The organism is Janthinobacterium sp. BJB301 (genome assembly GCF_002735685.1).
In the GTDB taxonomy this organism is placed as follows: domain Bacteria; phylum Pseudomonadota; class Gammaproteobacteria; order Burkholderiales; family Burkholderiaceae_D; genus Janthinobacterium; species Janthinobacterium lividum.
Map to the genome: position 1 here is coordinate 1 of NZ_PDZJ01000009.1, position 41,339 is coordinate 41,339.

Consider the following 41,339-nt stretch of genomic DNA (forward strand, 5'->3'; position numbering starts at 1 on the left):
CCTCCCGCCCGCCCGCCATCGATGTATTTTCAACAAGAAAATATTGGCGCGCATCACGCATTCCCGCTTTCTTATACACTTGTGACAAGTCCTGGCTAAACAGTTTACAAATGTAGTCAATGTGCAAGATTCTTGCGCAATCGCATGGCATTTCGCCAGCCTATCGTTAGCGTGTATTCACCCATCAATGGAAACGTCATGCGCATGCCATTCACCGTCCTGGCGCTGCTGGCCGCCTCGCTCCCCCTGTCCATCCACGCACAGGACTTGGCCGGCATGGCCGGTTCCCTGAAAGTCAACTCGACCAACGAGCGCACCTTTGTCGGCGCCATCAGCTACACGCAGCCGGTGGGCAATTACAACGCGGTGAGCCTGTCGTATATCAACGAGGGGCATCCTGAAGACCATCACCGCGACGGCATGGCGGGCCAGGTGTGGCTGCGCACGAAAAATGTGGAACAGGGCCTGATGCTGGGCGCCGGCATCGGCCGCTACTTCTTCTTCGACACGGCCAAGACGGACGATGCACCGCACAATTTCGACAATGACCATGGCTGGGGCTCCATCGCCAGCCTGCAGGCGCGCTGGCAATTCGACAACCGCTGGTATGCCTTGGCCCAGGTCAACCGCATCCGCCCCAGCGGCAAGGACACTACCACGCACCTGCTGATCGGCGCCGGCTACCGCTATGACGGCGTGCCGGGCGCCAAGCTGCACTTGCAGAACTGGGCGCACGACGACACCTTGACCTTATCGACAGGCCACACCATCGTCAACAGCTTCCGCTCCGAGTCCTCGCGCCCGTTCACCGTGGAATACCGGCGCGCGGCGGGAAAATACGTGGACTGGAGCGCCACGCTCATCGACGAAGGCAGCACGGCGCTGGCGCACCGGCGCGGCGCGGCCGCCCAGTTGTGGCTGATCCGCTCGCTCAACGAAAAAGTGGAATTCGGCATGGGCGCCGGCCCGTACGTGGCGTGGGACGGCCGCGACACGCAAGGCCACAGCACGCGCCTGACGGGCTTGCTGTCAGCCGTAGGCCGCTACCACGTCAACCGCCGCTGGGTGGCGCAAGCGGCGTGGAACCGGGTGGTGACGGATTACCACCGCGATGCGGATGTGTTGCTGGTGGGGGTGGGGAGAAAATTCTGATGGAAAAACGTAAAAAATCTTCTCTTCCACTAAAGTAACGATATCGAACAAAACCGTAGCGAGCGGCAGTGATTTGTGGCTGAGAAGCGCAACCGTACTTCCAGTACGGTGAGCATCGCCAGCCGCAAAGCGCGCCGCGCAGTAGGTTTGGTTCGGTATCCTGCCTAGCGTGAGCGCCAGACAGCGCCTGCGGATTCATTCGGCTGCGTCAAGCGCTCGATCACTTCGCGCGTCAAACTGGCCGAGCTGACCTGTTCTGCTTTCGCGCGGGCGGCGCTCAAGGAGCTGGAAAACGCGCTTTGCGGCTGCTCCAGGCTGGCGCGCAAGGCGGCCAGTTCGCGCTCTTGCTGCTGCGCGCGCGCCGTTTCCAGGTCCAGCAATTGTTGCTTGGCGATGGCCATCGCGCGTGTCGTCTCGGCCGCCTTGCGCTGCAGGGCGGCATGAGCCTGGGCACTGGCCAGCAAGGCTTGCTGCGCGGCGAGCTTCTCGCTGGCCGCCTGCTGCGCGGCCAGTTCCAGCTGCTCGCGCTGGCGCATGGCTTCCAGCGCCTGCTGCTCCATGGCGGCGCGCGCTTCGGCAGCCGCCGTCGCCTGCTTTTCCGCTTCCAGGCGGCCGGCAATGGCTTGCGAGGCGCGCTCTTCGGCACTGCTGGTCTGGCGCTGCTGCACCAGCTTCTGCGCGATCAGGGCCAGCGACTCGCGCTCGGACGCGACGAAATCGCGCTCGGACGCCAGCAGCGCATCGGCAGCTTGCGCCTTGTCTTCTTCCACGCGGGCGCGCTCGGCATGCACTTGTCCCAGTTCCACGGCCAGGCGCGCCTGCGCCTGCACGGCTTGCGCGGCGGCGGCTTTCTGCTCGCCTTCGACCAGCGCCTGATCCATCAAAATACGGATGGCGTCCGCTTCTTTTTGCGCCGCTTCCGTCAAGGCCTGTTCGGCCGCATGCTGGCCGCGCAGCAGTTCCGCTTGCGCGCCTTCGGCGGCGATGCGTTCCTGCGCCGCGTTGAACGCCAGCGCTTCCGCTTCCAGTTTCTCTTTCAAGGCGGCGATGGCGGCTTGTTCGGCGGCCAGGCGCTCCTGCTCCGCCTGCAGCAGCTGCTCTGCCTGCTGCGCTTTTTCCTGTGCCAGTTGCGACGCCTGTTCCTGCGCGGCCAATGTCGCCCGGCCGGCATCGACCTCGGCCTGCTCGGCTTCGTTCTGGCTGGCGGCCAGTTCCGCGGCCTGGCGCGCCAGTTCGGCCCGTTCGTGCGCCAGGCTGGCGGCGCGCTGCTGCTCTTCCAGTTCGCGGGCTGCCGCCACGGCGGCGGCCTGCTCGGCCGCTTCGCGTGCCTTGGTTTCTTCGAGGGCCGCCGTTTCCGCTTCCAGCTTGGCGTGGCCGGCGATTTCCGCATCCTGTTCGGCGGCGACGCGGGCCAGCGCCACGGCGCGCAGCTGGCGGTCTACCTCGATGCGTGCTTCGGTGGCGGCCAGGATACGCACGTCCGCATCGCGGCGCGCCTGCGCGCTGGCCACGGCGACCATTTCCAGGCGCTCGCGGTGGATGGCCGCGTCGCGCAGTTCCTTTTCCGTCTGCAGGCGCAAACGCAGCGATTGCGCCGCATGGCGTTCCGATTCCGCCTGCGCCAGGGCGATGGCTTCGCGTTCCTGTTCCAGGTGCGCCAGCGCGCGCGCTTCTTCCAGGGCGCGCACTTCGGCGGCGGCGCGGTTGAAGGCCGATTCCAGCGCGATCTGGTCGGCGCGCTCGCGCTGCACCGTCAAGTCCAGCGCTTCGCTTTCCGCTTCGGCCAGCATCTGCGCCGTCTGGCGCGCACCATGCGCATGGCGCTCGCGTTCACGCGCCAGCACGGCGACTCTTGCATCGGCCGAGGCGATGCCCACCATTTCTTCCTTGGCTGCCTGCACGGCGGCGACGCGCTCGACGGCCTGCAGGCGCGCCTGCTCCGTCTGCACCTGCAATTCTTCGGCGGCGCGGGCGGCCTGTTCGGCCAGTTCCGACTGCACGGCCACCTGCTCGCTGGCGCGCAAGCGGCTTTCCTGTTCCGCGCGCGAACGCTGTTCGGCGGCCAGGCGGATTTCATTGTCCGACTCCACGCGGGCGCGCAGTTCCGCCGTCTCCTGCTTGACGGCTTCCAGGCGGGCCACGCTGGCTTGCGCGGCAGCGCGCATGGTGTCGAGACGTTCGCGGTTGGCGGCAATCGCTTCTTCGGCTGCCTGTGCATTTTGCTGTGCGGCGGCGGCGGCGGCGGCGTCGATGGCGGCGCGGTCCTCGGCCAGCGAGCGCACGCGCGCCTCGGCCAGCGCGCGGCTTTCGGCGGCGCAGGTGGCCTTCGCTTCCGCTTCCACGCGGGCAATCGCCTCGTGGATGGCTTTCAATTCCATTTTCTGGCGTTCGGCGGCCGGTGCCTTGCCATCAACGTCGGCTGCCGGCTCGGCTTGCGGCTCGGGCATCGCGGCGACGGGAGCGGCAAGAGCGGCAGGAAGCGGCGCTGGCGCATCGGCCTTGCGCTCCAGGTCCTTGAAATCATGCAGCGAGACCATGCTGTCCTGGTCGAACTCGTCGTCGGCGGAATACGCGACGGTGAGGGAGGCGGCCTGGCGCTGATTTTGCTGTGCTTGCATGATTTCTCGCTTATTCGGGTGAATTCCGTTGCTTATGGGAATTTATTAGCACCATTATCGAGTAAGCACATGCAAATCAGCACTGCAAGAAGAGCGACTTTTACCACGCTTTTCGGGCGTTTAGGTCAAATGGGCCAGAGCGGCGCCTCATCCATCAGGGCAACCTGCTCCCTGAGTTCCAGGATGCGGTCCTGCCAGTAGCGCTGCGTGTTAAACCACGGGAAGGCGACGGGGAAGGCGGGATCGTCCCAGCGGCGCGCCAGCCAGGCCGAATAATGGATCAGGCGCAGGGTGCGCAGCGCTTCGACCAGATACAGCTGGCGCGGGTCGAAATCGCAAAAGTCTTCATAGCCGGCCAGGATGTCGCTCATCTGGCGCACCATGTCGCCCCGCTCGCCCGACAGCATCATCCACAGGTCCTGGATGGCCGGACCCATGCGGCTATCGTCGAAATCGACGAAATGGGGGCCGGCATCCGTCCACAGCACGTTGCCGCCATGGCAATCGCCATGCGTGCGCAGCAGGGCCACGTCGCCCGCGCGGTCATAGCAGCGCTTGACGCCATCGAGCGCCTGCTGCGCCACGCTGGAATACGCGGCCAGCAGCTCGGGCGGCAGGAAATTGCCCTCCAGCAGGAACTCGCGCGGCTCGACGCCGAACGTCTGGTGGTCGAGCGCAGGCCGTTCCTTGTACGTGGACAGCGCACCGACGGCGTGGATGCGGCCGATGAAGCGCCCTATCCACTCCAGCGTCGCCGGGTCGTCCAGCTCGGGCGCGCGGCCGCCGTGGCGGGGAAAGACGGCAAAGCGGAAGCCCTGGTACTGGTGCAGGGTGCTGCCATGGATTTCCAGCGCCGGCACCACCTGGATTTCGCGCTCGACCAGCTCGGACACGAACGCGTGCTCTTCCAGGATGGCCGTATCGCTCCAGCGCGCGGGACGGTAGAACTTGGCCACCAGGGGCGCGCTGTCTTCGATGCCCACCTGGTAGACGCGGTTTTCATAGCTGTTCAGGGCCAGCAGACGGCCATCGCCGCGCAGCCCCACGCTGTCGAGGGCGTCGAGCACGCAATCGGGGCTCAGGGCGGAAAAGGGATGGACGGGCCGGTCGTCCTCGTGCGGCTGGTTTTCATTGTGCATAAGCGACATTGTAAGGCGCGCGCGGGCCGCCGGTGCAAACACTTAGGTGAGGAAGCGCCGCTAGGCGTATACTGTCTGCTTACATTCAATAAAGAGCAAGCCATGCAACTCGAACAGCCATTATCAGAAAAAGAATTCGACGAATTAGACCAATTCCTGTTGTCGGAGCGCTGCTCCGAAGACGCGATGACCATGGATATGCTGCACGGCTATCTGACGGCCGTCGCCATCGGCCCGGAACCGATCATGCCGGCCGAATGGTTGCCGCGCGTGTGGGGCGAAGATGCCGAAGATGCGCCGAAATTCAAGAACAGCAAGGAAGAAGAGCGCATCGTCAACCTGATCATGCGCTTCATGAACGAAGTGCTGGTGACGTTTGAAGTGGCGCCGAAGGAATTCGAAGCCCTGTTCGTCGAACACGACTACGAAGGCCAGACCCTGATCGACGCCGAAGCCTGGTGCTGGGGCTTCTGGGACGGCATGGAGCTGCGTCCTGGCTCGTGGAACGAAATCTGGGATTCCGAAGTGGCCGAGCTGATGCAGCCGATCTACCTGCTGGGCGCCGACGAAATCAAGGAAGAAGAGCTGAAACTGGTGGAAGACCCGGTCAAGGCGCACAAGCTGGCGCAGGAACTGGAAGCGAACCTGCCGGCCATCCACCGTTTCTGGGTCCCGCGCCGCAAGGCTCCCGTGCAGACCATGAAGCGCGAAGAGCCGAAAGTGGGCCGCAACGACGACTGCCCTTGCGGCAGCGGCAAGAAGTTCAAGAAATGCTGCGGCGCCGAGCCGGCAGCCGAGTAATCCCGCAGTAGCATCACTGTCTGCGCCGGCGTCCTGCCGGCGCAGCGCTGGCGCTGGCCCCCGGGCTATAATCGCCGCATGAAACTCCCTGACCTGAACCTGCTCATCGCCCTCGACATCCTGCTCGAGGAAGGCAGCGCCGTTGCCGCCGCGCGGCGCATGAATTTGAGCGCGCCGGCCATGAGCCGCACCCTGGCGCGCATCCGCGACGCCATCGGCGACCCCGTCTTCGTGCGCTCCGGGCGCGGTCTGGCGCCCACCCCGCGCGCGCTGGAATTGCGCGAGCAGGTGCGTGGCGTGGTGGAACAGGCGCATGCCATCTTCACGTCGGGCCGCGAAGTGGACTTGCGCACGCTGGAACGCACGTTCAGCCTGTGCGCCAACGACGTGTTTGTCGGTTCCTACGGCGGCAAGCTGCGCGACCTGCTGGCCCGCCATGCGCCGCACACGGTGCTGCGCTTCGTGCCAGAGGGCGATGGCGCCACGGAAAACGACGCCCTGCACGCTGGCCGCATCGACCTGTACATCAGCGCGCGGCGCGCCTTCGCGCCCGACATCAAGCTGCAGCAGCTGTTTACCACCGGCTTTGTCGGCATCGCCCGCAGCGACCACCCGATCTTCGACGGCCCCATCAACCTCGACAGCTTTACCGAATACGAACATATCAGCGTCTCCCGGCGCGGCCTGGCGCGCGGTCCCTTCGACACCATCCTGGCCGAGCGGGGCTACACGCGCCGGGTCTCGCTGATCAGCCCCAACTTCCAGTCCGCCATCTTCGCCGTGGCCGATTCGCGCCTGCTGCTGCCGCTGATGCCCACGCCCCTGCTGGCCATCGTCGAGCGCCTGGGCTTGAAGCTGCGCACCTTCCAGCTGCCCATCCCCGTCGACAGCGTGGAAGTCTTCCAGGCCTGGCACCCGCGCCTCGACCACGACCATGCGCACCGCTGGCTGCGCCGCATGATCAAGGAGCTGTGCGACGGCACGCCACCCGACGCTTAGGGTCTGAGCCCGCAATCATTGCGCCAGACGCAATTCAGAATTCATTAATTATCAATTTTCACAAGATTGACGGCTACCTATACTGCGTGGACTGATCCTCATCCACGGAGTTCCCTGTGTCTGCTGTCCCCCTTCCTGGCGCCGCCCCCGCGGCCGCGCCGCCCGCGCCTCCCATCTTCGGACTGCGCCTGGCCACGGGCCTGGCTGGCGTGCTGCTGGCCGTGCTGGTATCGGGCCTGAATGAAAACATCACCAAGGTCGCGCTGGCCGACATCCGCGGCGCCATGGGCATCGCGCGCGACGACGCCAGCTGGCTCGTCGCCCTGTATGCGGCCGCCTCGGTCTCGGCCATGGCATTCGCGCCGTGGTGCTCCGTCACCTTTTCGCTGCGCCGGCTGACGGCCACCGCCATCATCGTCTGCATGGCCGCCGGCGTGCTGTGCCCGTTCGCGCCGAACCTGTCCGTGCTGATGGTCCTGCGCGTGGTGCAGGGCGCGGCCGGCGGCGCCCTGCCGCCCATGCTGATGACGGTGGCGCTGCGCTTCCTGCCGCCGAACATCAAGCTGTATGGCCTGGGCGGCTATGCGCTGAGCGCTACCTTCGGTCCCAGCCTGGGCACGCCGCTGGCCGCCTTCTGGACCGAGTACCTGGGCTGGCAATGGGCCTTCTGGCAAGTCGTCCCGGGCAGCATCGTCGCCCTGCTGATGGTGTCCTGGGGCTTGCCGCAAGACCCGCTGCGCCTTGAGCGCTTGCGCCAGTTCGACTGGCGCGGCCTGCTGCTTGGCCTGCCCGCCATCAGCATGCTGGTGGTGGGATTGCTGCAGGGCGAACGCCTGGCGTGGTTCGCCTCGCCGCTGATCTGCGTGCTGCTGGGCGGCGGTCTGTTGCTGCTGGTGCTGTTCTTCATCAACGAGTGGTCGCACCCGCTGCCGTTCTTCAAGCTGCAGCTGCTGTCGCGGCGCAATCTCAGCCATGCCCTGCTGACCCTGGGCGGCGTGCTGTTCGTGCTGCTGGCCGTGATCCTGATTCCCTCGTCCTACCTGGCGCAGGTGCACGCTTACCGCCCGCTGCAAACGGCGCCCGTGATGCTGATGGTGGCGCTGCCGCAGTTGATCGCCCTTCCGCTGGTGGCCGCCCTGTGCAACATCCGCGCCATCGACTGCCGCTGGGTGCTGGCCATCGGCCTGGCCCTGCTGGCCCTGTCCTGCGTGCTGGGCGCGCGCATGTCGCCGGACTGGATACGCACGCATTTCTACCTGCTGCAAGCGGTGCAGATCTTCGCGCAACCGATGGCCGTGATTCCCTTGCTGCTGCTGGCCACCACGGGCCTGGCGCCGCAGGATGGCCCGTTCGCCTCGGCCTGGTTCAACACCATCAAGGGAATGTCGGCCGTCGTCGCCACCGGCGTGCTCGATGCGCTGATCACGCGCCGCAACCATTTTCATTCGACGGTGCTCAGCGAACGCCTGGGCAACCTGCCGGCCGGCGTGGACATGGCGGGAATTGCGCAGCGCATGCATGCGCAAGTCGTCACCCTGACCTCGTCCGACCTGTACCTCACCGTGGCCGCCATCGCGCTGGCCATGATTGTGATCATTCCCATCCTGCCGACGCGCGTATTCCCTCCGCGCGCCGCCTGATTTCTATTGTTACGAAAGAGCTTTACCATGCAAACACCCATACTGCGCTCGCGCGCATTTCTTCTCGGCCTGGCACTGCTGGCCTGCGCCCTCGCCTTTTGCGCCTGGCAACTGCTGTTCGCCCGTGGCGACGAACAAGCCACCGACGACGCCTTTGTCAGCGCCGACTACACCGTGCTTTCCCCCAAGGTGGGCGGCATCGTGCGGGAAGTGCTGGTGGAAGACAACCAGACTGTCAAGGCGGGTCAGCTGCTGGCCCGCATCGACGACCGCGACTACCAGGCCGCCGCCGCCTCGGCCCGTGCCGAGGTAGCCGGCGCCGAAGCGCAACTGGCGAATGCCCGCGCCACCTTGCAGCGCCAGCAATCGGTGATCGAACAAGCCAGCACCCTGGTCGACGCCAACCAGGCGGAAGACAAACTGGCGCAGCAGGAACTGGCCCGCTCGCAGCACCTGGCTGGCCAGGGCGCGGGCAGCGTGCAGAACGCGCAGCAGGCGCAATCGCGCTTCGACGTGAGCCGCGCGCGCCTGGCGCAAAACCGCGCCGCTCTCGTCGCCACCCGCAAGCAGACGGAAATTTTGCAAGCGCAGCAAGGCGCGGCCGAAGCGGCCTTGCTGCGCGCCAGCGCCAGCCTGCAACGGGCCGAACTGGATCTGTCGCATACGCAGCTGCGCGCTCCCATCGACGGCATCGTCGGACGCCGCATCGTGCGCGTCGGCGCCCTGGTGGCTCCCGGCGCCAGCCTGATGGCCGTGGTGCCCCTGAACCGCAGCTTTGTCGTCGCCAACCTGCAGGAAACCCAGCTGACCCACGTGCGCCAGGGCCAGCGCGCCAGCATCGCCGTCGACGCCTATCCGGGCGTGCTTCTGCACGGCACGGTACACAGTATCGCGCCCGCCACGGGCGTGACGTTTGCCGCCATCGCGCCGGAAAACGCCACCGGCAACTTCACCAAGGTGGTGCAGCGCATCCCCGTCAGGATCGCGCTCGATCCGGGCCAGGATGGCGACGCCCGCCTGCGCGTGGGCATGTCGGCCGAAGTGCGCATCGATACGGCCATGCGCCGTCAACATCTGCAACAGGTGAGCGCGCGATGAAAGCATGGATACTCTTCACGGCCCTGGGCCTGGCCGGCTGCGGCAGCGTCGGCACCGATTTCCAGCGCCCGCACCATGATCTGGGACAGCAATGGCGTCAGGCGCAGGATGCCCGCTTCGCCGCACAGCAGGATGGCGCCATCGAGCAGCGCTGGTGGGACAGCTTTGGCGATACCACCCTGTCGTCACTGCTGCAGCGTGCCGCCGGCGCCAACCTCGACGTGCTGGCGGCCGCCAGCCGGCTGGAGCAAAGCCGCGCCGCGCGCGGAGTCATCGGCGCCGCGCAAGGCACGTCGCTGGGTGCGAATGGCGGCTACAGCCGCGCGCGCAACAGCGAACAGGGCTTGAGCGACCCGTCGCGCAACAATGGCCAGTCCGCCTACAACCTGTGGCAAAGCAACCTTGACGCAGCCTGGGAACTGGACCTGTGGGGCCGCGTGCGGCGCGAAGTGGAAGCGGCCGATGCACGCGTCGACGTGGCAGTGGAAACGCAGCGCGGCGTGCTGCTGGCCGTGCTGGCCGAAACGGCGCGCGACTACATCGAGCTGCGCGGCGCGCAGCAGACGCTGGCCATCACGCAGCAGCTGCTCGATATCGCCCGCCATACCTTGAACCTGACCCGCATCCGCCTGCGCGAAGGCGCGGCGACGCAGCTCGACGAGGCCGAGGCGGCGGCCCATGTCGCCACCATCGAAGCGCGCCTGCCGCCGCTGCAGCAGCGCGAAGCGCGCCTGGGCAATGCCCTCGCCCTCCTGCTGGCGCTGCCGCCGCAAGGCTTGCGGGCGGAACTGGCGGCGGGCAAGGACATTCCCGCCATGACCATGCAGGTGCAGCTGGGCGTGCCGAGCAGCCTGGCCGAACGGCGGCCCGACATCCGCCGCGCGGAAGCGCAGCTGCACGCGGCCACGGCCGCCATCGGCGTGGCGCAGGGAGATTTTTATCCACGCATTACGCTCTCGGGCAGCATCGGCCTGCAAGCGATGCAGCTATCCGACATCGGCTGGGACGCCAGGCGCTTCGCCTTCGGCCCCGGCTTCAGCCTGCCCCTGTTCGATGGCGGCCGCCTGCGCGGCAACCTGCAACTGCGCGAGGCGCAGCAGCAGGAAGCGGCCATCGCCTATCGCCAGACGGTGCTGGCCGCCTGGCACGAGGTGGAGGATGCGCTATCTGGCTACCAGGCCAACGCCCGCCGCCAGGCCAGCCTCGATGAAGCCGTCAAGCAGGGACGGCGGGCGCTGGGCAGCGCGGAACTGCAGTACCGCCAGGGCGGCACGGACCTGATCAACGTGCTGCATGTGCAAAACACCTTATTGAACAACGAAGCGGCGCTGGTCGACAGCCGTGCCACCGCGTCGCTGTCGCTGGTCCAGGTCTACAAGGCGCTGGGCGGCGGCTGGCAAGCATTTTCAACCACCTCGCAAGGAAGCACGCCATGAAACCGAATCCCGCACATTTCTCCATCCACGACGTCAGCGACTTTCCCGTCGTGCGCTTTCGCCCTGAAACGGCCGTTACCGGCTATGCCCCGCTTTGGGAAAACGACATGGACGCCCTGCTGCGCCATGGCGAACCGTTCGTCATGCTGTTCGAAGAGGAACGCAGCGATGAAGCGCACATCGACCGCAAGCGGCGCGGCCTTTGGCTCAAGCACAACAAGGCAGCGCTGGCCGCCATTTGCCGGGGCCTGGTATCGGTCGAGGCGGACGCGGAACAGCGCGCACGCCTGCAGGCGATGGCGGCCGGCGCCATGAAAGCCTTCGGTATCCTGCAGGAGGTGGCGGCCACGCGCGAACAGGCCGAGGCCCTGATGGTATGGCTGCTGGGCAGCGGCCAGATGGCGCGGCCGCGCACGGCGGACGTGTGGTGAGTGAATGGGTCAGGCGACCCTGCGGACGGCGCGTCTGGCAGGGATGACGCACACGTCGCCATCGCTGCTGGTCGCCGTCGTCAGGGCGATGCCGTACAGCGCGGCCAGGGCCGGCACGGCGCCGGCATCGCTGGCGATATCGGCCACCAGCTGGCCCGAACGCACCAGCAGCAGCCGCTCGAAGCCCAGCAAGGCGTGATTGATGTCGTGCAGGATGGCGATGACGGCGTGGCCGCGCGCGGCGCAAAACTGCTGCAGGCTATCGAGCAAATCGAACTGCAGGCCGGGATCGAGCGCCGCCAGCGGTTCGTCGACGAGTATCAAGCCATCCTGTACGTCCCACATCTGCGCGAAGATGCGCGCCAGCTGCACCCTGGCCTGCTCGCCGCCGGACAGGGTATCCAGGCGGCGGCCCAGCAAATGCCCGGCGTGCGCCAGGGTAGCCGCGTCCTGCACGATCCGCCCCAGCTGCGGGTCGACCAGGCGCGCCACCCGTCCCAGGCCGATCACCAGCTCGCACTGCAGTCCGAAGGCCACGTTCGAGCCCTGCGGCAGGACGGCGCGGCGCCGCGCCAGGTCGGCCAGCGGCCACTGCGCCAGCGGCCTGCCCGCGAACGCCACCTGGCCCGCCTGCGGGTGCAGTTCACGCGCCATCAATTTGAGCAGGGTCGACTTGCCCGCGCCGCTGGGGCCCAGGATGGCGACGCGCTCGCCGGCCGCGATCCGCAGATTGAACGGGCCGAAATACTGCTGGCCCAGTTGTGTGGTGGCGAAGGAGAGTTCCAGCAGGGGCGTCATGTTCACCTCTAGGCTGTGCCGTGGCGGAAGCGCCGCAACAGCATCAGGAAAAATGGCCCGCCCAGCAAGGCCGTGAAAATGCCGACGGGGACTTCCGCGGGAATGGCCACCGTGCGCGCCAGCGTGTCGGCCAACAGCAGCAGCAAGCCGCCGGCCAGCATCGCCAGGGGCAGGACGCGGCGCTGGTCGGCGCCCAGCCAGGTGCGCACCAGGTGCGGCGCGATCAGGCCGATGAAGCCGATGCCGCCGCACCAGGCGACGGCAAAGCCCGTCAGCACGGCCACCAGCACGATGACCTGCGTGCGCAGCCGGCCCACATCGATACCCACGTGCAGCGCCTGCGCCTCGCCCAGCGCCAGCGCATTCAATGAGCGCATCAGGAAGCGCGTGGCCCACAGCGCGCCGGCCAGCACAATCAGCAAAGCCGCCACCTGGCGCCAGCTGCCGGCCGACAGCGAACCGAGGGTCCAGAAAGTCAGGGTGCGCAACTGGTCGTCGCTGGCCAGGTAGATGCACAAGCCCATGACGGCCACCGTGATGGCGTTCAGCGCCACGCCCGTCAACAGCAAGCCGACGATGGAGCCGGGAGTGGCCCAGCGGGCGACCCTGTCAAGCAGCACGCAGATCAGCATGGCGCCGGCAAACGCGGCGGCCGGCAGCAGCCACACGCGCAGCTCGGGCGCCACGTGCAGGCTGGCCGCGAAGACGATGGTGGCCGCGCCTGCGCAGGCGGCGCCGCTGCTCACGCCCAGCAGCCCCGGATCGGCCAGCGGATTGCGGAACAGCCCTTGCGTCAGGCCGCCGGCCAGCGCCAGCGCGGCGCCGATCAGGATGGCAAACAGGGCGCGCGGCAAACGGATATGCCATAGCACATACGCGCCGCCGGACAGCGCCTCGTCGCCAGATTGAAACGGTGCCAGCCAGTCGGCCAGGGTCACCGGCACGGCGCCCGCCTGCACGGCGATAACCATGCCGACAAACAGCGCCACGGCCAGCAGCCCGCCAGCGCCCCAGCGTGGCCAGCGCCACGGGGCGACAGACGCCAGGGAGGCCACGTTCATGCCGTCATGGCTTTGGCGAAGGCGGCGTCGAGTTCGGCCAGCGCCTGCGGCATGCGCGGGCCAAAGCCCAGCAGCAGCATGGCTTCCAGCGACACGATGCGGTGCTTGCGCCCGGCCGGCGTCTGCGCCAGGCCTGGCAGTTTCAAGATGCCGTCCACGCCGCCCGATGCCTTCAGCCCCTGGTCCGTGACGAGCACGATGTCGGGCCGCGCGGCGATCACGGCTTCCGGCGTGAGCGGCTTGTAGCCGGCAAAACCGGCCGGTCCCCCCATCACGTTGACGGCGCCCGCATACGCGAGCATGGCGTCGGCGCCCGTCTCGCGCCCGCCCACCATCACCTGGTTGGGCGCATGGGCGAGGATGAACAGCACGCGCACAGGCGCGTGGCTGCGCTGGCGCACTTTGCCCAGGGCGCCGTCCCACTGCTGCTGCAAGGCTTGCGCCAGGCGCGCGGCGGGGTCGGCACGTCCCGTGATCTGGCCCACCTGTTTCACCCGTTCGAGCAAGCCTTCGAATTTGTTATTCGCGTTCAGCACCGCCACCGGCACGCCCGCGTCGCGCACCTGGCGCAGCACCGTTTGCGGTCCCGCTTCCTCGGTGGCGATCAGCTGCGTGGGCGCCAGCGACAGCACGCCCTCGGCCGACAAGGTGCGCGCATAGCCCACCTGCGGCAGCTGTTGCGCCACGGCCGGATACAGCGAGGTGGTATCGACGCCCACCAGTTCTCCCTGCGCCTCGAGCGCATAGACGATTTCCGTCAACGCGCCGCCCACGCTGACGATGCGCCGCGCCTTGACCATCGGCTTGGCCGCGTCGCTGACGGCGGCCAGCACCTGCATCGGCGCAGCCAGCGCCAGCGCTCCCGCCCCCATTTTTTTCAGCGCGATGCGGCGCGCCACGCTGGCGGCGATCATGCGGCGCATAGTTCACCCTCCTGCAGCACCCGCTCGACGACGTTGCGCCATTCGCACAATTCGTGCACGCCCGGCTTGCGTTCGCCAAAGAACATGACGATGGTGTCGCCCTTGGCATCGAACAGCTCCACCGATGTCACCAGGCCATCGACGGTCGGCTTTTTCACCACCCAGGCGCTGGCGATATGGTCTTCGCGCAAATGCAGGTTGAAGCGCTGGTCCAGGACATTGATCCACGGCCCCATCACGGCGATCTTGTGCACGGGCCCCGAATGGATCTGGATCATGCCGGCATTGCCGACGAAGGCCATGATGGCCACCTTTTCGAGGGCGGCATTATTGAGCAGGTCGAGCACGCAGGATTTGTCGAGCTGCTGCACGAAACGCGCCTCGGCCAGGCGCAGGCCTTGCAGGCGCGAGACCGAATATTTTTTCAGCACGGTGAAAAATTCATGCGTGTCGCGCAAGTCGGCCCAGGCGGCGCGAAAGCCGGCCACATCGATCTGCGCGTCGGGCAGTTCCGCCGGCGCCGGCGCCGGCGCCGTCACGGCAATGCCGGCCGCCTGATCCGCATCGGCGAAGCGCGCCACCAGCGCGTCGTAGGCGGCCAGGTCGCTTTGCGGCTTGAGGAAAATCTTGTGCACGGCATGGCCGGCCGCATCGAAAAACTGCAGGCTGCGCTGCACTTCCTTCTCGCCCATCTCGCGAACGGCAAAGCCATGCGCCCACTGGCGGTAAAACACGCGCAGGTCGATATCGCCACCGAGCACCAGGCCCACGTGGTTGTTGTGGCTGGCTTTTCGATACACGCCCGTCTTTTCATGCACGCACGAGGCGTTGCGCGTCAGCGCCATGACTTCACCCAGTGGTTCCAGGGCGGCGATGATGGCGGGCCAGTCGGCCTGCAGGCGCTCGGCGCCCAGCAAGGCGCCATCGGCCAGCGACAGGCCGGCGTGTGCGGCGATCAGCTCGCCTTCGGAAATGGCCAGTTCCTCGGCGATATCGCGGTGGCGGGCTTTCTTTTCGCGACGCAGGCGGGCAAATTCGCCGGCGACCAGCTCGGTATTGCAAATAAGGGGCATGCTCGTCACGGTGTCTCCTTTCAAGGCGAACACTGGCTGGCATGGGCTGGCTGGTGGTGGGGGAATCTTGAAATCAATTATAAATGAGAATCATTCGCAATCAAGTGTTATTTGTGCGCGGCCAAAAAAAAGCGCCGCGGCAGGAAACCCGTCGCGGCGCAAAGGAGACCGATCGGTATTGCCGATCAGTTCAGGAAAAAAGTTCAGGCGCTGGCTTGCACGCCAGGCATGGAAACCGGCTTGGCACTGGGCCGCTGTGCCAGCAAGACCACGGCGGCCAGCACCATGGCACCGCCCAGCAATTGCGTGCCGCTGACGGATTCCTTCAGCAAGGTCACGCCGAACGCCATCGTGATGACGGGCTCAAACGTGGAAATGATGGATGCCTTGGCCGCGCCGATCTGCGCCACGCCGGCAAAGAAGGCGGCAATCGCGATGGCCGTCGAGAACAGGGCGATGGCACTGACAGCCAGCCAACCCGTCGCCGTGCCCGGCAAGGACACGCCTTGCCACAAAGCAATCGCGCTGTTCGACAGGCCGGCCGTGCCCAGGATCACCACACAGGCGGCCAATGGGTGAATATTCTCGCGGCTTTTCGACAGGCTGTTGCCAAACAGGATGTACACGGCGTACACGCCGGCGGCCATCAATGCCAGCGCGATGCCGATGGGCTGGCCCTGCAGCTTGCCGCCCAGGGTGATGGCCATGCCGGCAATGGCCAGCGCCATCAGCACCAGCATGCGCCGGTCCAGCTTTTCCCAGCCCAGCGCCAGCGCGAGGATAGTCACCAGCACGGGATACACGTACAGCAGCATGCCGCACAGGCCGCTGCTGGCATACATGAGGGCATTGAAATAGCCTTGCGACTGGGCCGTGTACATCAGGCCCATCAGCATGTAGCCGGCCAGCAGGCGGCCGCGCGGCAAGCGCCAGCCGCCAAGCCACACGAGCGGCAGCAACAGCATGGCGGCGATGACGAAACGCAAGGCCAGCATGGTCGACGGGTTGACCCCGGACGCATATGCCGCCTTGGCAAACACTGCGGAACTGCCGAATCCGGCGGCCGACAGCAACACCAGCGCAACAGCGCGGCGATCAGACATGACTAACCTCTTTGAGTACACCCGGGCAAACCTGTTGCGCATCGCGACGGTTTTCCCAGGCGTTGTAAATATAAATGCCAAGCAAGGCTGGTAGATGATTCATGCGTGAATCCTATTGCGGGTCACTTCACGCATAGCCGGCATCATATTCGCTTGCGCAAAATGAAACAAACCAATATTCTTCACGGATAGGCCAAATAATACTGAGGCTCAATTCTCTTGAGAATGCCATGTCACGTCCCCTGCCCCCACTTGCCGCCCTGCACGCCTTCGAGGCGGCCGCCCGCCACGAAGGCTTCCAGCGCGCGGGCGAAGAATTGCACGTCTCGGCCGGCGCCATCGGCCATCACGTGAAACAGCTGGAAGCGTGGCTGGGCATCGTGCTGTTCCAGCGCCTGCCGCGCGGCGTGGTGCTCACCAGCGCCGGGCAGCGCTATGCGGCCTCGCTGGGGCCGATACTCAACCAGCTGGCCGACGTCTCCGAGCAGGCGCGGCGCCAGGGCGACGACAAGGTGGTGACGGTGACGGCCACCAGCTCGCTCGTCTCGCGCTGGCTGATGCCGCGCCTGGGACGCTTGCGCGACCGCTATCCGCAGATCGAACTGCGCGTGCTGGCCTCGATGCACCCGGTCGACCTGGCGCGCGATGGCGTGGACGTGGCCATCCGCCTGGGACCGGGCCGCTATCCGGGCCTGAAAGTGGATTTATTGATGGAAGAATGGTTTTCCGCCGTCTGCAGCCCCGATTTCCGCGCCAACGCGGCCAGCCTGCGCCAGCCCGCCGACCTGCTGCGCTACCCGCTGCTGCACGACGAGCCGGAAGTGCACCTGCCCGGCGAAATCGACTGGACGCGCTGGCTGCACAGCTGCGGCGTACATTACAGCGGCAATAGCGGCAACAGCGGCGCGCGCTTTTCGCACACGTATCTGTGCCTGGACGCGGCCGCCAGCGGCCAGGGCGTGGCCATCGCCGCCAGCCCCCTGATCGGCGACGATTTGCGCTCCGGCCGCCTGGTGCGCGTGTTCGAACACGCCGTGCGCGGCCCCCACTGCTATTATCTGCTGCGTTCGCCCCAGGCGGAAACGCGCCCCCTCGTGCACGCCTTCTGCGAATGGCTGATCGCCGAGGCGCGCGCCGACCAGGAAACCGTCTGGCCCACCGTGGAGACAGCATGACGAGCAGGGAACTGGCGCGCAGCGCCCAATATATTGTCCAGCATGAATATGAACACGCCAAGGTGACGGCGGCCGATGGCCGGCAAGCCAGCCTGGGCGAGTTCTATGGCGACCCGGCCGTGGGCTTGATCGATATCCACGAGCAATGGTGCGCCGTGGCGGGCGAGGGATTGGTGCTGTGCCGGCTGGAGCAACCGTTCGGGCAGTGCGTGGCGTATCTTCGCGAACCTGGCGAGACAGTGTGGATCACGGACTTGCGGCAAACGGGACCGTTTGCGCTGGAGTGGCAGGATGAAGACGGCGTTTGGCACACCCTCGATTTTGACTTTGATACGATGTAACAGAACCTTCGCGACGCCTCACAAAACCGTCGCGAGCGGAAGGGAGAGGTGGCTAAGAGGCGCAACCGTACTCTAGTACGGTGAGCATCGCAGGCCGCCTATACCGACGCGCAGTAGGTTTTGTGAGGCGTTTTCAACTTACAATTTGATGAAGTGCTCGCGGTAGTACTTCAGCTCTTCGATCGACTCGAGGATATCGGCCAGCGCAGTGTGCTTCTGGTGCTTCTTGAAACCGGTGGCGATTTCCGGCTTCCAGCGCTTGCACAGCTCTTTCAGTGTCGACACGTCAACATTGCGATAGTGGAAGAATGCTTCCAGCTTCGGCATGCCGCGTACCATGAAGCGGCGGTCCTGGCCGATGGTGTTGCCGCACATGGGCGACTTGCCTGCCGGTACGTATTTCTTCAGGAAGGCGATCAGCTCCGCTTCCGCCTGGGCTTCCGTCACGGTCGACGCCTTGACCTTGTCGATCAGGCCCGAGCGGCCGTGCGTGCCCTTGTTCCAGGCATCCATCTTGTTCAGGGTTTCATCCGACTGGTGAATCACGAACACGGGGCCTTCGGCCAGCAGGTTCAAGTGCATGTCCGTCACCACTACCGCCACCTCGATGATGCGGTCGGTATCGGGCTCCAGACCCGTCATTTCCATGTCGACCCAGACCAGGTTCATCTCATTTGGACGTGCGGGCACCGCGGGTGCGGGGGTGGATGCAGTTAAGTCGGTCGCTTGTGACATAATTCTCTCTTGGCCTAATCAAACTAAATAATCAGCCATTTTCTCACAGGCACAGAATGTATTCACTCGCGTTTTCGATTTTGTTTGTATCCGTCCTCGTTTTGACCCTCGCCGTGCGCTTCTGGCTCGCTTCGCGGCAGATTCGCCACGTGCTGGCGCACCGCGCCGTTGTCCCGCCCGAATTTGCGGAAAAAATCCCGCTGGCCGCGCACCAGAAGGCGGCCGACTACACGGTGGCCAAGACCAAGTTCGGCTTGCTGACCCTGCTGATCAACTATGCCGTGCTGATCGGTTTTACCTTGCTGGGCGGCCTGCAATGGCTGGCGCTGCACCTGAATGAATGGATGGGTCCCGGCTCGCCCATGTTGTACCAGATCGGCCTGATCGCCGCCTTTGCCGCCATTTCCGGCCTGATCGACCTGCCCTTCGACTATTACCGCCAGTTCGTGCTGGAGCAGCGCTTCGGCTTCAACACCATGGCGCGCAAGCTGTTTTTCACGGACATGCTCAAGGGCGTGGGCCTGGGCGCCGTCATCGGCTTGCCGCTGATCTGGGTCGTGCTGACCCTGATGGCCAAGTCGGGCGACCTGTGGTGGCTGTACGCGTGGTTCGTCTGGAGCGGCTTCCAGTTGCTGATGATGGTGCTGTTTCCAACCGTCATTGCCCCGCTGTTCAACAAATTCACGCCGCTGGCCGACGAAGCGCTGAAAAGCCGCATCGAAGGCTTGATGCAGCGCGTCGGCTTCGCTTCGAAAGGCTTGTTCGTCATGGATGGCTCGAAGCGCAGCGCCCACGGCAATGCGTATTTCTCGGGCTTTGGCGCCAACAAGCGCATCGTCTTCTTCGACACCCTGCTGTCGCGCCTGGCGCCGCAGGAAATCGAAGCCGTGCTGGCGCATGAACTGGGCCACTTCAAGCTCAAGCACATCGTCAAGCGCATCGCCATGATGTTCGTCATCTCGCTGGGTTTCCTCGCGCTGCTGGGCTTCCTGAAGACGCAGCCGTGGTTTTACGCGGGCCTGGGCGTCGACCCGGTCGCGCTGGCGCTGACGGGCCAGCCGACGGACGCGCTGGCGCTGCTGCTGTTCATGCTGGCCTTGCCCGTCTTCACTTTCCTGCTGGGGCCGTTGACGTCGCTCAGCTCGCGCAAGCACGAATTCGAAGCCGATGCCTTTGCCGCCACGCACACGCAGGCGGACGACCTGGTGTCCGCGCTCGTCAAAATGTATGAAGACAATGCGTCGACCCTGACGCCCGACCCGCTGCACTCGGCCTTCTATGACTCGCATCCGCCGGCCAGCGTGCGCATCCGCCACCTGAAAGGGGCTGTCACATGAATACGCCATCCACTTCGCAAGACCTGGCCCAACTGTCCTGCACGCCGCGCCAGCAGGCGCTGGGCGACACGGATATCGCCACCCTGCACGCCCTGCTGCCCCAGTGGACGGTGCAAAATGGCAAGCTGTGCCGCGACTTCGGCTTCAAGAATTACTACCAGACCCTGGCGTTCGTGAACGCCCTGGCCTATATGACCCATACGCAAGACCACCATCCGGAGCTCATCATTACTTACAAAACCTGCGCCGTGCGCTACGACACGCACTCGGTCAACCATGGCGCCGGCGGCCTGTCCGAAAACGACTTCATCTGCGCCGCCAAGGCCGACCTTATCTACCAGAGCAGCCAGGTGGCCCCATGAGCGAAGGCAAGTTGACAGGCGTCATCATCGCCGCCCACGGCCGCCATTACCTGGCCGACGTGGACGGCGCCAAGCTGCAATGCGTAACGCGCGGCAAGAAAACCAATGTGGCCGTGGGCGACATCGTGCACCTGACGCGCACGTCCAACGACCAGGCCGTCATCGACCGCATCGAGGAACGCAAGACCCTGCTGTACCGCTCGGACCAGTACAAGTCGAAATTGCTGGCCGCCAACCTGACGCAGCTGTTCATCGTCGTGGCGACGGAACCGGGCTTTGCCGACGACCTGATCTCGCGCTCGCTGGTGGCGGCCGACGCGGCCGGCATCGAAGCGCGCATCATCCTCAACAAGACGGACGTAACCGCTTCGCTGGAGCGCGCGCGGGAACGCCTGCTGCCGTACTCCTCGATGGGCTATCCCGTCGATGAAGTGTCGGCGCGCGCCGAACCGGAGCACGCCGTGGCCACCCTGGCGCCCCTGCTGGCGGGCCAGTCGTCGATCCTCATCGGCCAATCGGGCATGGGCAAGTCGTCCCTGATCAACCTGCTGGTGCCGGACGCGGACATCGCCGTGCGCGAAATCTCGGCCGCGCTCGACACGGGCAAGCACACGACCACCTTTACGCGCCTGTACAAGCTCGACGAACTGGGCGCGAACAGTTCCATCATCGATTCGCCCGGCTTCCAGGAATTCGGCCTGTACCACTTGTCCGAGGGCATGCTGGAACGGGCCTTCCGCGAATTCCAGCCCTACCTGGGCGGCTGCAAGTTCTATAACTGCCGCCACCTGATCGAGCCGCAGTGCGCCATCCTGCAAGCCTTGTCCGAAGGTAAGATCGCCAAGATGCGCCATACCCTGTATGGCCAGCTGCTGCACGAATCGGCGCAAACGCTGTATTAACGCGCCTGGCGCCCGCCATCGGAGCGGGCGCCAAACCGACAAAAACATTATCAACGTGAAATAAACAGAATTAAATTCTGCCGCTCAGCCCGCTTTCCTGCATTCATTCCAAAACCATCCATCGTCCGATTTCGCGTTTCAGCGCCGAATTCCTGCGTTTCATCGCTTTGCGCTGGCATCGCGCAGGCCCGATTGCTACCTTGGCATTGTCCCCGCCAGCGAACCTGCTGGAGACAACATTGGTCTAACTCCAACCAGCATTTTGATCACAAGGTGAAATCATGAAAGCATCGTTCTCGCGTACCCTCGCCCTCGGTAGCGCCGCCCTCGTCCTCGGCCTTTCTTGCCTCAGCGCCAGCGCGCTGGAAATCGGCGACCAGGACAAGGTCCAGATCTCCGGCAAGGTGTATAAACTGGCCCCGCAGGAATTCAGCCAGTACGGCAATCGCTACCAGCTCGACACGGGCGATACCTTGCTGCTGCGCCAGCAAGTCAACCGCTACTTCACGCAAATCAAGGGACAGCCCGAAATAGAGCTGTTCGGCCGCGCGCCCGGCGTCTTTGAAACGGCCAGCGGCACCCGCATGGAATTTCGCAACGATGGCGACGTCATCGCCATTACCGGACTGAACAATATTCCGGGCGCCATCGCCAAGGCTGGCGAAACAGCCAGCACCGTGCACTTCGCCGGCCGCTAGCACAAGCAGTACGGCACAGGCGGCACGGCCATCGCCAGGCTGTCCACGGGGCGTGCATCAGCCGGCAGGGGCTGATGCACGCCCCGCCTGCTTTGCGCCGCCTGAAATGGCGCGCGCAAAAAAATACTGTCGAGTCGGCCAAACAACTGCATCCGAATGCAGCTTACAATGCGATCCAATAAGGTGTCACTGGCCGCGGGCCAACACCATCGCCTTGCGGGAGATTTCGGATGGAAATGTTCGCCCTCGAACATGACATTGCACAGTGGGAAGACACACTGCGACCATTGCGCGCCCTGGAGCGCTTGCCCTTGCTGATGTTGCTGGCATGGCATTTGCGCCAGCGTAACTGCGCACAGGCGCTGCACCATGCAGCCGAAGCGGCAACCTTGTTGCCCCAAGCCCAGCTGCCAGCCCACGCCCTGGCCATCGCGCAGGCGCGCCTGCAACTGGTGCAGGCGGAAGTGGCCTGGCTGCAAGGTGCGCTCGATGCGGCCGAAAGCCTGGCCATGGCGGCGCACGCCATCCTGTGCGCGCATGGCGACGGCGCCGCTTGCGCCGACGCGCACTGGCTGCTGTCCTCGATTGCCGTCGACCGGGGCGACCATGCCCGCTGCGATGCCGAACTGCTGGCCGCTGCCGAACAGGCGCGCAGCGCCGGCGATGCGATGCGCGCCAGCCTGGCCGACGCGGCCACGGCGCGCTGGGCCGTGCTGCGCGATGCGCCGGCCGCCCAAGCGCGCTGGGGCAGCCACTTCCAGGCCGACGGCGCCAGCGGCAAGCTGCCCGCGCCGCTGGCTGCCTGGGTGCATGATTTCCGCGGCTTGCTGGCGCACACTTCGCGCGACCTGGGCACGGCCGCCGGCCACTACATGCAAAGCTACGAAGCGGCGCTGGAAAGCGGCCAGCTGCGCGGCGCCATCACGGCCGCCATCAATATCGGCGACTGCTTCGCCAGCCTCAACGACAACGAATCGGCCCTCGAATGGATGCAGTGCGCGCTGGACCTGGCGCGCCCCACCGGCTGGCCGCGCAGCATCGGCGCCTGCCAGACGCATACGGCCGAAACCATGCGCAAGCTGGGGCGGCTGGCCGCGGCCGAAGACTTGCTGCGCCAGGCGCTGCTCATCCTGGCCCCCGTGGCAGGCGCGCGCACCTATGCCAACGCCCTGTTACACCTGGGTGAACTGAGCCTGGACAAGGGGGACTACGACACGGCACTCGACGCCTTCAGCCGGCTGGCGCAGCGCGCCGAAGCGCTGGGCCAGGCCGATTTCCGCAGCATGGCGCAGCGCGGCAGCGCGCACGCGCTATCCTACCTGGATCGCCCCGATGAAGCGCTGCAGGCGGCCGAACGGGCTTGCCAGCTGGCCACCGCGCAAGGCGACGCCATGCACCAGGTGGCGGCGCTGCGCGTCTTGTCCATGCTGCATGCGCGCCACGAGCTGCCGCCGCCCGCAGGCATGCTGGAACGCAATCCCGCCCTGCATTTCCTGCACCAGGCGCTGCAGGTGGCCGCCTCCATCGAAGGCTATTCGCCGCCCGGCGAACTGCTCGATGCGCTGGCGCGCGAATACGCGCATGCGGGCGACTATGCGCGCGCCTACGATATCGCCCTCGATGCGGGCATGGCGCGTGAAAAAAGCCACACCCAGCAGGCGAGCAACCGCGCTACCGCCATGCAGGTCTACCACCAGACGGAACATGCGCGTTCGGAAGGCTATCACCACCGCGAACTGGCCGCCTCCGAAGCGCGCCGCGCCGAAGTGCTGCAACAGACCAGCGACACCCTGGAACGGCTGTCGGCCATCGGCCAGGAAATCACCACCCACCTCGATGCAAGCGCCGTATTCCAGGTGCTGGACCGCCATGTGCACGCCTTGCTGCCAGTCAACACCTTCGCCGTCTACATGCTCGATCCGGCTGGCACGGCGCTACGCCGCGCACACGGCATGGAAGCGGGCCGCCCCCTGCCCGACAACGCCATTCCACTGAGCAATCCACGCGCCTACTCCGTGCGCTGCCTGCTGGGCCGGCGCGAAGTGTATATCGACCAGGTACCGCCGCGCCGCCACGCCTACACGGTGCCCGGCACCCTGCATAACCAGAGCGTGCTGTACGTGCCGCTGATGGTGGGCGAACGCGTGCTGGGCGTGATGACGGTGCAAGCTTGCCATGCCAACGCGTATGGCGAACGCGAGCGGCTGATCTTCCGTACCCTGTGTGCGTATGGCGCCATCGCGCTCGACAACGCCAGCGCCTACCGGCAATTGCAAGATGCCCAGGCGCAACTGGTATCGCAGGAAAAACTGGCTGCTCTCGGTTCGCTGATGGCCGGCGTGGCGCATGAACTGAATACCCCGATCGGCAACAGTTTATTAATCGCCAGTACCATGCAGCAAAAGACGGAAGACGTGGAACGCCTGATGAACGGCCCCGGCCTGCGCCGCTCGGACCTGGCCGCCTTCATCGACGATGCGAACAAGGCGTCGGCGCTGGTGATGCGCGGCCTGCGCAGCGCGGCCGACCTGGTCAACAGTTTCAAGCAGGTGGCCGTCGACCGCACCACCGAGCAACGGCGCCGGTTTGACTTGCAACAAGTAAGCAATGAAATCATCGCCACCGTCATGAACCGCATCCGCAGTTCGGGCCACCGCATCGAAGTGGAGATAGCCTTCGGCATCGCCATGGACAGCTATCCTGGCCCGTTCGGCCAGGTGATCACCAACCTGATCAACAATGCCCTGCTGCACGCCTTCCACCCCGCGCCCAACGATGGCGGCGCCGGCACGGGCCGCATGCGTTTGTCCGCCACGATGGAGGCGGCGCGCGTGCAGATCGTCTTCGAGGACAATGGCGGGGGCATCGCCGAACAGCATTTGTCGCGCATCTTCGACCCCTTCTTTACCACCAAGCTGGGCCAGGGTGGCAGCGGCCTGGGTTTGTCGATCAGCTACAACATCGTCACGGCCCTGCTGGGCGGCACCATCCAGGTGGCCAGCAGCCCTGCCGGCACCCGCTTCACCCTGGACTTGCCCCTGGTGGCGCCCCAGCTGGACGGCGCTGCGCCCGCCAGCATCTATTAATCCACCGCCCCGTTGCCCGGGCGCAGGCTTGCCTATACAAGTACGCGCCCGGCCAGTCTTTCCAATCTAAAAGCAAAACCCTTATAATTGAACGGCTGAAGTACTTGCCATTGCATTATTTTCAACTTGGCAAACCGCATCCGTACTGCGCGACAGGCGTCGCGCTGGCACCGATCAACACAGCAGCGCGCCGGGCGAGGCAGTCATCAGACGAGATGTTTTACGCTGATGCAACCCGGCGGGAAAGGCACGCCGCCGGCGGCCTGCGCATCTTCAAGTGGTCATTATGTCGACAAAAAAACCGATCAAGCACTACCTCCAGTTCTCCGATTTCACGTTGGAAGAGTACGAATATGTGATCGAACGCGCCCATCTGATCAAGCGCAAGTTCAAGAACTACGAAATCTACCATCCCCTGATCGACCGCACCCTGGTGATGGTCTTTGAAAAGAACTCGACCCGCACGCGATTGTCGTTCGAAGCCGGCATGCACCAGCTGGGCGGCGCCGCCATCTACCTGAACACGCGCGACTCCCAATTGGGCCGCGGCGAGCCGGTGGAAGACGCGGGCCAGGTCATGTCGCGCATGTGCGACATCATCATGGTGCGCACCTTCGGCCAGGAAATCATCGAGCGTTTCGCCGCCAATTCGCGCGTGCCGGTGATCAATGGCCTGACCAATGAACACCACCCGTGCCAGGTCTTTGCCGACATCTTCACCTACATCGAACACCGCGGCTCGATCGCCGGCAAGGTCGTCGCCTGGATCGGCGACGCCAACAACATGCTGTACTCGTGGCTGCAGGCAGCCGAGGTGTTCGGCTTCCACGTCAACGTGTCAACGCCGAAGGGCTACGACATCGACCTGTCGCAAGTCAAGACCGAGCGCTATACCTTCTTTGCCAACCCGTCCGACGCCTGCGAAGGCGCGCACCTGGTCAACACGGACGTGTGGACCAGCATGGGCTACGAAGCGGAAAACGCGGCCCGCATCGCCGCCTTCGACGGCTGGATCGTCGATGGCGCGAAGATGGCCCGCGCGGCGCCCGACGCGCTGTTCATGCACTGCCTGCCCGCCCACCGCGGCGAGGAAGTAGCCGCCGAAGTGATCGACGGCCCGCAATCGGTGGTGTGGGACGAAGCGGAAAACCGTTTGCACGTGCAAAAAGCGCTGATCGAATACCTGTTACTGGGTAAAATCAACTAATTGGCCTGGAACTGCAGAACTCCCGGCAGCATCGCAACACATATATCGACAACGACAACTGGAAGCAATATGAGCGACATTAAAAAAGTAGTCCTGGCCTATTCCGGCGGACTCGACACCTCCGTCATCCTGAAATGGCTGCAAGATAACTACCAGTGCGAAATCGTCACCTTCACGGCCGACCTGGGCCAGGGCGAAGAACTGGAACCGGCGCGCGCCAAGGCCATCAAGTTCGGCATCAAGCCGGAAAACATCCATATCGAAGATGTACGCGAAGAATTCGTGCGCGATTTCGTCTTCCCGATGTTCCGCGCCAATACCGTCTACGAAGGCGAATACCTGCTGGGCACCTCGATCGCCCGTCCTTTGATCGCCAAGCGCCTGATCGAAATCGCCAACGCCACGGGCGCCGACGCCATCTCGCACGGCGCGACCGGCAAGGGCAACGACCAGGTGCGTTTCGAGCTGGGCGCCTACGCGCTGAAGCCAGGCGTTAAAATCATCGCTCCATGGCGCGAGTGGGATCTGCTGTCGCGCGAAAAACTGCTGAAGTACGCGGAAGACGCCGGCATCGAAATCGACATGAAGCACAAGAACGGCGGCGCGCCGTACTCGATGGACGCCAACTTGCTGCACATCAGCTTTGAAGGCCGCCACCTGGAAAACCCGAGCGCCGAAGCGGAAGAAACGATGTGGCGCTGGACCGTCAGCCCTGAAAAGGCCCCGGACGAAGCGGAATACCTGGACATCGAATACGAAAAAGGCGACATCGTCGCCATTAACGGCGTGCGCATGTCGCCTGCCACCGTGCTGGCTGAACTGAACAAGGTTGGCGGCAAGCATGGCGTGGGTCGCCTGGACCTGGTGGAAAACCGCTACGTCGGCATGAAATCGCGCGGCTGCTATGAAACCCCGGGCGGCACTATCATGCTGAAAGCCCACCGCGCCATCGAATCGATCACCCTGGACCGCGAAGTGGCCCACCTGAAAGATGACCTGATGCCGCGCTACGCATCGATGATCTACAACGGCTACTGGTGGGCGCCTGAGCGCGTTGCCCTGCAAACCCTGATCGACCACACGCAGGAAACCGTGAACGGCTGGGTACGCATCAAGCTGTACAAAGGCAATGTCATCGTCGTCTCGCGCGATTCGAAGACGGATTCGCTGTTCGACATGAACATCGCCACCTTCGACGAAGACGGCGGCGCCTACAACCAGGCCGACGCAGGCGGCTTCATCAAGCTGAATGCCTTGCGCATGCGCATCGCCGCCATCGCCCGCGAAAAGCGCGGCCAGAAGTAATTAGTTGCCGGGAGGCACTGCCTCCCGCAGCTGCCTGAGCCGCCCACGGGCGGCTTTTTTGCGTCTGGAGCGCACTCTGCCGCAAATTACGCCCCGCCACGTCCCGAGATCGCCCCCATTTTGCTGTCCGCATGGCAAAATGCTACAGTGCAATTGTGCTGACCTTCCCGCTTCCGGAGCCCTCCCATGTTCAAAGACCTGAGTATCAAGAATAAACTGTACCTGGGCTTCGGCTCCATCGTGGCCATCATCCTGATCCTGCTGGGCGTGGCCTACAACAGCTTTTCGCGCCTGTCGGAAGCCAATGCATGGGACCGCCACACGATGGAAGTGCTGGTCGAGATCGACAGGATTCACAATTCCATCCTGCAAATCCAGGTGGAAGCACGCGGTTTCATCCTCACAGGCAACGAAGCCTCGCTGAACCCTGGAACTGACGAGATGGCGGTGCTGAGCCAGCACACGCAAAAAGCCATCGCCATGACGGTCGACAACAAGGTACAGTCGGAACGCTTCCGCAAGATCGACCAGCTGACCACCACCTGGGTCAAGGAGTGGATCAATCCCCTGATCGAGAAGCGCCGCGCGCTGGGCAACGCGCCGGGCGCCACGGAAGCGGTGGCGCGCACCATGCCGCCGACCGGCTACCCGGCCGTCGCGCAAGCGAACAAGCTGCTTGACGAAGTCGCCGCCGAAGAATCCCGCTTGCTGGTCGAACGCACGGCCACCACGACAAAATTGCAGGAAACCATGATGCTGACCCTGGCGCTGGGCGGCGTGCTGTGCGTGGTGCTGGCGCTCGGCATTTCCTACCTGCTGGGCCGTTCCATCCTCGGCCCGCTGAACAGCCTGACGGACGCCGTCGGGCGCATCGCCGGCGGCGAGCAGGGTGCGCGCGCCGCCATCATCTCGCGCGACGAGCTAGGCAAGGTGACGGAAGAATTCAACCGCATGGCGCAAACCATCCAGGACAACCAGGCCAACGAACTGGCCGCGACGAATAGCTTGCGAGCCAAGGTCGATTCCCTGCTGGAAGTGGTGTCGAAGGCGGCCTCGGGCGACCTGACGGGCAAGGTCGGCATCACGGGCAATGACGCCATCGGCCAGCTGGGCAACGGCCTGGCGAAGATGTTCGAAAACCTGCGCAGCCTGCTCAACAATGTGCAAAAAGCCGGCATCCAGGTGACGACCTCGGCCACGGAAATCGCCGCCTCGGCACGCCAGCAGGAAGCCACGGGCATCGAACAGGCGCAAACCAGCGTGGAAATTCTCAGCACCACCAAGGAAATCTCGGCCAACACGAGCCAGTTGCTGAAAACCATGGAAGACGCCACCGCCGTGGCCGACTACACGACGAATGCCACGGCCGAAGCACAAAACAACCTCAAGCGCATGGACTCGACCATGCAGCACATGGTCTCGGCGACCGATTCCATCAACGCCAAGCTGGCCGCCCTGTCGGAAAAAGCCAGCAATATCAATAGCGTGCTGATCACCATCACCAAGGTGGCCGACCAGACCAACATCCTGTCGCTGAACGCCGCCATCGAGGCGGAAAAAGCGGGCGAGGCGGGCCGCGGCTTCTCCGTGGTGGCGACGGAAATCCGCCGCCTGGCCGACCAGACGTCCGTCTCCACCTGGGATATCGAGCAAATGCTCAAGGAAATGCAATCGGCCGTGTCCGCCAGCGTGATGGGCATGGATAAATTCTCGGAAGAAATTCGCCGCAGCGTGGGCGAGGTGCGCCAAGTGGCGGAACAATTGTCGTCCGTGATGGACCAGGTACAGAAACTTACGCCGCAATTCGATGCCGTGCTGCAAGGCATGCAATCGCAGGCCATCGGCGCCTCGCAGATTTCCGACACCATGATGCAGCTCAACGATGCCACGCAGCAGACGGTGGAATCGCTGAAAGCCACCAGCGAAGCGGTGCACCAGCTGCAATATGCGGCGGGCGACCTGCAGTCGAGCGTGTCGACCTTCGCCGTCACCATCTGATCCCATGAAAGTACTGCTCTTTCACATCGGACGCGACCGCTATGGCCTGCCCCTGGCAGGCATCGTGCGCGTCTTGCCGCTGCTGGAGCTGAAACAGTTGCCGCTCACGCCAGACTACGTGGCCGGCCTGATGGACTTGCACGGCACGCCCGTGCCCGTGATCGACCTGTCGCGCCTGGCCGGGCTGCCTGCCGCCGCCGCGCAGTTCGACACGCGCATCGTCATCGTCGACTACCGCGCGCCTGGCGGCGCCACGCATGCGCTGGGCTTGCTGGCCTCGCAGGTGCGCGGCATCGCCGACATCGATGCGGAAAAGCTCGACGACAGCGGCGTGACGACGGCGCCCTTCCTGGGCCAGGTGGCCAGCGACGCCGACGGCATCGTGCAACTGGTGGAACTCGAGCACCTGCTGCCGCCCGACGTGCGCGCGCTGCTGTTTCAAGACGCGGGCGCGGCATGACGGCACAAGCCCTGCTGCGCCGCGCGACCGGCCTGTCCGTTTCCAAAACCGTGGCCGAGCGGGCCGTCGGCCAGCGCATGGAGCAAATGGGCTTCAGCGATAGCGAGGCCTACCTGCAGGCGCTCACGCCGGCCGAAATGACGCAATTGATCGAGCTGGTGGTGGTGCCGGAATCGTGGCTGTTCCGCGACCCGCAGGCGTTCTACGCCACCGTCGAACTGGTGCAGGAACGCTGGGCACGGGGGCGCGCCACGCGCATCCTGTCGATCCCGTGCGCGGGCGGCGAGGAACCGTATTCGATGGCCATGGCGCTGCGCGACGGCGGCGTGCCGAAACAGGCGTTCAGCATCGATGCGTATGACCTGAGCCCCGGCTGCATCGAGCGGGCGCAGGCCGGCGTGTATGGCCGCAACGCCTTCCGCGCGCAGGACGTGGCCTTCCGCGACCGCTATTTCACGCACGTGGCTGACGACGCCTACCGCATCATCGACTCCTTGCGCGAGCAAGTCACCTTCAGGCAGGGCAATCTGCTGCAATTCGATACCGCCACCTACAGCCGCCATTACGACGTCATCTTTTGCCGCAACCTCTTGATTTACTTCGACAAACCGACCACGCGCGCGGCCATCCACAACCTGTCCGCCCTGCTGGCCGACGACGGCATGCTGCTGGCCGGCTATGCGGAAGTGCCGTCGTTCTGCCAGAACGGCTTTGCGCCGCTGCAGTTCCGCCAGGCCTTCGCCCTGAAAAAGGACAACACGCCGCCGGCTGCCGTCATCCAGGTGGCGCCGCTGCCTGCCCTGCGCAGCGTGCCGTCCGCGCCAAGGCGCGCCGCCGCAGCCGCCCCTGCCGCCGCGACAGCGCCGCGCACGCGCCCCGTGTCCGTGCCGTCGCCGGCGCCGGCCGCGCCAACCGCGCAAGCCGATTTGCTGGCCGAGGCGCGCCTGCTGGCCGACCGTGGCCAGTTGCGCGAGGCCGGCGAAAAATGCCATGCCCACCTGGCCAGAGTGCCCGAGGCGGCGGAAGCGTATTTCATGCTGGGCATCATCAATGAACTGGCCGGCAAGATGGACCTGGCCGACGATTACTGGCGCCGCTGCATCTACCTGCAGCCCGACCATTACGAGGCGCTGTGCCACCTGTCGCTGCTGGCCGAACGCAATGGCAACCACACAGCCGCCGCCACCCTGAAGGCGCGCGCGGCGCGCATCTACCAGCGCCGCCAGGCGTCCAACTAAGGGGTATGCATGACCAACCTCATCGCCACCGAGTCTCCCGCCGCCATCGACGACTGCTGGAACCATATCGGCGTGGTCGGCGACCAGAGCTGCCCCAAGCTGCCGGCCAATGTGCATTGCCGCAACTGCGACGTGTATGCGGGTGCCGCGCAGCGCAACCTGCAGCGGCCCGTGGATGAACACTACCAGCGCGACTGGGCCAGCCACTTCCGCCAGATCGATGCGGGCGGCGAAGTGCGCGACAGCTCGGTGCTGGTGTTTCGCATCGGCCGCGAATGGCTGGCGCTGCCCACGCGCGTGTTCGACTCCGTGGCGCCGCAGGCCAAGCCGCACGTGCTGCCGCACCGCGGCGGGCGCGGCCTGGCGGGCATCGTCAATATCGGCGGCAAGCTGTATCCATGCATGTCGCTGGCCAGTTTGCTGGGCATCGACGAACAGGGCGCGCCGCCGGCCAAGGGTCGCCACACGTTCGCGCGCCTGCTGCTGATGCGCTGGGAAGAGCAGGCCTACGCCCTGCCCGTGGCCGACCTGCACGGCATCGTGCGCTATGCATCAAGCACCGTGCAGGCGCCTGCGGCCACCATCAACAAGGGCCTGTCGCGCTATCTGTCCGGTGTCATCACCGAGGGCGACATGCGTATCGGCTGCCTCGACACGGCGCTGATCGGCTTTCAACTTGCGAGACTATTACGATGAGCCAGGACCAGCACGGCGACCTGAGTGCCTTTTCCATGCTGGACCTGTTCCGCATGGAGGCGGACAGCCAGACCCAGATCCTCACCGATGGCTTGCTGGCGATGGAGCGCCATGCGGGCGACGCGGCCGCCGTCGAAGCGATGATGCGCGCGGCGCACTCGATCAAGGGCGCGGCCGCCATCGTCGGCCTGCAGGTGGTGGTGCAGCTGGCGCACGGGATGGAGGACAGCTTTGTCGCCGCCCAGCACGGCCGACTGAAACTCACGCCGGAGCGGGTCGACGTGCTGCTCTCGGGCGTCGACCTGATCGTGCAGCTGTCGCGCCTGGACGACGCGGGCGCCGAAGCATGGCTGGCCGCGAATGCGGCGCAGATCGACCAGACCCTGAACGCCATCGCAGGTATCGCCGAGCTGCCCGAATTGCCGGCCCTGCCCTCGGCGCCTGCGCCCATGCCGGCGCCGGCAGCGGCCACACCACAGCTTCCCGTGGCCAGCGGCCTGGCGATAGAGGAGCCGGAAGCGGCCGCGCCTGCGCCGCGCACGGGAGCCGCACCAGCCAAGGCCCCGGCGCAAAACTTCGACAAATTGCTGTCGCTGGCCAGCGAATCGCGCATCAACGCGCACCAGATGCACCCGTTCATCGGTGCGCTGCAGCGCTTCAAACGCAACCAGAGCAGCCTGTTTTCCGCCATCGAGCACCTGCACGAAGCCATTGCCCGCGCGGGCGACGCGGGCCTGATGGAAAAATCGCTGCTGGCGCTGCAAAAGACGCAGCCCCTGAAGCAGTTCATGCTCGAGCACATCGCCGACATCGAAACCTATGAACGGCGCCTGCTGGCCGTCTCGCAAGGCATGGTCGACGAAGTGCTGGCCCTGCGCATGCGCCCCTTCCGCGACGGCATCCATGCATTTCCCCGCATGGTGCGCGACCTGGCGCGCAGCCTGGGCAAGGAAGTGCAGCTGGAGATCGAGGGCGAAGACACCCTGGTCGACCGCGACATCCTGGCGAAGATCGAAAGCCCGCTGAACCACATGCTGAGGAATGCCATCGACCATGGCATGGAAGGCCCGTACGAGCGCATCGACGCGGGCAAGGAGGCGCTGGGCACGATACGCATGGAGGCGCGCCACCGCGCCGGCATGCTGAGCATCGAAATCAGCGACGACGGCCGTGGCGTCGACCTGGAAAAAATCCGCCAGTCCGTCATCGAGCGCAAGATGGCCAGCCCCGTCATGGCCGCCGCGCTGTCGCCGGGCGAGCTGCTGGAGTTTTTGTTCCTGCCCGCCTTCAGCCTGAAGGAAAAGGCGAATCAATTGTCCGGACGCGGCGTGGGCCTCGATATCGTGCACGAGACGATACGCCAGCAAAACGGCACGGTGCGCCTGGAATCGGAACCGGGTCGGGGCTTTCGTGCCCTGATCACCCTGCCGCTGACGCAATCGATCGTACGCGCGCTGGTGATCGACATCCAGGGCGAAGCGTACGCCATCCCCATCGTCAAGGTGGAAAGCGTGGTGCGCGTGCCGCAGGCAGCCATCCATACCCTGGAAAACAAGCAGTTCTTTGAACTCAAGGGCGAGCATCTGGGCCTGGTCTCGGCGGCGCAGGTGCTGGAACTGGGCGAAGCGGCCAACCAGGCAGAGGACTTGCCGGTGGTGGTGATCGGGCGCGGCAAGCAAAGCTATGCCCTGGTGGTCGACGCCATCCGCGGCGAGCAAAGCCTGGCGGTGCAGGCCATCGATCCGATCTTCGGCAAGATGCGCGACATTTCCGCCGCCGCCCTGCTGGACGACGGCGAACCGGTGCTGATCCTCGACGTGCCCGATTTGCTGCTGTCGATCGACAAGCTGCTGCACGAGGGCGGGCTGCACCAGCTGGCGCAGGCGGGCCACACGCAGCAGCGTAGAGCCAAGCGCATCCTCGTCGTCGACGATTCGCTGACGGTGCGCGAGATGGAGCGCAAGCTGCTGCTGGCGCGCGGCTTCGAGGTCGACGTGGCCATCGACGGCATCGACGGCTGGAACGTGGTGCGCAGCGGCGAGTACGACCTCGTGATCACCGACGTCGACATGCCGCGCATGGATGGCATCGAACTGGTATCGCTGATCAAGAAGGACCTGCACCTGCACAAGCTGCCGGTGATGATCGTCTCGTACAAGGACCGTCCGGAAGACCGCGCGCGCGGCCTGTCCGCCGGAGCCGACTATTATCTGACCAAAGGCAGCTTCCACGACGAGACCTTGCTCGACGCGGTGGCCGACCTGATAGGAGATGCCCGCTTATGAGTTGTACTTCATGAAAATTGCCATTGCCAACGATGTCGCCATGGCCGCCGAGGCCCTGCGCCGCGTGGTGGCCAGCACGCAGGAACACCAGGTACTGTGGATCGCCCGCACGGGGCTCGAAGCCGTGCGCATGTGCGAAGGCAACCGCCCCGACCTGATCCTGATGGACCTGAACATGCCGGAGATGGATGGCGTCGAGGCGACGCGCCTGATCATGGAGCAAAGCCCGTGCGCCATCCTGGTGGTCACGGGCCGCCCGCAAGACAATGTCAACCAGGTCTTCCGCGCGCTGGGCGCGGGCGCGCTCGACGTCACCGCCACCCCCGTGCTCCAGGGACAAGTGGGCGGCGACAGCGAACTGCTGGCCAAGATCAAGACCATCGGCAAGCTGATACGCCACAGCGCAGAATCTCCGCCGCCGCGCCAGGCGAACGGCAATGGCGGCGAACGGGGCGATGGCCAGGTATCGACCCTGGTGGCCATCGGCGCCTCGACGGGCGGCCCTTCGGCCGTGGCCAGGGTGCTGTCCGGCTGGACGGCGCCGCCCGGCTGTGCCATCGTGGTGGTGCAGCACATCGACGAAACCTTTGCCTCGCACTTCGCGAAATGGCTCGATGACCAGCTCAGCATGCCTGTGCGCGTGATTGCCGAAGGCGATGAACTGGTGTCCGGCACGGTACTGATCGCCAAGACCAATGATCACCTGCTGCTAGATCAAAATTATCGTTTGGGTTACGATGCAGCACCACGCGAGTATGTTTACCGTCCTTCCGTCGATGTCTTCTTCAACTGCGTGGCGCAGCACTGGCGCGGCGACGCCATCGGTGTATTGCTCACAGGCATGGGGCGCGACGGCGGCGATGGCTTGCTGGCCATGCGTCGCGCCGGCAAGACGACCATCGCGCAAGACCAGGCCAGCAGCGCCGTGTACGGCATGCCGCGCGCGGCGGCCGAACTCGATGCGGCGCAGCACATCCTGCCATTGGATAGAATTGGCGCCAGCCTGCGCAGCCGCCTGGGCGCCAAACTCAACAATGGGTGGGAGCCCTCCCCTAACATCTGAAAAGAATGCAATGCCAGAATTTTCCTCCAGCTTCATCCAGCAAGAACCCGCATTGACCGAATTCAAGGTCAGCGTCCTGCTGGTGGACGACCAGTTGATTATTGCTGAGGCAATCCGGCGCATGCTGAGCGATCAGCAGGATATCGAGTTTCACTATATGACCGACGCCACCCAGGCGCTGGACACGGCGCTGCGTTTGCAACCGACCGTCATCCTGCAGGATCTGGTGATGCCGGGCATCGACGGCTTCGCCTTGATCAAGCTGTACCGCGAAAACGAGGCGCTGGCGCATGTGCCGGTGATCGTGATGTCGGCCAAGGATGACCCGAAACTGAAGGCGCACAGCTTTGCCGTCGGCGCCAACGATTACGTGGTGAAACTGCCAGACCGACTGGAGTTGCTGGCGCGCATACGCTATCACTCGGCGGCACACATCAGCCGCTTGCAGCGCGACCAGGCTTTTCGTTTCCTGCGAGAAAGTCAAAAAAACCTGGCCGACGCGAATATCGAGCTGCAGAAACTGGCCGCCCTCGATGGCTTGACGGGGATCGCCAACCGCCGCCGCTTCGATGAAACCCTGCAATTCGAATGGCAGCGTGGCCAGCGCGACAAAACACCGCTGAGCTTGCTGTTCTGCGATATCGACCATTTTAAAAGCTATAACGATCACTTTGGCCACCTGGCGGGCGACCTGGGCCTGAAAAAAGTCGCCGCCGTGCTGACGGAACATTTGAAACGCCCGGCCGACCTGGCCGCCCGTTACGGCGGCGAAGAATTCGCCTTGATCCTGCCGGAAACGAATCCGGCCGGCGCGCTGCTGATCGCCGAAGCGTGCCGGCGCCATCTGGAAGGCTTGCAGATCGAGAATCCGGCGGCAAGCACGGGCATCGTCACCATCTCGATCGGCGTGGCCACCATCGTGCCGTCACCGGACTCGACGGTGGAGCAACTGATCAACCGCGCCGACCAGGCCCTGTACGCGGCCAAGCGCGGCGGACGCAACAGCGTGCTGAGCGCCGATGACGTCCAGGACTGATTTTTAACAGCAAGGAAAGTGAAGCATGAGCACACAACTGGACAATGTCAGCGTCGTCAAGAAGTCGAATATCTACTTTGACGGCAAATGCGTCTCGCATAACGTCATCCTGGCCGATGGCACGAAGAAAAGCGTGGGCGTGATTTTCGCGTCATCGCTGCGCTTCAATACGGGCGCGCCGGAAATCATGGAAATCGTCAGCGGCCTGTGCAAGGTGCGCCTGGCCGACGCGACAGAATGGAACAGCTATGCCGCGGGCACGCAATTCAAGGTGCCGGGCAATAGCTATTTTGATATTGAAACGGTCGAGACCGTCGACTACGTCTGCCACTTCGGCTAATCCACGCAGAAAAAACGTCCATGGCTGCGTTGCACTGCCTTGCCCTGAGCATTTTTTCAAGCGCGGATTGACTATTTAGACAAACACAGGCTCGGGCGACAGGCGCACGCCATATTTCGCCTCTACATCATCCTGTATCGCTGCCGCCAACCGGGTAATGTCCGCGCCACGAGCGCCGCCATTATTCACCAGAACCAGTGCCTGCTTGGGATACACTCCCGCGGGCCCCAGGTTTTTCCCCTTCCATCCGCACTGATCGATCAGCCAGCCGGCCGCCAGCTTTTCCGTGCCATCGGGCTGCGCATGGTGCACGAGGGTCGGGAAACGTTCCAGCAAGGCAAGACATTGCTCGCGCGACACCACGGGATTCTTGAAGAAGCTGCCCGCATTGCCAATGACGGCCGGATCGGGCAATTTTCTCCGGCGGATCGCCATCACCGTCTCGGCTACCTGTTGTGCTGTCGGCTCGGCAAGATTGCGCTCGGCCACGGCCTGCGCCAGTTCCGCATAGCGCAAGTTCGGCTGCCACTCGGCCGGCAAGGCAAACGTGACTTCCAGCACGATCAGCTCGCGCCCGTCCGCCTGCTTGAAGATGCTGTCGCGGTAAGCGAAGCGGCAAGCATCGCGGTCCATGTCGAAGACGATGCCGCTGGCGCTGTGCATGACGCTCACGCTATGCAGATAATCCTTGATTTCAACGCCATACGCGCCAATATTCTGGATAGGCGCCGCGCCTACCGTGCCGGGAATCAGGGACAGGTTTTCCAGCCCGCCCACGCCTTGTGCCAGGGTCCACTGCACGAAATCGTGCCAGTTTTCGCCGGCCGCGGCCGTGACGAGTACCGTCTCGAAATCCGCCTGCGCCAGGCGCATGCCGCGCGTGGCCATGTGCAGCACGGCGCCGGGAAAGTCGCCCGTCAGCACGATGTTGCTGCCGCCGCCCAGTATCAGGCGCGGCATGGCGGACAGGGCGGGATCTTGCAGCGCGGCGTGCAATTCGGCCTGCGAGGTGATGCGTACGTAGGCGGCCGCGTTGGCCGTGATGCCGAAGGTATTCAGGCGCTGGAGGGGGTAATTGTGTTCGATGGTGAGCTCTGCAGACATGGGATAGGGAAATTTTGCTCGATTATAGAGCGAAAGCGACAAAAAACCACCTCAGGACAAGGGCGACTTGCCCGTTGTCCGTTAAAATGTCGCATCTTTAACAGGGCCGTCCCATGGCGCAGAATCAGCCGCCAAGGCCCAGCGCGCCGAGCGTGCGCTCGCTTTAACAAGAAAAGGAACAGACCATGCCGTCATTTGATGTAGTCTCCGAAGCCGATATGATCGAAGTCAAGAATGCAGTCGAGCAATCCAACAAGGAAATCACGACCCGCTTCGACTTCAAGGGCAGCGACGCCCGCGTCGAGCACAAGGAAAACGAATTGACCGCGTTTGCGGACTCGGAATTCCAGCTCAGCCAGGTGCGCGACGTGCTGACCAACAAATTGACCAAACGCAAGGTCGATGTGCGCTTCCTCGACGAAGGTGACATCAAGAAGATCGGCGGCGACAAGGTCAAGCAGATCATCAAGATCAAGAATGGCATCGAATCGGATGATGCGAAGAAAATCGTGCGTGTCATCAAGGACAGCAAGATGAAGGTGCAAGCGAGCATCCAGGGCGAAGCCGTGCGCGTCACGGGCGCCAAGCGCGACGACCTGCAGGCGGCCATGGCCATGCTGCGCAAGGACGTGCCCGACATGCCGCTGGAATTTAACAATTTCCGCGATTAATTTCGATGATGCGCACGCTCCGGCCTGCGCTTGCACCGGCATGGCGGCAAGCTGCCTCGGAGCGCCTGCCCGCTTGGGGTAGAATTGAAGCTGCGCGCAGCTACATGCGCCCGCGCGCCTGACCGGCGGCGGGCTTGACCGTACATCTGGCTCAGTGATAACCACGGTAGTCTAAGGATAGCAATGAAACGTGTTGATGATTTCCGCCTGCGATTTGGCAAAAAAGAATATGTGCCCATCATGATAGGCGGAATGGGTGTGGATATTTCCACGTCGGAGCTGGCCCTGGAAGCGGCCCGGCTGAACGGTATCGGACATATCTCCGATGCCATGGTGGAAGACGTGTCGGATCGCCGTTTCGACACCACCTTCGTCAAAGACAAGACGAAACTGTACAAGTTCAACATCAATAACAGCGACAAGGCCGTGGTGCAATTCGACCTGGGCCGTCTGGCGGAAGCGCAGCGGCTGCATATCGGCCGCACCATGGAAGCAAAAAAAGGCGATGGTTTGATCTTCGTCAATTGCATGGAAAAGCTGACCATGAATGGCCCGCGTGAAACCTTGCGCGTGCGTCTGAATGCGGCGCTGGACGCAGGCATCGACGGCATCACCCTGTCCGCCGGTTTGCACTTCGGCTCGTTCGCCCTGATGGCCGACCATCCGCGTTTCCGCGATGCCAAGCTGGGCATCATCGTCTCGTCCGTGCGCGCCTTGCAGATTTTCCTGCGCAAGAACGCCAAGCTCGACCGTTTGCCCGACTTCATCATCGTCGAGGGACCATTGGCCGGCGGCCATCTGGGTTTCGGCATGGACTGGGCCAATTACGATCTGCACACGATCACGGCGGAACTGCTGGCCTACCTGAAGGCCGAACAGCTGGACATCCCGCTGATCGCCGCTGGCGGCATCTTCACGGGCAGCGACGCCGTCTCCTTCCTGGAAGCGGGCGCGGCTGGCGTGCAAGTGGCGACGCGCTTTACCGTCACCAAGGAATGCGGCTTGCCAAACAAGGTCAAGCAGGAATATTACAAGGCCTCGGAAGAAGACATCATCGTCAATGGCGTCTCGCCGACCGGCTACCCGATGCGCATGCTGAAGAACACGCCCGCCATCGGCGCCGGCATCCGCCCAGGCTGCGAATCGTATGGCTACCTGCTCGACGCGACGGGCAACTGCGCGTACATCAACTCGTACAACCGCGAAGTGGCGGCCCATCCGGAACAAAAAACCGTCGTCGTGATGGACAAGACGTGCCTGTGCACCCACATGCGCAACTTCAACTGCTGGACCTGCGGCCATTACACGTATCGCCTGAAGGACACCACGCATAAGCTCGACAACGGCGAATACCAGATCCTGACGGCCGAACACGTCTTCAAGGATTACCAGTTCAGCGTCGACAACCAGATCGCCCTGCCGGAAAAAGAAATCTTGGTGGCAAGCTGAATCTTGCCAGCCTGAAATGAAAATGGCGCAGCCTGCGAAGGCTGCGCCATTTTTTATGCGGGGAGCATGTCCCGCAATGCCAGTTCGATCGCCTCGAACCTTGGCCGCCGCAATATTTCTTCCTGCAAGCAAGTTTCTTGCAAGGCATGCAAGGCGGGTAAAGGCGTCGCACAATGCGCGATCAGTTCTCCCAGCAGCACGCCAAAGGCACGCGCCTCTATGCCCTGCAGCAAGTCCCCGCGCGGCGAACCCGGCACAAACATGGACGCCGCGCCAAAGTCGCCCAGCAGGGAGGTACCAGCGTCCGCATGCAGGATATTGTGTGCATACAAGTCGCCATGCACGATGCCGCGCGCGTGGAGCTGGCACACGGCCGAGGCGATGCCATGGGCAATGGCCAGCGCTTGCGGAATATCAAAGCGCACACCATCGGCATACACGTCGCGCGTGCACGATTCCAGGCTCGGTGGTCCCGCCAGGTTGCGAAAGGCCGCGTCGATGAGCGGCATGACGAGTCCCATTGCCCCTTGCGGATGCGCATCGAGCGTCCCGAGGATGGGAATCAGGCCCGGGTGCGCACCGGCGCCGACACAGGCGGCCATTTCACTGCGCGGCAAGCCGTCGCTGGTCATGGCCCCTTTGAACACTTTGACGGCGACATCATCCACGCCATCCAGACAGGCACGGTAAATCACCCCCGATGCTCCCTCGCCCAGCTGCTGCGCCAATGCCAGGCGCTGCCATGCCACGCCTGCCGCACCTGTCCCGGCCAGGGCCGCCAGTTCCCGCGCTTCCGTGCAGGGATTGCCCGCATACGCGAGCCAGCTCAGGCGTGGCAGGGACAGCAGGCAGTCGGGCAGCGCCGTAAAACGGTTGGCGGCGATACGCACCAGTTCCAGACGGCGGCAGTTCGTCAACGAAGCGGGCAAGCTGTCCAGGCAATTTCCTGCCAACATGAGTTTCTGCAGCTCACTGCACTTGCCCAATTCGTCCGGCAAGGCTTCGATGGCATTGTCGGTCAGGGTCAGCCAGCGCAGCCTGGACGGCAAGGCTGCGGCCGGCACGTGGCGTATCCGGTTCGCCTTGAAACCGATCATTTCCAGCGCAGGACAGGAACCAAGCACAGCCGGCAAGGTGGTGAACAGATTATCCGAACAAAAAATGATGCGCAGCTTGTGCAGGCGCGGCAAGTCGTCGGGTAAAGTGGACAGCGCGTTGCCCGAGAGGTCGAGGATTTCCAGGCTATCGGCCAGGTCGAAGATTTCGCGTGGGAAATCCGTCAAGTCGCAGGACAGCTTCAGGCGGCGCAGGCCGGCCAGTTGGCCAGCCCGTAATTGCTCCAGTGTATGCACAGCAGACAAGATATCTCTTTCAAAAACCCGGCAATCGCTGGCGCACTTAAAACCAGCGGACGTAAAAAAACCCCAACCGGATCACCGGAAGGGGTTTTTTCGAATAACAAGCCTGACGATAACCTACTTTCACACTGGTTGCAGCACTATCATCGGCGCAAAGTTGTTTCACGGTCCTGTTCGGGATGGGAAGGGGTGGGACCAACTTGCTATGGTCATCAGGCATA

Annotated in this window: 36 protein-coding genes and 1 rRNA gene; 26 read left to right on the forward strand and 11 right to left on the reverse strand. The window is 64.2% G+C overall.

Translation table 11 applies throughout. From position 1 onward, the window contains the following. Positions 1–198: 198 nt before the first annotated feature. The gene (locus CSQ91_RS28015; protein WP_099390237.1) at positions 199–1,152 is read left to right on the forward strand and encodes a hypothetical protein; all 954 of its coding nucleotides are present in this window, start codon (positions 199–201) and stop codon (positions 1,150–1,152) included. A 164-nt stretch (positions 1,153–1,316) separates the two neighbouring features. Here the strand turns inward: CSQ91_RS28015 and CSQ91_RS28020 are convergent, their stop codons facing one another. Then, entirely contained in the window at positions 1,317–3,770 is a 2,454-nt protein-coding gene (locus CSQ91_RS28020; RefSeq protein WP_099390238.1) for a hypothetical protein, read from the reverse strand. A gap of 125 nt (positions 3,771–3,895) precedes the next feature. Continuing rightward, on the reverse strand, positions 3,896–4,909 hold the full coding sequence (locus CSQ91_RS28025) for a serine/threonine protein kinase (RefSeq protein WP_099390239.1): 1,014 nt from the start codon (positions 4,907–4,909) through the stop codon (positions 3,896–3,898). 102 nt (positions 4,910–5,011) lie between these two features. Between CSQ91_RS28025 and CSQ91_RS28030 the strand changes: the two genes are divergently transcribed. The 6 genes from CSQ91_RS28030 to CSQ91_RS28055 all read left to right on the forward strand — a co-directional run bounded on the left by CSQ91_RS28030 (position 5,012) and on the right by CSQ91_RS28055 (position 11,314). Continuing rightward, the gene (locus CSQ91_RS28030) at positions 5,012–5,710 is read left to right on the forward strand and encodes a UPF0149 family protein (protein ID WP_034785080.1); all 699 of its coding nucleotides are present in this window, start codon (positions 5,012–5,014) and stop codon (positions 5,708–5,710) included. Positions 5,711–5,788: 78 nt separating this feature from the next. Continuing rightward, complete coding sequence (locus CSQ91_RS28035) at positions 5,789–6,709, forward strand: LysR family transcriptional regulator (RefSeq protein WP_099390240.1); 921 nt, start codon at positions 5,789–5,791, stop codon at positions 6,707–6,709. Positions 6,710–6,825: 116 nt separating this feature from the next. Then, the gene (locus CSQ91_RS28040) at positions 6,826–8,349 is read left to right on the forward strand and encodes an MFS transporter (RefSeq protein ID WP_099390241.1); all 1,524 of its coding nucleotides are present in this window, start codon (positions 6,826–6,828) and stop codon (positions 8,347–8,349) included. 27 nt (positions 8,350–8,376) lie between these two features. Beyond that, positions 8,377–9,447 carry an HlyD family secretion protein gene (locus CSQ91_RS28045; protein ID WP_034785075.1) on the forward strand — a complete coding sequence of 357 codons (1,071 nt, stop codon included), beginning with the start codon at positions 8,377–8,379 and terminating at the stop codon, positions 9,445–9,447. Next, the gene (locus CSQ91_RS28050; protein WP_099390242.1) at positions 9,444–10,883 is read left to right on the forward strand and encodes an efflux transporter outer membrane subunit; all 1,440 of its coding nucleotides are present in this window, start codon (positions 9,444–9,446) and stop codon (positions 10,881–10,883) included. The genes CSQ91_RS28045 and CSQ91_RS28050 overlap by 4 nt, the downstream gene beginning before the upstream one ends. Continuing rightward, entirely contained in the window at positions 10,880–11,314 is a 435-nt protein-coding gene (locus CSQ91_RS28055) for a hypothetical protein (RefSeq protein ID WP_180278532.1), read from the forward strand. The genes CSQ91_RS28050 and CSQ91_RS28055 overlap by 4 nt, the downstream gene beginning before the upstream one ends. Before the next feature lie 9 nt (positions 11,315–11,323). Here the strand turns inward: CSQ91_RS28055 and CSQ91_RS28060 are convergent, their stop codons facing one another. The 5 genes from CSQ91_RS28060 to CSQ91_RS28080 all read right to left on the reverse strand — a co-directional run bounded on the left by CSQ91_RS28060 (position 11,324) and on the right by CSQ91_RS28080 (position 16,272). Continuing rightward, entirely contained in the window at positions 11,324–12,112 is a 789-nt protein-coding gene (locus CSQ91_RS28060) for an ATP-binding cassette domain-containing protein (protein ID WP_099390243.1), read from the reverse strand. A gap of 8 nt (positions 12,113–12,120) precedes the next feature. Next, positions 12,121–13,173, reverse strand: a complete 1,053-nt coding sequence (locus CSQ91_RS28065) for a FecCD family ABC transporter permease (RefSeq protein ID WP_099390244.1) — start codon at positions 13,171–13,173, stop codon at positions 12,121–12,123. Continuing rightward, on the reverse strand, positions 13,170–14,096 hold the full coding sequence (locus tag CSQ91_RS28070; RefSeq protein ID WP_099390245.1) for a heme/hemin ABC transporter substrate-binding protein: 927 nt from the start codon (positions 14,094–14,096) through the stop codon (positions 13,170–13,172). The genes CSQ91_RS28065 and CSQ91_RS28070 overlap by 4 nt, the downstream gene beginning before the upstream one ends. Beyond that, complete coding sequence (locus tag CSQ91_RS28075) at positions 14,084–15,169, reverse strand: hemin-degrading factor (protein ID WP_099390246.1); 1,086 nt, start codon at positions 15,167–15,169, stop codon at positions 14,084–14,086. The genes CSQ91_RS28070 and CSQ91_RS28075 overlap by 13 nt, the downstream gene beginning before the upstream one ends. A gap of 203 nt (positions 15,170–15,372) precedes the next feature. After that, on the reverse strand, positions 15,373–16,272 hold the full coding sequence (locus tag CSQ91_RS28080; protein WP_034785067.1) for a DMT family transporter: 900 nt from the start codon (positions 16,270–16,272) through the stop codon (positions 15,373–15,375). A gap of 230 nt (positions 16,273–16,502) precedes the next feature. On the opposite strand from CSQ91_RS28080, the gene gcvA reads away from it, so the two are divergent. Then, on the forward strand, positions 16,503–17,447 hold the full coding sequence (gene gcvA, locus CSQ91_RS28085; protein ID WP_034759349.1) for a transcriptional regulator GcvA: 945 nt from the start codon (positions 16,503–16,505) through the stop codon (positions 17,445–17,447). After that, positions 17,444–17,788 (forward strand): hypothetical protein, encoded by a 345-nt coding sequence (locus CSQ91_RS28090; RefSeq protein WP_099390247.1) that lies wholly within the window; start codon positions 17,444–17,446, stop codon positions 17,786–17,788. Before gcvA ends, CSQ91_RS28090 begins: the two co-directional genes overlap by 4 nt. A 138-nt stretch (positions 17,789–17,926) precedes the next feature. Here CSQ91_RS28090 and orn read toward each other — a convergent pair whose 3' ends face one another. Then, positions 17,927–18,523, reverse strand: coding sequence for an oligoribonuclease (gene orn / locus CSQ91_RS28095; RefSeq protein ID WP_170846480.1), 597 nt, complete (start codon positions 18,521–18,523; stop codon positions 17,927–17,929). Between the two features lie 56 nt (positions 18,524–18,579). Here orn and CSQ91_RS28100 point away from each other — a divergent pair, with 56 nt between their 5' ends. The 15 genes from CSQ91_RS28100 to ppnP all read left to right on the forward strand — a co-directional run bounded on the left by CSQ91_RS28100 (position 18,580) and on the right by ppnP (position 36,536). Next, positions 18,580–19,860, forward strand: a complete 1,281-nt coding sequence (locus CSQ91_RS28100; RefSeq protein WP_099390248.1) for a M48 family metallopeptidase — start codon at positions 18,580–18,582, stop codon at positions 19,858–19,860. Next, positions 19,857–20,222 carry a 4a-hydroxytetrahydrobiopterin dehydratase gene (locus tag CSQ91_RS28105; protein ID WP_099390249.1) on the forward strand — a complete coding sequence of 122 codons (366 nt, stop codon included), beginning with the start codon at positions 19,857–19,859 and terminating at the stop codon, positions 20,220–20,222. The genes CSQ91_RS28100 and CSQ91_RS28105 overlap by 4 nt, the downstream gene beginning before the upstream one ends. Then, the gene (rsgA, locus tag CSQ91_RS28110) at positions 20,219–21,124 is read left to right on the forward strand and encodes a ribosome small subunit-dependent GTPase A (RefSeq protein ID WP_034785059.1); all 906 of its coding nucleotides are present in this window, start codon (positions 20,219–20,221) and stop codon (positions 21,122–21,124) included. Before CSQ91_RS28105 ends, rsgA begins: the two co-directional genes overlap by 4 nt. Before the next feature lie 281 nt (positions 21,125–21,405). Next, positions 21,406–21,822 (forward strand): hypothetical protein, encoded by a 417-nt coding sequence (locus CSQ91_RS28115; RefSeq protein WP_070259691.1) that lies wholly within the window; start codon positions 21,406–21,408, stop codon positions 21,820–21,822. 236 nt (positions 21,823–22,058) lie between these two features. After that, the gene (locus CSQ91_RS28120; protein ID WP_257217508.1) at positions 22,059–24,908 is read left to right on the forward strand and encodes an ATP-binding protein; all 2,850 of its coding nucleotides are present in this window, start codon (positions 22,059–22,061) and stop codon (positions 24,906–24,908) included. A 286-nt stretch (positions 24,909–25,194) separates the two neighbouring features. Then, the gene (argF, locus tag CSQ91_RS28125; RefSeq protein WP_034785055.1) at positions 25,195–26,115 is read left to right on the forward strand and encodes an ornithine carbamoyltransferase; all 921 of its coding nucleotides are present in this window, start codon (positions 25,195–25,197) and stop codon (positions 26,113–26,115) included. A 69-nt stretch (positions 26,116–26,184) separates the two neighbouring features. Beyond that, positions 26,185–27,420, forward strand: a complete 1,236-nt coding sequence (locus CSQ91_RS28130; protein ID WP_034759383.1) for an argininosuccinate synthase — start codon at positions 26,185–26,187, stop codon at positions 27,418–27,420. A gap of 186 nt (positions 27,421–27,606) precedes the next feature. Beyond that, the gene (locus tag CSQ91_RS28135; RefSeq protein ID WP_099390251.1) at positions 27,607–29,418 is read left to right on the forward strand and encodes a methyl-accepting chemotaxis protein; all 1,812 of its coding nucleotides are present in this window, start codon (positions 27,607–27,609) and stop codon (positions 29,416–29,418) included. Positions 29,419–29,422: 4 nt separating this feature from the next. Further along, entirely contained in the window at positions 29,423–29,878 is a 456-nt protein-coding gene (locus tag CSQ91_RS28140; protein ID WP_070259684.1) for a chemotaxis protein CheW, read from the forward strand. Next, positions 29,875–31,116 carry a CheR family methyltransferase gene (locus CSQ91_RS28145; RefSeq protein ID WP_099390252.1) on the forward strand — a complete coding sequence of 414 codons (1,242 nt, stop codon included), beginning with the start codon at positions 29,875–29,877 and terminating at the stop codon, positions 31,114–31,116. The genes CSQ91_RS28140 and CSQ91_RS28145 overlap by 4 nt, the downstream gene beginning before the upstream one ends. Before the next feature lie 9 nt (positions 31,117–31,125). After that, positions 31,126–31,812, forward strand: coding sequence for a chemotaxis protein CheW (locus tag CSQ91_RS28150; RefSeq protein WP_070277945.1), 687 nt, complete (start codon positions 31,126–31,128; stop codon positions 31,810–31,812). Beyond that, positions 31,809–34,097 (forward strand): hybrid sensor histidine kinase/response regulator, encoded by a 2,289-nt coding sequence (locus CSQ91_RS28155; protein WP_099390253.1) that lies wholly within the window; start codon positions 31,809–31,811, stop codon positions 34,095–34,097. Before CSQ91_RS28150 ends, CSQ91_RS28155 begins: the two co-directional genes overlap by 4 nt. A 10-nt stretch (positions 34,098–34,107) precedes the next feature. Beyond that, on the forward strand, positions 34,108–35,160 hold the full coding sequence (cheB, locus tag CSQ91_RS28160; protein WP_099390256.1) for a chemotaxis-specific protein-glutamate methyltransferase CheB: 1,053 nt from the start codon (positions 34,108–34,110) through the stop codon (positions 35,158–35,160). Positions 35,161–35,170: 10 nt separating this feature from the next. Beyond that, a complete protein-coding gene (locus tag CSQ91_RS28165; protein WP_070277941.1) occupies positions 35,171–36,196 on the forward strand; it encodes a diguanylate cyclase in 1,026 nt (341 codons plus the stop codon). Positions 36,197–36,221: 25 nt separating this feature from the next. Further along, positions 36,222–36,536, forward strand: a complete 315-nt coding sequence (gene ppnP / locus CSQ91_RS28170) for a pyrimidine/purine nucleoside phosphorylase (RefSeq protein ID WP_099390254.1) — start codon at positions 36,222–36,224, stop codon at positions 36,534–36,536. A gap of 75 nt (positions 36,537–36,611) precedes the next feature. On the opposite strand, the gene murB is transcribed toward ppnP, so the two are convergent. After that, positions 36,612–37,640 carry a UDP-N-acetylmuramate dehydrogenase gene (gene murB / locus CSQ91_RS28175; protein ID WP_092612114.1) on the reverse strand — a complete coding sequence of 343 codons (1,029 nt, stop codon included), beginning with the start codon at positions 37,638–37,640 and terminating at the stop codon, positions 36,612–36,614. Between the two features lie 185 nt (positions 37,641–37,825). On the opposite strand from murB, the gene CSQ91_RS28180 reads away from it, so the two are divergent. Both CSQ91_RS28180 and CSQ91_RS28185 read left to right on the forward strand, forming a co-directional pair. Continuing rightward, positions 37,826–38,311, forward strand: a complete 486-nt coding sequence (locus CSQ91_RS28180; RefSeq protein ID WP_034759416.1) for a YajQ family cyclic di-GMP-binding protein — start codon at positions 37,826–37,828, stop codon at positions 38,309–38,311. Positions 38,312–38,494: 183 nt separating this feature from the next. Next, positions 38,495–39,760: a nitronate monooxygenase gene (locus tag CSQ91_RS28185; protein WP_070277935.1), complete on the forward strand. Its 1,266-nt coding sequence runs from the start codon at positions 38,495–38,497 to the stop codon at positions 39,758–39,760. Between the two features lie 53 nt (positions 39,761–39,813). Here CSQ91_RS28185 and CSQ91_RS28190 read toward each other — a convergent pair whose 3' ends face one another. After that, positions 39,814–41,112 carry a leucine-rich repeat-containing protein kinase family protein gene (locus tag CSQ91_RS28190; protein ID WP_099390255.1) on the reverse strand — a complete coding sequence of 433 codons (1,299 nt, stop codon included), beginning with the start codon at positions 41,110–41,112 and terminating at the stop codon, positions 39,814–39,816. Positions 41,113–41,222: 110 nt separating this feature from the next. Continuing rightward, a 5S ribosomal RNA gene (gene rrf, locus CSQ91_RS28195) occupies positions 41,223–41,335 on the reverse strand. Positions 41,336–41,339 lie beyond the last annotated feature (4 nt).

What these genes read in the sequence shown, in the direction of transcription:
- CSQ91_RS28015 (WP_099390237.1), top strand. Translation starts at nt 199, where the DNA reads ATGCGCATGCCATTCACCGTCCTGGCGCTGCTGGCCGCCTCGCTCCCC.
- CSQ91_RS28020 (WP_099390238.1), bottom strand. Translation starts at nt 3,770, where the DNA reads ATGCAAGCACAGCAAAATCAGCGCCAGGCCGCCTCCCTCACCGTCGCG.
- CSQ91_RS28025 (WP_099390239.1), bottom strand. Translation starts at nt 4,909, where the DNA reads ATGCACAATGAAAACCAGCCGCACGAGGACGACCGGCCCGTCCATCCC.
- CSQ91_RS28030 (WP_034785080.1), top strand. Translation starts at nt 5,012, where the DNA reads ATGCAACTCGAACAGCCATTATCAGAAAAAGAATTCGACGAATTAGAC.
- CSQ91_RS28035 (WP_099390240.1), top strand. Translation starts at nt 5,789, where the DNA reads ATGAAACTCCCTGACCTGAACCTGCTCATCGCCCTCGACATCCTGCTC.
- CSQ91_RS28045 (WP_034785075.1), top strand. Translation starts at nt 8,377, where the DNA reads ATGCAAACACCCATACTGCGCTCGCGCGCATTTCTTCTCGGCCTGGCA.
- CSQ91_RS28050 (WP_099390242.1), top strand. Translation starts at nt 9,444, where the DNA reads ATGAAAGCATGGATACTCTTCACGGCCCTGGGCCTGGCCGGCTGCGGC.
- CSQ91_RS28055 (WP_180278532.1), top strand. Translation starts at nt 10,880, where the DNA reads ATGAAACCGAATCCCGCACATTTCTCCATCCACGACGTCAGCGACTTT.
- CSQ91_RS28060 (WP_099390243.1), bottom strand. Translation starts at nt 12,112, where the DNA reads ATGACGCCCCTGCTGGAACTCTCCTTCGCCACCACACAACTGGGCCAG.
- CSQ91_RS28065 (WP_099390244.1), bottom strand. Translation starts at nt 13,173, where the DNA reads ATGAACGTGGCCTCCCTGGCGTCTGTCGCCCCGTGGCGCTGGCCACGC.
- CSQ91_RS28070 (WP_099390245.1), bottom strand. Translation starts at nt 14,096, where the DNA reads ATGCGCCGCATGATCGCCGCCAGCGTGGCGCGCCGCATCGCGCTGAAA.
- CSQ91_RS28075 (WP_099390246.1), bottom strand. Translation starts at nt 15,169, where the DNA reads ATGCCCCTTATTTGCAATACCGAGCTGGTCGCCGGCGAATTTGCCCGC.
- CSQ91_RS28080 (WP_034785067.1), bottom strand. Translation starts at nt 16,272, where the DNA reads ATGTCTGATCGCCGCGCTGTTGCGCTGGTGTTGCTGTCGGCCGCCGGA.
- gcvA (WP_034759349.1), top strand. Translation starts at nt 16,503, where the DNA reads ATGTCACGTCCCCTGCCCCCACTTGCCGCCCTGCACGCCTTCGAGGCG.
- CSQ91_RS28090 (WP_099390247.1), top strand. Translation starts at nt 17,444, where the DNA reads ATGACGAGCAGGGAACTGGCGCGCAGCGCCCAATATATTGTCCAGCAT.
- orn (WP_170846480.1), bottom strand. Translation starts at nt 18,523, where the DNA reads ATGTCACAAGCGACCGACTTAACTGCATCCACCCCCGCACCCGCGGTG.
- CSQ91_RS28100 (WP_099390248.1), top strand. Translation starts at nt 18,580, where the DNA reads ATGTATTCACTCGCGTTTTCGATTTTGTTTGTATCCGTCCTCGTTTTG.
- CSQ91_RS28105 (WP_099390249.1), top strand. Translation starts at nt 19,857, where the DNA reads ATGAATACGCCATCCACTTCGCAAGACCTGGCCCAACTGTCCTGCACG.
- rsgA (WP_034785059.1), top strand. Translation starts at nt 20,219, where the DNA reads ATGAGCGAAGGCAAGTTGACAGGCGTCATCATCGCCGCCCACGGCCGC.
- CSQ91_RS28115 (WP_070259691.1), top strand. Translation starts at nt 21,406, where the DNA reads ATGAAAGCATCGTTCTCGCGTACCCTCGCCCTCGGTAGCGCCGCCCTC.
- CSQ91_RS28120 (WP_257217508.1), top strand. Translation starts at nt 22,059, where the DNA reads ATGTTCGCCCTCGAACATGACATTGCACAGTGGGAAGACACACTGCGA.
- argF (WP_034785055.1), top strand. Translation starts at nt 25,195, where the DNA reads ATGTCGACAAAAAAACCGATCAAGCACTACCTCCAGTTCTCCGATTTC.
- CSQ91_RS28130 (WP_034759383.1), top strand. Translation starts at nt 26,185, where the DNA reads ATGAGCGACATTAAAAAAGTAGTCCTGGCCTATTCCGGCGGACTCGAC.
- CSQ91_RS28135 (WP_099390251.1), top strand. Translation starts at nt 27,607, where the DNA reads ATGTTCAAAGACCTGAGTATCAAGAATAAACTGTACCTGGGCTTCGGC.
- CSQ91_RS28140 (WP_070259684.1), top strand. Translation starts at nt 29,423, where the DNA reads ATGAAAGTACTGCTCTTTCACATCGGACGCGACCGCTATGGCCTGCCC.
- CSQ91_RS28145 (WP_099390252.1), top strand. Translation starts at nt 29,875, where the DNA reads ATGACGGCACAAGCCCTGCTGCGCCGCGCGACCGGCCTGTCCGTTTCC.
- CSQ91_RS28150 (WP_070277945.1), top strand. Translation starts at nt 31,126, where the DNA reads ATGACCAACCTCATCGCCACCGAGTCTCCCGCCGCCATCGACGACTGC.
- CSQ91_RS28155 (WP_099390253.1), top strand. Translation starts at nt 31,809, where the DNA reads ATGAGCCAGGACCAGCACGGCGACCTGAGTGCCTTTTCCATGCTGGAC.
- cheB (WP_099390256.1), top strand. Translation starts at nt 34,108, where the DNA reads ATGAAAATTGCCATTGCCAACGATGTCGCCATGGCCGCCGAGGCCCTG.
- CSQ91_RS28165 (WP_070277941.1), top strand. Translation starts at nt 35,171, where the DNA reads ATGCCAGAATTTTCCTCCAGCTTCATCCAGCAAGAACCCGCATTGACC.
- ppnP (WP_099390254.1), top strand. Translation starts at nt 36,222, where the DNA reads ATGAGCACACAACTGGACAATGTCAGCGTCGTCAAGAAGTCGAATATC.
- murB (WP_092612114.1), bottom strand. Translation starts at nt 37,640, where the DNA reads ATGTCTGCAGAGCTCACCATCGAACACAATTACCCCCTCCAGCGCCTG.
- CSQ91_RS28180 (WP_034759416.1), top strand. Translation starts at nt 37,826, where the DNA reads ATGCCGTCATTTGATGTAGTCTCCGAAGCCGATATGATCGAAGTCAAG.
- CSQ91_RS28185 (WP_070277935.1), top strand. Translation starts at nt 38,495, where the DNA reads ATGAAACGTGTTGATGATTTCCGCCTGCGATTTGGCAAAAAAGAATAT.